We start from the raw sequence: 57671 nt of genomic DNA, 5'->3' as shown, positions 1-57671 counted from the left end.
CTCCCCCCAATATTTGCGCCAAGTGCTTTTTACATCACTGTCCCCCATCAACAGACAGTTTCTTTTTCATTCAAATGGTTAAGTTCATGAAAATACGTAAAAAACGCGGTAGATCGAAAATAACAGGAAAGCGAGAGCCCAATAGCTGTATTTCACGTGCCCAAAATTCCAGCGAATCTGCGCTTCAATCTGCGATTGAAATGCGTGCAAAACACTTTGGTTTAAGCTTCGAAGAAGCGAAAAATCCGCTTGTCGGAACCTATATTGGGCGTCTTTGTTTGCTTGGCTATAAAGAGGCTTCATCAGGCATCAGTAAAGAGCAATATGACACGGCGCAACAATACTTGCAAATTAGAAACGACTATTTATGTGCAAAAGGTTTACCAAACGGTTATTATGATGGTTTTACGCACAGCGCATCAGATGAGAAAGCAAAAAAGCAATGGATCCAAAGAGCAACGGAACACTATGAAGCTATGCAAGAAGCGATTAAAGAAGCACAATATCTACATCGTCAACACAACTTTCATGCGGCATTACACTATCTTGTTATAGAAGATCAACCGCTGCCTAATCTTGTTGGCTCGTTGCGTATTATTCTTGATGCCCTTTATAAACATTTTGACAGTTCTACCCAAAAGAGCCTTGGCTAAAACACCCATCATTTCCTCCCCCTCACAGGATAAAGATTCTCCCCCTTCTTTTATAACATGCCTCTTTATAACCAGCGCCTTTATAAAGTCCCCCTTTGGCAAGTGACACTTGAGATCCACTGAGCATGCCCTTTCATAAAATTTCATGGGATTGACAAGCTTAAAGCGCACAACAAACAAGCTTAAAAATATCCACCACGCCCTTTAAAAAATACTTCAACTGTCAAAGAGACTTAACCTTATACCTACCAGTGCCTCACTTAATCCATGCCTCAAAGGACAATATTTCACGGCATATTCACGGCATGGAACGGCATATTCACGGCATGGACAGGATAAATATTGCCCCCTCTTTAAAAAACAGCAACATTCTTCCCTCTACCCCCATTGTAACAAACCACCCTCATCATACAATTCACCCAATATCGCAACATCCTTAGCTCTTCAGACAATTCATTATCGTCATTTTACGTCTTTTCTTGTACAATTCTATATGGCTCTTCTGATCTTATGACGGACAAAAACTATGGCTTTTATTTCAGCATAATCTGGTTTTCTCATTCAAGATAAATAATGATAAAATATCCACTATAAATCAATAGCTTATCATTAAAACAACCCGTTGATTTTTGACACAATTAAAAGCATCATCCCTTAAACGAAAGAAAAAGCCCCTACCAACAATCTCCTCCCTCATCAACAACTGCACCGATAACCCTCCACACCTATCACACCACCACTAATACGACAGCCAGCACAGCCCCAATCACCCCCACAAATCGCCAACACCTAAAGCTTTGCCCCGCAACACCTTCCAACCACCGCCTTCCTAATTCCATCAATAAAATACCACGGATTTCAAAACCACAATTCTCCCTTCATCTTGTCCCCGCCTTTCTCAAAGGAGAAAATGTTTTTTGCCACATCAAAAACTTTTCCATTAAAACAATATATTTTGCTGCATAGCCAATGAATGAGCTTTTTTCTGTAGATTTTTTCCCGCGATAAAGGAGGAAAAATAATCGTTTTGCGGTTGACAGAATATGAAAAATCGTATTTAATGGTAGATGCGGTAAGGGGTTTTCTGCGTCCAGATTTCATCATAAAATTTTCGCATTATCATAGACTGTTATAAAACAGTGTGTTTCGCGACAATGTTTAAAACTTTACGGTTTGAAGGTATCTTTCGTCCTTTTCTGACTGTTTTCTTTTGCATTACACAATTTGCATCACCAACAGCCCCATAATTTTGAGATTTTCAAAACAAGTGGTATTCAATAAGGGCTCTCAATAGAACGCCCTAATAATCCCCCCATAAAATACCAATATCATACATCACAGCAATGATGAGCAATACACGCATAAAAATATGAAAACGGCATTATTATGCTCTCATCGCCTCACCTTTCAAGATGCAAAGGCTTGTTTTTCAAAACATTGTTTAGCCAGAATTGAAGAAGATAATATCACTTATCGATCATCAACATAGAGGCTAAGATTATGAAGCCACAAGATTCTCCCCCACCACATTCCTCACAAACCCCAGAAGGTGCAAGTGCACCTGAAGGGACGCATGCAAATGCATCATTAGACACTCTTACTGCACATTTAGAACGGCTTAACATTGAAAAAATAAAAAACACCCCTTTTAATCGTGCGGAATTAAAAGATATTATTGCCGGTTTAGAAAAGCATAATGCCGATGGCAGTTGGATCAAAAATTATTATGATATTCTAGATCTGTACATGATGCCAGCCTTGGTCGATCAAGCAAATCGTAAATATCCAGAGATGAATCTCAAACTTACAAGCCCCCCTGACGGCTTTGCCCTTGCTCTCAAAGAAACGCTCGAAAAGGGCATAAAATCTTCTAGGCTGATCGTTAACGCACAAGATAGGGGAATTCATTTTGCGGTTGTCGATCATCAAACCATTGATAATAAAACATCTTTGATCTTTTTTGAACCGACCTTACTGCGTGACACGCTTCCCGCATTACTTGCATTAAGAACGCGACAATCCATTGAACATCACCAATTTCCGAATATTCATTTTGCCATGGTAGAAATGGATATTCAACGAAGCTCCTCTGAATGTGGGATGTTCAGCTTAAGCCTTGCCAAAAAGCTTTATCTCGAAGCTCAAAAATTAGAAAGACTACACAAAGATAATATTAAGGGTGTGTTATGTGAACCAGACACGCCTTTACCTGCTGAAAAATTAGATCCATATCTTCCAGCTCGTTTATACAAACACGTGCAAGGAAGAAGACGTCTTGGGGAATATCTAAAAGCCAATCCAGAAGCAGCACAGGAGAAAGTAAACAAAAAAGGCGAAACCCTAAACGAGAGGTTTGAGAGAAGCTTGGTAGCAACAGAGGGAAAAACTGTTTCCGTTTCACAACACAGAAAAAGAGCCACAGAATACAAATCTCTAATGATGTAATAAGCGTTTTGGCCATAGCCATATTCCACATCCACAAAGAATGAAGCTCTGCGGCTTTACGGTAAGGCATAAATTGCTGTTAGCAAATCTTCTTTTGAGGTAAAGATGCAAACAGTAAGCAACGTGACCTCTTAAAAGACAAAAAGATACCTTACCTTTGACTCTGAAAAGCGGGGGATTTTGTCTTTCGTAACAAAAATTTTTTAAAATAAAGATGATTTCATCTCTTTGTTTTTTTTAGATAAAAATCTTTCCTGCAAACATTGTTTAGCCAGAATTGAAGAAGATAATATCACCTATCGATTATCAATATGGAGGCTAATAGTATGAAGCCACAAGATTCTTCCCTCCCTCATTCCTCACAAACACCAGAAGGAGCAAGTGCACCTGAAGGGGCACATGCAAATGTATCATTAGACAATATTACTGCACATTTAGAACAACCCAGTAGCGAAAAAGGAAGAAATATCCCATTCAATCGTGCGGAATTAAAAGATATTGTTGCCCGTTTAGAAGATGACATCTTAATGGGTCGTTGGTTTACAGCTGATTATGCAAGTACAGATCTTAAACTGATGCCAGCCTTGGTAGAACAAGCAAATCTTAAATATCCTGAAATGCGTCTTCAATTGGTAGCATCATCTCACGACTTTGCCCTTGCACTAAAAGAAACACTCGAAAAAGGCATAAAATCTTCTAGATTTATCATTCACACAAAGGACAGGGGAATCCATTTTTCAGTGATTGATCATCAAACCATCGATGACAAAACCTCCGTGATATTTTTTGAACCTACAACACTCAACAATATGAAACCAGCAGTGCTGGCATTAAGAACACAATTGGCTCTTAAAGCGCATGAGTTGCCCAATTGTTCTTTTGCCATGGTAGAAATGGATATTCAGCGAAGCTCTTCTGAATGTGGAATGTTCAGCTTAGCGCTCGCTAAAAAGCTTCATACCGAATCTCAAAAATTAGAAAGACTGCATAAGGATAATGTTAAGGGTGTATTATGTGAACCAGATACACCTCTATCTCCTGAAAAGTTAGATACATATCTTCCAACCTCTTTTTACAAACACGTGCAAGGCAGAAGACGTCTTGGGGAATATCTAAAAGCCAATCCAGAAGCAGCACAGGAGAAAGTAAACAAAAAAGGCGAAACCCTAAACGAGAGGTTTGAGAGAAGCTTGGTAGCAACAGAGGGAAAAACTGTTTCCGTTTCACAACACAGAAAAAGAGCCACAGAATACAAATCTCTAATGATGTAATAAGCGTTTTGGCCATAGCCATATTCCACATCCACAAAGAATGAAGCTCTGCGGCTTTACGGTAAGGCATAAATTGCTGTTAGCAAATCTTCTTTTGAGGTAAAGATGCAAACAGTAAGCAACGTGACCTCTTAAAAGACAAAAAGATACCTTACCTTTGACTCTGAAAAGCGGGGGATTTTGTCTTTCGTAACAAAAATTTTTTAAAATAAAGATGATTTCATCTCTTTGTTTTTTTTAGATAAAAATCTTTCCTGCAAACATTGTTTAGCCAGAATTGAAGAAATAATATCATTTATCGATCATCAATATAGAGGCTAAGCTTATGAAGCCACAAGATTCTTCCCTCCCTCATTCCTCACAAACACCAGAAGGAGCAGGTGCAAATGAATCTTTAGAAGACCTTATTGCACGTTTGATGCAAAGTTCCATCCAAACAGAAGAAGAACATGTTGCACCGAGTTCTGACGAATTAAAAGATATTATTACAGGCTTAGAAGATGATCTTGTCACCGGCCGTTGGATTAACGCTTATTATGAAAACACAGATATTAGATTGATGCCGGCTCTCGTAGAAAAAGCAAACAGCAAATATCCAGAAATGAATCTCAAATTGGCTCTTACAGCAGAAGAGTTTTCGCACGCCCTAAAAGAAGTCGTTGAGAGCGACGCAAAATCTGCCCGATTTATAGTAAATTCGGGAAGCAAAATCCACTTTGCCGTCCTTGATTATCAAAAAGTTGATGACAAAATCTCTTTGATTATGCTTGAACCTACAACATTTCAGAATATCACAGCTTGCAAACTAGGGATAAAAATAAATCAAACCCTTCAATGTCTTCAACTGCCTCCTTATTCTTTTACCACGGCAGAAATGGATATTCAGCGAAGCTCTTCTGAATGTGGGATGTTCAGCTTAAGCCTTGCCAAAAAGCTTCATCTTGAATCTGATAAATTAGCAAGATTGCACAAAGATAATGTTAAGGGTGTATTATGTGAACCCAACTCATCTTTATCTGCTGAAAAGTTAGATTCCTATCTTCCAACCACTTTTTATAAACATGCGCAAGGAAGAAGACGTCTAGAACAATATTTAAAAGTCCATCCGGAAGCTGAACATGAAACAGTCAACAAAAAAGGCGAAACCCTGAGAGAGAGATTTGAAAAAAACTTAAAAACAACAGAGGGAAAAACTGTTTCTATTTCCTCTCACCAAAAAAGGATTACTGAATACAAATCTTTAACGATGTAATTGAGGCTTTTCCATATTCCTATTCATCAAAGAACGAAGAGATGCTGCTTTACGGCTAAGATTTCTCTAAGAAAACCAGCTTTTGCGTTCATAAAACAAAAATAGCCAACAACTTTCCTCTTAAAGAAAAAGCACCATTGTCCTATAAAAACCAGCCCCTCTTAAAATTGTATCAAAATTCCACAGCTCTTGTTAACCCAAAGCTCTGTGTAACAATGAGACTCTTTGGATAAGCAAAACGTTTGATACATAAAATATTTAATGCTTTCGTCTTCAGTAAAAGCATATGTCTTTTTTTTCTGAGAGTATCCACTTCGTATCTCAAACACCCCCACATCAATGCCATACGACCAAACAACCGCAATAGACCAACACTTATCGTGCATCAACCCAACAGCTTCCCGCACCCCAAGAAGGCTCCATCAAAAACACCAGGAAAAGCTCTTAAAATCTACAACCTCTCTTAACGGAAAACACCAGCCCAACTATTACTCCTCTTGCCCAGCCATTATTCCACTTACCCAACTATTATCCCTTTTGACCAACCATTCCCCCATTCCCTAAGATGTCATAACCAACCTTTTGATTTCATAAAAGTTTCACATCTCTTCTGTTTTTGAAGCGTGAAAAATTCATTTTTAATCTGTCAACCAGCCTCACGTTAACGTGAGGCTTTATTTTATGGAGAAGCAAATGAGAAAAATATCATCAGCAGGGCTTGCGCTCATTAAACAATGGGAAGGATTGCGTTTACAAGCCTATAAAGATGCCATCGGGGTGTGGACAATTGGCTATGGTCATACCAGCGCGGCTGGCAAACCGTTCGTTCACAAGGGCATGATCATTACTGAAAAACAAGCAGAAGAAGTTCTTTCTCAAGATTTAAGACAATTTGAAAATACCGTTGAAAAACATGTGACGGTTTCTTTAACGGATGAACAATTCGCCGCGCTCGTATCGTTTTGCTATAATATAGGAACATCGGCTTTTTGTAATTCGACCCTGCTCAAAAAACTCAATAATGGCGAATATGAAGCCGTCCCTGCTGAGTTACAAAAGTGGACTAAAGCAGGAGGAAAACGTCTTCACGGTTTAGTGCACCGTCGTGCAGCAGAATCGGGATTATGGGCAAAAGGGGCTTATGTTTCTCCCAACTACCAAACTGTAGAAACGCAAGCTCCAATGGGATTTTTCAAAGCAGAAGCGCTTACACCGATTATTGGTTCTTTTTCTGGACTTGGGGGCTTATTGGCAGGCAATGGTCCCATCCAATGGGCATTAGCAACCATTATGGTTTTAGCCGCCTGCGTTGGCATTTTCTTTGTGGCAAAACGGTTTCGGGAGCAGCGCTTATGATGTGGTGGTTGAAAAAAAATCTGATGATAACAGGAGCGGCTCTGACCGCTTTTTTTATCGCTTTAGCAAAAGCTTTCACTCTTGGAAAGAAGGTTGAACAACAAAAGCAAATAGAAAAAACGCTAAAGTCATCAACAACACGGCTAGAGGTGGAAAATGAAATTAATCAAAAAAGTGATGCTGATGTACGCGCTGCTCTTACTCACTGGTTGCGCGATAAAAACAATCAATGAGCCTTTTTCTTGCGTTGGTTGGATGCCCATTTATTTAGACAACAAAGATCTCAATATCATCAGTTCAAATCTCGCAAGAGATATTTTAAAGCATAACAAACAAGGGGAACACATGTGTGGGTGGAAACATGGCTAGAAAAAAAACGGAAAAACAAACAGAGCTTACAGAAAAGGAAAAAGAAGTCCTACAAGAAATCATCACAACGTATAAAAGTGTAAAAATGATGTCACGCTATACGAAATGGATTATATTCATCATTTTCTTATTAGCACTTGATTTTTCACGGATCGTAGATGTGCTGGGAAGTATTTTTACACAAAAATCGAATATTCAGCTCTAAAATAAATAAAAAACGTGAGACGTGTTAAATCTTTTAAATATAAAAAGCCATTCGTTATTTTTTGAAAACATGGAGATTTTATTGATGATTTTTCATGTCTCACGAGAAATTTTTATACACTCTTCACAAACACTTTCATGAAATGAATTTAGGGGTATGAAGAGAGATTTTTAACCAACGCGTAAGTCAGCAACTTTGGTAACATAAGAAAAGGATCATACCAACATACATTTTTTTAATAAACTATTGATATCCAAATGATTTTATACTCTTCATAAATAGCATTGCCAAGAATTTGTATTAAAAGACATTTCTTTTAAAGAAGTGCATAAACAAGCAATGTAATGGTAGCCTTACATAAAGCCTCTCATCTTTACGTTGAATAAAAAAGCAAGCCGGCTCCTCTCACCTTCCCAATGCCCTGCCTCTCAATGCCCTGCCTCCCAATTTCCACCCTCCCAATTCCCTGCCTTCCAATTCCCTGCCTCCCAATTCCCTGCCTTCCAATTCCCTGCCTCCCAATTTCCACCCTCCCAATTCCCTGCCTCCCAATTTCCACCCTCCCAATTTCCACCCTCCCAATTCCCTTATGTTCTATGCATAAAGGTCAAGTTGAAGAGAATATATGGAAAATCCTTGGCTCGAAAATATGAAAAGAAGGCATGAGGCTACAACAGAATTTCGCGTGCCTTTATCATCAGAAGCATTAAAAATTCTAACACAAGCACGCCTACTGTCTTGTCATGATTTTTTTCGGCTAACTGTCATGGTCCCCTTAGTTCAAAAATTGCTCCCCACTCAAGAATTTTCTGTCACAATATAGGCAACAAACAGAACTTGAGTATAACAACATGGGTTTGGCTCCAATTTAGGTGATGAGCTTACCGAAGAAAAGATGAGAGCAAGGCGAAAAATTAGCTTTTATCTTTAAGCTTCTCAAATGGAGCAGTCTCCCCATTTCAGAGATCAACTAAACAGAGAGATGCTTATTCCTCTATGCAAAAGCTTGAAATACCAGCATCTTATTCATAAAAAACAAACCAGCCCCATCATGCTCTTTTCAATTCTGTCTTTCCAACGCTCAATAGGTACTAACTCTTAACTACTGACTCTTCTTAACTACTGACTTTTAATGATTGCGTTGGTTCATAAAAACCGTAGTGACCTCTCACCTTATGAAGCACAAACCCAGGATTTTTTAACGATGCATGCATAAACCTGAAATGAAAAAACAGAACTGTATTAGGAATAACTGACTATAAATCAAAGAATTGTATTTTTATTAGCACAATATTTTCAAAGGAAACCACGATCCCCGCACAATAGAAACATTTCATAAAAACAAGAGAAAAAGCTATGGATTAAGAGTGAGATTCATTCACAATAACGGTAGATCAACCAGAGGAGAATAGAACAATCCTATAAGATAAAGGAACTGTCATAAAAGGAAAAACTGTATGAAACGTGAAAAAGCATAAAAAAAAACGGGCACAGAAGACCCGTTTCTTTATTACGTCTAGGAATAAGAGCTTAGAAATCCATTCCACCCATTCCGCCAGCAGGCATCGGAGGCATTGGTGTATCTTTCTTTGGAACTTCAGCAACCATTGCTTCTGTTGTGATCAGAAGGCTCGCAATTGAAGCCGCATTCTGAAGAGCAGAGCGCAAAAACTTTCACGGGATCAACAATTCTTGAAAGCAATCAAATCACCGAATTCACCGGTTGAAAAACATGAAAAAGCATAAAAAAAAACGGGCACAGAAGGCCCGTTTCTTTATTACTTCTATGGAATAAGAGCTTAGAAATCCATTCCGCCCATTCCACCAGCAGGCATCGGAGGCATTGGTGTATCTTTCTTTGGAACTTCAGCAACCATTGCTTCTGTTATGATCAGAAGGCTCGCAATTGAAGCCGCATTCTGAAGAGCAGAACGCAAAAACTTTCACGGGATCAACAATTCTTGAAAGCAATCAAATCACCAAATTCACCGATTGGAAAACATGAAAAAGCATAAAAAAACGGGCACAGAAGACCCGTTTCTTTATTACTTCTATGGAATAAGAGCTTAGAAATCCATTCCGCCCATTCCACCCATTCCGCCAGCAGGCATCGGAGGCATTGGTGTATCTTTCTTTGGAACTTCAGCAACCATTGCTTCTGTTGTGATCAGAAGGCTCGCAATTGAAGCCGCATTCTGAAGAGCAGAGCGCACAACTTTCACAGGATCAACAATTCCCAAAGCAATCAAATCACCGAATTCACCAGTTGCGGTATTGTAACCATAAGTGTCAGCATTATTTTCCAGCACTTTGCCCACAATAATAGCGGCTTCTTCACCAGCATTGCTTGCAATCTGGCGCGCTGGTGCTTGTAGAGCACGACGAACGATACTAATACCAGCTTCTTGGTCAGGATTACTTCCCTTAACGGTCAACGCATTTGCTGCACGCAACAATGCGGTACCACCTCCAGCAACAATACCTTCTTCAACAGCAGCACGTGTTGCATTCAAAGCATCATCAACACGGTCTTTCTTTTCTTTCACTTCAACTTCTGTTGCACCACCCACACGGATAACAGCAACACCACCAGCGAGTTTAGCAAGTCTTTCTTGCAATTTTTCACGGTCATAGTCAGAAGTTGTTTCTTCAATCTGAGCCTTGATTTGATTGACGCGAGCAGTAATTTCAGCCTTTTGTCCAGCACCATCAATAATGGTGGTGTTTTCTTTAGAAATATTCACTTTCTTTGCACGTCCAAGCATATCCAAAGTGACATTTTCAAGTTTAATGCCCACATCTTCAGAAATAACCTGTCCGGATGTCAAGATAGCGATATCCTCTAACATTGCTTTACGACGGTCACCAAATCCAGGAGCTTTTACAGCAGCAATTTTCAAACCACCACGCAATTTGTTGACAACGAGCGTTGCCAAAGCTTCACCTTCCACATCTTCAGCGATAATGAGAAGTGGTTTTCCAGACTGAACAACAGCTTCAAGCACAGGAAGAAGAGATTGCAAATTAGACAATTTCTTTTCGTGAATGAGAATGTAAGGATCATCAAGATCAGCGACCATTTTCTCAGCATTTGTGACAAAATAAGGGGAAAGATACCCACGGTCAAATTGCATTCCTTCAACGACTTCTAATTCCGTTTCAGCGGTTTTAGCTTCTTCCACGGTAATGACGCCTTCATTGCCCACTTTTTCCATAGCATCAGCGATCATTTTACCGATTTCAGCAGCGCCATTAGCGGAAATTGTTCCCACCTGTGCAATTTCTGCTGAAGTTTGAATTTTTTTTGCTTTTTTGAAGAGGTTTGCCACCACTTCTTCAACAGCAGCATCAATCCCACGTTTAAGATCCATTGGGTTCATGCCCGCAGCAACAGCTTTAACACCTTCTTGCACAATAGCTTGTCCTAAAACAGTTGCTGTTGTTGTTCCATCACCAGCGATATCATTGGTTTTAGAAGCAACTTCGCGCAACATTTGTGCACCCATATTTTCGAACTTATCTTCCAGTTCGATTTCCTTTGCAACGGATACACCATCTTTTGTGATACGAGGCGCACCGAATGATTTATCAATCACCACATTGCGACCTTTAGGGCCGAGTGTCACCTTAACAGCATTAGCAAGGATGTCGACACCGCGCAACAAACGCTCACGCGCTTCACGGCCAAATTTGACTTCTTTAGCAGCCATTTAATTTCTCCTTGGAGTTTTCTCAAAATAGTACACAATGAAAAACTAAGTGCTTCAATTAGCCCATAATTCCCATAATGTCAGATTCTTTCATGATGAGGAGGTCTTCCCCATTAATCTTGACTTCAGTTCCAGACCATTTTCCAAACAAAATACGGTCTCCTGTTTTGACTTCTAAAGGCACGCGCTTTCCGTTATCATCGAGAGCGCCATTGCCAACAGCAATCACTTCGCCTTCTTGGGGTTTTTCTTTTGCTGTATCAGGGATGATAATCCCACCAGCCGTTTTATTTTCAGATTCAACCCGACGGACAACGACACGGTCGTGAAGTGGGCGGAATTGTATATTAGCCATGTTTTAAATCCTTAAAACTGAACATAATTGAATTAATCTTAAAAGTTCTTGCTAGCACTCTCAAATTACGAGTGCTAGCATGTGTTAGATATAAAATCGGCATCTCTCAATGTCAAGAATAGCCATAAAAATAATTTCTCTAAATGAAGCTTCAAAGTCTTGCCTCTTATTGCACTTTCGCGTTATCTATCTTTTTTGAGAACCCGTGAACAAAAAAGGATCTTATCATGGTTGAAACACGTCAGGAAACGGATAGCTTTGGAACGATTTCGGTACGTCAAGATCGTTATTGGGGCGCACAAACTGAACGTTCTCTGCATAATTTTAATATTGGCAGTGAAAAGCAGCCTCTTGCCATCATCTATGCCTTAGTCCTTGTCAAAAAAGCAGCAGCGATTGTAAATATGGGCAAAGGAAAACTACCAGAAAATATTGGAAAAGCAATTATTGCCGCCGCTGATGAAGTGCTTGCTGGCGATTTTGATACGCATTTTCCACTGTCCGTCTGGCAAACAGGTTCTGGCACACAAAGCAATATGAATGTCAATGAAGTCATTGCTAATCGTGCTAGTAAGATTTTGGGAGGAAAACTTGGAAGCAAAAAACCAGTTCATCCCAATGACCATGTCAACATGAGCCAATCATCGAACGATTCCTTTCCCACGGCGCTTCACATTGCCACCACGTTGCAAACACGCCAACACTTACTGCCAATCCTTGAAGCTCTTATTGCGACATTAAAACAAAAAGAGCAAGAATTTGCAGATATCATTAAAATCGGCCGCACCCATACGCAAGATGCAACCCCTTTAACCTTAGGGCAAGAATTTTCAGGCTATCGTGCCGCATTAGAAGCCAATTTTCAGCGTATTGAAAATGCTCTAACCGATGTCCAAATGCTTGCTCAAGGTGGTACGGCTGTTGGCACAGGGCTGAATGCGCCAAAAGGTTTTGACGTTGCTTTTGCGCAAACAGTGAGCACTCTCACAGAAATAACGTTCCAAACTGCCAGCAATAAATTTGAAGCACTTGCCCATCATGGTGCCCTTGCGCATTTCCACGGGAGCTTGAATGCTCTCGCTGCTGATCTGTTTAAAATTGCCAATGACATTCGGTTTTTAGGCTCTGGTCCACGTTCCGGTTTAGGGGAACTCAGTCTTCCTGAAAATGAACCAGGATCTTCTATTATGCCCGGCAAAGTCAACCCCACGCAATGTGAAGCCTTAACCATGGTCGCATGCCAAGTCTTTGGTAATCACACCAGCGTAACCTTTGCCGCAAGCCAAGGACATTTTGAACTCAACGTTTATAAACCTGTTATTGGCTATAACGTTTTACAATCAATTACCCTTCTTGGTGATTGCATGCGTTCTTTTGATATGCATTGCATTCAAGGATTACGAGCCAATCGTGTTCATATTCACTCACTCATGGAGCGCTCACTCATGTTAGTCACAGCTCTTGCACCAGAAATTGGCTATGAAAAAGCTGCTGAAATTGCCAAAGCAGCGCATAAAAATGATACAACTTTGCGCACCGAAGCATTAAAAGCAGGTGTTTTTGTAGAGGATTATGACCGATTAGTTGATCCTAAAAAGATGATTGCTCCCCAATAAACAACCCACTAAAAAAGATGCAAACATCTTAAACAAATCTTTCTGTCAAAAGATCGGGGTGTAAACACCCCGATGATGACCGATAACAATTACCCACAGCGTTCATTTTAGGCTCTGATCCGCATTTATGCTATGGGTGGTTTTGTTGCTTATATTGTACTTAAAAGGCACAACGGTTTTGCAAAGGCATGGATAGTCATAGCTCAACACCCAATGGCTATACTGGCAGAAAGTGATTTAAATGGATATGACCTTAAGGTGTTTTTCATTCTAGCTTCGCGTTTTGATTTTGAAAATCTATTAGCTATCAACCAAACAGAATGAGCTCAAAAAAATCGGTATTAATAGACATAATTTCAATCGAAGTATAAAAAGATTAATGAATTCATCGTAGTTACGCTTTACAATGTTATCATTATTGATAACATTGGGTAGATAACTCTTATCTCAATGAGATAATGTGTTTATTTATAATGATAATCTAGCGTTATCCATATTGAATGAGAATCCTAAAGACCGTAAGATTTTCTCATTTTAAATCGGTCCCATGTTGCATCAATCAAAATCACTGACTTGCACATCACAAACGCAATGAATATGTGAATAGAAATTGTATCCGATAAGAACTACAAACGCCTCTAATGAACCACCTCAAGTGCCAAGGACTGTCACAACGGACAAAGGGGCCTCCTGTCACAACATTGTGGAGAGGACTGTCACAACACCCCACGAACTGGCAAATATAGTAATGGTACCGGCGTGCTCCTTTATGAAGCGTAAAAGAGATGCTCAATAGATTTATTATTATACCATTCACAATCGCTGTCATGAAATGGGTTTAGGAACATTGAGAAATGTCTCTTTTATGAAGCGTGAAGATGGGAGTGCTCAATAGATTTATTATTATATCATTCACAATCGCTGTCATGAAATGGGTTTAGGAACATTGAAAAATGTCTCTTTTATGAAGCGTGAAGATGGGGGTGCTCAATAGAGGAACAGCTGTTGGAACAAAATTCAATGCACCGAAAGGTTTTGACCTTTGCTGAAACAATCAGCTCTCTAACGGGGATATCCTTGACAGCTCGCAAGAAATTGGAGGCATTTGCCCATTATGGCGCCCTCACCCATTTCCACAAAAACCTGAATGCACGCGCTAATCTCTTTAAAATAGCCAACGACATTCAGTTTTTAGGCTCTCATCCACGTTCCGGCTTTAAGCGAACGGAACGGAGAGTTTATCCGTTTTACATGGCGCATAAGAAACCTCATGAGACTTGAGATTCTCGCACTTTACTCCTTCTGATTCTTCGTATTCCATTCAATCAATCAAAACTATTCGCTTAGATTATTATAAGCAAAAGTGGCATATAGATAAAAAAGAAATAAAGTCGCCCATCCCCTCGAGTGCTCAAAAGGCTACCGCAATACAAAGCTATGCAATATCAAAAACGAGCAACGAATATGACGGTGCCAATATGCATTTTTACGATAAATTGAATATTTAAGCACATTGGTGTCAATCATAATGGATAATACACTTAATAACAAAAAGTGTTTTAATGTATATAAAGTAATATTTTTTTAACAAATAGAAAGCTTGTTTACTATACTATAATTTTTTCTAAAACACAGAGAACACTGAAAGAGTATATAAAAATACTGAAAAATCAATATAAACGCGGGATAATAGCATGAAAACAAGTTTCAAGAACGCTTAAATATGGATAATTATAGAGTTTTTGAATGTTTTAGTTTTCATAATGATATTAAATATAGATTTTTTTAACCAATTCGTATATAATGCGATTTGTATCTGAAATAAATTGGGGACGTTTTTATGAAAACAAAATGTTTAGTTGCACTATCTATTTTCACCTTCATTACCGCTTCAACAGCGCAAGCAGCAGATACAGTAATCTTTAAGCAATCAGAACCGAAGGTTTCATTGCAAGATGTTTCGTCATCACGTATTTCACCGGTTACTGTTTCTGCGCCTTTTTCTTGGTCTGGTTTTTATTTTGGAGGACAAATTGGATATTTTTCCAATAAAAATACTCTAAATTATGCACAAGAAGCCAGGGACGGAAAGTGGGCTTGGGTTGATAGAGATTTATCACCGAAACTATCAGGATTGAGAGCAGGTTTGTATGCAGGTTCTAATATTGATCTGGGAGATCTTGTTTTCGGTTTTGATACCGATATGGTCTGGTCTGGGAGGAAAAGCACCCAAACAGACAATGGAAAGAAAATTCTAGATGAATCAAACTCCATTAACATTGCCTTTAAAAAAGCTGGGATTCCTATCATAAAACCTGCAGCTCAGGGTGAAACGATATCCAACTATGGTGACATTGTTGTTAGCAGTGTAACATTGAAAGAAACGTGGTCTGGTGCCACGCGCGCGCGCATAGGTTTTGCTTCCCATCGTCTTATGCCTTATATTGCAGGGGGTATAGCCTATAGACAGATGCAATATATCATGTCACTTTTATCAAAATCGCAAGAAGATTCGACAATTTTTGCTTCTGGCAATGTGTTAGATGAGACAAAAACAATGTTTGGTTACACTGTTGGTGGTGGTTTTGATCTTGCAATGACAGATAATATCATTATGCGGACAGAATATCGTTATTCAGATTTTTTTAAAAAGAAATTTGCAAACGATAACCTTAAAATCTCTTCTCAAACGCATGATGTTCGCTTTGGTATCGCTTATAAATTCTAAGTTTTTTAGAAAAGTTGAACGATTAAAAAACCCTGTTAAAAACGGGGTTTTTTAATGCCCCTTTCCCCCTAAAAAGACGTAGATTCTAAAAACCTGTACTAAACTTTAAACAAATAGTCACGAAACAATAAAGCCTCTCCCTCTCTTAAAGCAAATTTCTATCCTCTCAGCCTTTCATGTAATGCCTTTGGAATATAAAAGCTTTACCATCATACCACTGGGCGCCATCGTAAAATAAATGAGAGCCGTTATTTAAGAGATATTTCTTTAAAATAAATATGGATATTGTGCATCAATTGCAGTTTTATAAGATGATGTTGACTTGGCCTCCCCGCTCTTAAAGGATAAAGATTCTAAACACCCATTTTTAAACACCCATTCTTAAACACCATGTCCGTTTATAAAAGCACAAAAACCCTTGGAGACTCTTGGGGGATATTGGGCGGGCTTCTTTGGGCTCCTCCTCATGGAATGCCCTTAAATCTCAAGCAAGACAAACACTGAAGAATATCCAACACACACCGAAAAAAATACTGTAACGTTTCAAGGAAGTATGCCCTATATGACCACACTTCAAACAACAGTATTTTACCGCTATTATATGCCAAGAGTGGAGAGAGAATATTGCGGTTCTCTGTTTATGTAATTTCTATAACGGGGAGACAGCTTCATTTAGGGAGCACATGAAGTTGTCAAGGTAAAAACCAATTTCCAATCTTACCATTTCCCTCTGCTTTACGACTTTCGAAAGCCTCTAAAGCAAAATCTTTTAAGCCTCTAAAGCTCCTGTCTTTTAAAGAGTGGAGATTACGCACTACCCCATGTTTTTGTTGCTCACATATCTTTTTGGCGATCACGCCCCTCATGTCATACGACAACGCTTCAAACCAAACACACTCAAATTCAAGACACTTTGGTTGCCAATTCACATGCGTGTTTTAAAGAAACAGCTCTCAAAACCCTCAAGCCCATTTTGCGAAAGCACCTACAAGAATATAAAATCTATAAAGCCTCTAAAGCATAATCTTTTAAGCCTCTCATGCTCCTGTCTTTTAAAGAGAGGAGATTACACATTGCCCCATGTTTTTGTTGCTCACATATCTTTTTGGCGATCACGCCCCTCATGTCATACGACAACGCTTCAAACCAAACACACTCAAATTCAAGACACTTGGGTTGCCAATTCACATGCATGTTTTAAAGAAACAGCTCTCAAAACCCTCAAGCCCATTTTGCGACAGCACCTACAAGAATATAAAATCTATAAAGCACCATCTCTACACTTCATAAAAGTGCAAGCAGGCACCCCCATCCATCATACACTTTAACCTCCAATGATGCCCTTGAAACGGCATAAGAGGCATTTTTATTCATTTTTTGTAAAATTTCACTCCACGCGAGCTCATCTAGCTTGTAACGTACGAGCGACATGATTTTGGTTGATTTACTATAAGCAGACTTGAAATGAGAGAATCCTACGGTATTCGAGGTTTTTCATTCAACATGCAAAACATTGAACACGGTCTATAAATTCCATGTTTTATAAATCCCATGTTCTATAAAACAACGTGATGCGCCATAACAGGATAAAGGAAAATATTTATGAAGTGGTGCGGGTGGTCGGACTCGAACCGACACTCCTCTCGGAACCAGATTTTGAGTCTGGCGCGTCTACCAGTTCCACCACACCCGCACACTGCTATAAAAGACAGGACTATAAAAGACAGACTTGTCGATTATTCCTTTGCACTATATGAAGAAGAACAGATTCGTCAACAGAAGACTTCTCATTTTTTAAGAATTCATATCATTTTCTTATCTATTTTATGAAATACTTTCTTTATTGGATTTCTCTACCGGATTTATAGCAATCTCATTTGTAAAGTCTTTACCTCTTAAACTTATAAAAGCCTCATGATATTAAACAAATTAAAGGTTTGGACGATTTCTTTAGCAAATCGGCGTACAGCACCACACTGGCTTGGTTTCATTGCCTTTATTGAAAGTTCTGTTTTTCCAATTCCCATAGATGTTTTATATATTCCGATGCTTCTTATCCATCAAAAACGGGTTTATCGCTATGCTTTGATTGCGACAATCTGTTCTGTATTAGGAGGCATTGCCGGTTGGTTTATCGGACATTTTGCCTATGATACCCTTGCCAAACCCATTTTAGAAATTTATGGTAAGGTTGAAAGTTTTGAATCTCTGAAAAATAGTGCAACCCTGCAATTTCTAATCATTTTACTGATAACATCAGGTTTTTTTCATCTTCCCCCCATCAAGATTGTCACAATTTTGGCCGGTGTTATGAGTGTGCGTCTTGAACTTTTCATGCTTATTTGTATTTTTTCTAGAGGCGCTCGTTTTTATTTTCTCGCGTGGCTGATTAAACATTTTGGACAAAAAGCAATGAATTTTCTAGTACAGCATTTCAAATGGATTGTTCTCATTGGTTGTGTTAGCCTCCTTTTAATTTATGGGATTTTCATAGCTTTTTTAAACAAGAAGCTTTTATAAGGAACAGACTTAATGGCATGCGTTTTGTCTTCTCACCCACTTTTACACAAGCACCTTCATCTTGAACCCAGCAGAAAAGAACAAAGTTTATGGGCTTTTTTTCTCGCTTTTTGCTTGTCTGCCACAATAGGTATTGCCCTTGGTTTTGAACATTTCGGAGGGTATCTTCCTTGCGATTTATGTCTCATAGAGCGTTTCCCCTATTATGGTGCCATACCATTTTTGCTTTTAGCAGGTTTTGGGGCATATTTTTTTCGCATAACTGCTTGGGTACAACTTTTATTTTTGTGTGTTTTTGTCTTAATGTGCATCAGCCTTGTTTTAGCCATTTATCATGCGGGTGTTGAATATGGCTTTTGGGCAGCTCCCCTCAGTTGTGGTTTAAGCGCAGTCAGAAAAACCTCAGACATTAACCAGCTGCTTAACCAATTAAATAGCATTCATCCCCCTTCTTGTTCTGAAGCATCCACACGCTTTCTTTTTCTTTCATTTGCCGGTTGGAATGTCGTCTCAAGCCTATTTTTCAGCCTTATAAGCCTCTATATTACTTCAAAAGGCATTCTTTCAAGCAATAAAAAACTCTAACCATAAAATAGAAACGAAACCGCGTTCACTCGTTCTCTCCAATCGCTTCCCCCCTAACCAACAACTCTCCAGTCACCAATCCCCACCCAAAACCACCCACCGCCAAACCACCCCACCAACACCAACGAGTCACCAACATCCCTCCTCTAGCGTTGTACTCAAAAGACAAAAATAAGCAGATACATCCATTTTATGGTTTCACCTCTCTGTACTTATAAGCAACATTTTGATAAAAACTCGTGATAGAAAAGCCGTAAAATAATAAGTGAGGGGACCAATAAATATAAATGGTCTGCTATGGCTGAAGATAAGAACACAGAGCCTTCTACCCTATCACCTATTTCCTTAGATATAACCAAACTTGAAGAACCATGTGTTATGATGGAACATGATCATAATGCATGGCGTGAGCATATAAAAGAAAGAGATTTAAATGCGCCTTACCAAAAACCACCTCATATAAAACCACGAATCAAATCGGCACCACGCATCAGACAAGTTTTTTGGTGTGATTTTCCTCATGATTCGATACTCCCTGAATTTTGGAAAAAGCGGCCTGTTTTAGTGCTTTCTAAGAATGCAAAATTATATGGAAATGTGACAGTTTTACCTTTTTCAACGAAATCACAACCCAATAATCCCGCTGCGTATCCAATACAATCTCCTATAGAGAATAAAAAAGCATGGATTATCTGCAATTATGTCACAACAGTTTCTGTAAGTCGTTTAAGTTGCTCACGTACCGTTCCAAGATTATCCTGCGAAGATTTTCATAAAGTTGTAGCTCTGATGCTCAAATATTTACCGCATTTACACTATTGACTTTTGAGAAAAATAAGTGTACCTATATCAGCATACACGGCATCAGTAATGGTGGCCGCTTCCCCGCAAGGGGAGATAGGAACGAAGGAGTGGGAAACCGCTCCTTTCGTCATTTTTGGTATTTTTTTGAAAACTGCCATTTTTTGCAACCTTCCCTAGAACATATCCAACATTCATTCTCCACCGTTGTTGTTTTGCTCCACCGTTGTTGTTTTGAAATATTTGCGATTTGGGATAAGCAGAAGACAATATCCACACCTTGGATCCGGTAAAGTTTCCCATGGAGATTACCGAGATATTGTACATACTTATCATTTCATTGCACAAAAAATCGTGCTGCCGTTGCTTAAACTTTATATGATTTTCCGCAATGGGAATATCTTTCCAAGATTGAAAAAAGCTTCGCTTTATATGACCACACCTCAAAATAGTATTTTTACGAGATAACAAAGAAAATTCTCTAATAAACTAGAAATCAACCCCCAATCGATTTCTATCTCTTCACCAATAACAATTGTTTATTGCCCTAACCGCATTATTTCACCTGTCACACGACCCAACATAGCTTTTACAGATAGATTTTCTTCCCCTTTTCCGAGAAACGATCTATGCTATTTTGGGATTTACTGCTAAATTGCGTATGCTTGCACTTTGAATACCTTTCTCTCACCATATAAAAGGTAGATAAAAAAATAATTTCGTTTATCAGCTTTATTTTAAAGACATACCTATTTTTTACAGGATACGTTTTCCTTTCTATCAGCCCTATCGCATTTAATACACTTGTCGTTTCTAAACATGAACAACCAAGCATCACAATGGAGCAATAGACACCCATCACTTTCATGGGCACTTGCATTGACAAGAGATAAACAAGAGCATTGATCACCACACACGGAGCAAAAGTCTATAGCGACTACGCCATAGACTTTCGCCACGCAAGGGTTATTCTTAAAGCATATTTATGATGAGATAATCATTTATGACATCCTTTTTGTTACGCCAAAGAACGGGTTTTGCTAACGAGTTTTACTATTGTGCAAATTTTTCAAGAGAAATCCTCATTCGCTCATAGATGACAAGATTTCTTTATGGAGAAAGCCTATGGCGCTCAGTTTTGACCTTTTCCATAACAAGGGTAAGTTCAAACTTTAACCAACACGACAATACACCTACTCTCAACGATTTACGCACCACCTCATCGGCAACAGGCTGCTCCAATATCGGTGTATTTATCGGTGCATTGACTTGAGGATTTTTTGCACTTCCACGCACCGTAAAAAAAGAAAATATTTTTCTCATGTTGCATTCTCATTTCAATTTATAATGGATTTTAAAATGACCAAAAAAATCAAACAAAAATAGAGAGGTAAGTTACGAAAACTACAGGGTAAATTTTACTGCCCCAAAATGTCTATTTTCCCCCGCCTGAACAGTCAGAGGAACACTATAAAAATTATTTTCATTGAAAAACAATTACTTATAATCTAGGGAAGAAAAGTAAAAATATCCCCCAGAAAAAGAGATTACCTTCAAAATTATCAAAAAAAGCAGCACAATTTTACTGATCTTTTTATTTTTTTTCTTTTGATAAAATTAATTGGCAGGTGTCTTAGGCGCCCCTCCGGTAGGTTCCCAATTCGCAACAGCCGCTAATTCCTCAATGAGCTTCTCTCTTGGTAAATTATCATCATCCACCAACTTGTACTGAACGGCATTGTCACTAAGCCACTTTATAAGCGTTCCTTTAACAGTTTTACCACCCTCAGCCTCACTCACCGCTTCCCATGCTGCAACAATAGCAGCAAGCTTTGGAGCATAACGTGGATGCGTTGGATCTTGAAACGCATAATATTTCTGATCCTTAGTCTCAGCAGAATCATCCTCAGGAAAAAAAAAACGCAGGACGTAGACCACGCGACGAAAGCCATTCTTTTAAATCATCAACGAGAACATATGAGGAATATGTCTCTATATAATTAGAAAAACTCGACCATTCTATCTTTAATTGATCGTCTTTTCCTGCCTGAACTATGGCATTATAAGCTCCTCGGAAACAAGCAGTTTTCTCTGATGATACGGAAAGGTTATCTTCGTAAATATCACTCTTTTCTGGTTCCATTTCATCGTGAAACAAACACTTTCCTGGATTTAATCCAACTATTAAAAGCGCTGCCTGCGGTATTGTTAGTTTGTGCAAACCCAAAAACCATTCTAAACTATCATCAATGTCCATAGAGTTCCTCTTTTTTCTGCACAATTTCGCTCTTTTTTAAAAACATCAAAAACGTTTGTTAACGCGTAGAGATTATGCACTTCTCACATTTCAATTCATCCCATACTTTAAATAAAAACACAGCACCCACACTCCTCCTTGTGATACACAAGAAAATGATTTGAATTGATTTAAGATAAGAAGTTTTGAAGTGAGAGAATTTTACTGAATTTTGGGCTTTCATGCAAGATATCAGGCAAGTTACAAGGCGATAAATGCCCCTTCATAAAGCATAAATTTTTATGCGTGATCAAACAATTTGATATGATAATATCTCTGTCATTTATGCACTCCCACCTTTATCTGTCCCTGCAATTACAGCACAAAAGATAATTCGTTACACGCTAACAAATCCACCTAAATGCAAAAGCTGTAACAACGCTAAAATGCGCGTAAATATCATAAGAATACTGTCTTATCACCTCCACAAGCAGAATGAGTGGCGTAAAACTGTACAATAAAATGTCATGCCTATAATGAACAGTGCTAAAGACTGTCGTAACACTGGGAGCTAAGGTGTATGATGATGCCGGCTTGCTCTTTTATGAAGCGTAAAGATTAAGAAGACTCAATGGAGTTTATATTATTTCATGGAAATTTTGCCGCTCTACCCTTCTATACTCTTCACGAGGCCCCCTCGCGAAATGGGCTTTTATCCCTTGAATAAAGATCTCCTTTAAAAGAATCATTTCAAATTCTAAGAGCTGTTACAGTCTTTTGAACGCATAAAATGAATGATGATGCTAGCTTATTCCTTTCCTATATTCTCGAGCATCAATACATTGAAATGCTCCATTCAAACGCCCCTTTAGCAAAATAAAGCACATTGTCTCTTAAATTTTTTCACGTAATCATTTCTTTCATGCGCCCCTGTCGTCTCCATTTGATAAATCTCCTTGTACTTTCTCAGCATCCCATCACCTTTTTTCTCAGTGCAACCTTTTTGCAATTTTTCAGTTTTGAACTTTTAGATTGACTTTCGGTTTATTTTTCTTATGTTTTAGAATTATTCTAAAGTGCAGAGGAACAGAAAATGTTGAGATCGTTTTTTTCATTTGTACAACGTAAAGCTCTGTCCTTTCGTTCAGCACAAAACGTGATACTTAAAGCGCTCAAATTAAAAGAGCAACATGCGGCGCTCTATTTAAAATATGCAAAAGCTCTAGAACCTTATTCCTCTAAGGAAGCCGCGGTTTTTACCGCCATGGGGCTTCAAGAGCTTAAAAATTATAAGCAACTTTTGTGCCTTTCTTGCCATAATCGTGCAAACACTATCGGTTCATTATGTGACAAAACTTCTCTTGTGAAAGGCAAAAACCGCCATCCCTCCCAAAAAACAACAGCGGCAAATCACACCATAAAAAAACCTTCGAAAACGCAAAGACAAACACTTTTGACTTGGATTCAACCAGGTCTAGCAGGGTTAATGGATGGCTCTGTTTCCACCCTTGCCCCCATTTTTGCCGCAGCTTTTGCCACGGGAGACACGCATCAAACTTTTTTGATAGGACTCTCAGCTTCAATTGGTGCAGGACTTTCGATGGGTTTCACAGAAGCAGCCCATGATGACGGCAAATTATCAGGACGTGGTTCGCCATTAAAAAGAGGCCTTGCCAGCGGCATTATGACCACATTAGGAGGATTAGGCCATACGCTTCCCTATTTAATCAACTCTTTTTATGTAGCGACAATTATTGCTTTTATCATTGTTTTTTTCGAACTAGGCGCCATCGTCTGGATTCAGAACAAATTCATGTCAACTCCCTTTTGGCGCGCTTCTTTACAGGTCATCATTGGGGGAGCTCTGGTTTTTGCCACGGGTATTCTTATCGGTAGTATCTAAAAAATCTTATCTGTAACCACAATTTAGATCTCAAATAAGCGCATGCCCCTAGGCATAAGCCATCCTTGATGATGCCATTATTGAAAAATGCCATTGATAATGTTAGGTGGTGTTGTGGAATATTTTAAGTCAGTAAGAGATGATAAGCAAGCTCTGGGGACAACCTATATCCACACACCTTTATCGACTTGGTTTTATAGATATCTTTTGTTAAAGTATCATTTTCTTCTAGACCTCATATTTTGGAAATGCCTCGATCATGTCGCACACTGAAACAAACGCCTCTCTAAACAACCATCCTGTCTCTTCTCAATCTTCACATGCCCAGACTTTATTTGTTCAGCGTCTTGCACACGGACAAGGTTTAGAACTTCCTTGCTACGCGACAGCGGGTTCTGCGGGTCTTGATCTACGGGCAGCAATTGGAGAAGAAGAAACGCTTGTTCTTAGCCCTGGGCAGCGGGCACTTATTCCAACAGGTCTCATTTTTCATTTATCTCTTGGGTTTGAAGCACAAATACGTCCACGCTCTGGCTTAGCCTTAAAACACGGCATCACATGCCTCAACACTCCAGGAACGATTGATAGTGACTACCGTGGTGAAGTCAAAGTCCTTCTTATCAATTTAGGCCAAGAAGACTTTTCCATCCAACGAGGCATGCGCATTGCCCAAACAGTCATCGCCCCCGTATCTCAAGTTAATGTTTGCGCCATTGAACCAGAGCAAAATACCCAAAGCCATAACGAGAGCCGTGGAACAGGAGGTTTTGGTTCAACGGGACACACTTAAGAAGCTCTGAAAAAATCGCTATCCTTAAAATAACACACACACTTATTCCAACCACTCTTTCACTTAAAACCCCTTGGGCTTTTAAAGTACACAAGGAGTGCGCATTTGCTTTTAAAGTTTTTTCACTAAACGCCCCTCTAAACAAGTATCCTTACTCTTCTCCTGTCTCTTCTCGATCTTCACATCCCCTGACTTTATCCGTTCAGTGTCTTGCACTTGGGACAAGATTTAGAACTTCCTCACTACACAACGGCTGGTTCTGCTGGTCTTGGATTTACAAGCAGCAATTGGTAAAGAAGAAACACTGGTTCTTGCCCCTGAGCAGCGGACACTTATTCCAACAGGTCTCAATTTTTCATTTATCACGTGGGGCTTGTGAAGCACGCATCCGTCCACGCTCTGGCTTAGCCTTAAAACACGGGCATTACATGCCTCAACACTCCAAGAACGATTGAGTGTGACTATCCGGAAGTGAAGTCAAACTCCTTCTTATCAATTTAGGCCAAGAAGACTTTTCCATTTAAACGGGGCATGCGCGCCATTGCCCAAACAGTCATCGCCCCTGTATCCCAAGTTAATGTTTGCGCCATTGAACCAGAGCAAAATACCCAAAGCCATAACGAGAGCCGTGGAACAGGAGGTTTTGGTTCAACGGGACACACTTAAGAAGCTCTGAAAAATCGCTACTCTCAAAATAACACATACCCAACCACTCTTTCACTGGAAATTCTTTGAGCTTTTAAAGTGCAGAAGGAGTGCGCATTTGCTTTCAAAGTTTTTTCACTAAACGCACCTCTAAACAAGCATCTCTCAATTACGTCTCGTGCACTATACAAAACTTCATTATCACCAGATACCCCTCCCCCATAACAAAAACATTGGCACTAACCATTGAGCGTTCACACACTGCTTGTAATGTCGACAATCTATACATCATATTGATTTATAATAATAATGAATTGTCTTTCAACTTAAATGAGAAATCTCAATACTGTAAGATTGTTTTATGGCAAGCCTATTTATATTAAATCAATCAAAAGCATGTTTCTCACATTCCAAACGTGGCTAGCATACAGATAAAAACTGAAAAAATGCCTACAATGAATACGTATATTAACACTGTCTTGGAAAAAAATATAAATACGATAATGGTGCTCGCTTGCTCTTTTGTTAAGCGTAAAGATGGTGATGTTTGATAGGTTTTTTGATTATTTTACGGGGGCTTTACCGTTATACCATTTATGAACACCGCCGCAAAAAAGGCTTTAAGATGTATTAAGATACACAACAATCGCCTCTGCTGTTTTCTTGATCGCACCTCTTGCGGCAAAATGAGTAGAGCTTAATCCTAAAAAAACCGATTCAATATATGAACCCCCTGCGTAATATCAAACCCCTACGTAATATCAAACCCATGCGTATTTGGTTTAATAAATCCACGGAACCCTCATCAATTTCACTCTACGACTTTGAGTAATATGCTTTGCTTCCTGCAACAAAGGCTGTTTTTTATCACTGATCAGAGACATCGGCTGGAATATTAGCGTTTCCCGCAGTGCTCGTTGTTACGGCATCCACATGCCCCACAACGTTACCACCCGCGCTACCGCCCGCTCCATCGACAGCAGCGTTCGCTACCCCTGTTGTTTTATTATTGATCTCACCTCTCGAGACAAGATTGGTAGAGTTTTGCAATCCTACAAGACCGATTTTATGATATCCAGCCATACGTATTTGATTTAATAAATCGATGACAGTACCATAATCAATTTCGCTATCCGCTTTGATTAAAATTTTTGCCTCTAAATTTTGCGTCGTTTCCCTCAACAAAGCGTCTCTCAAAGCTGCTTGTTCTACAAGATGATCACCAATGTAAAGAGAACGATCTTTTTGCAACGTAACATAAAGAGGTTCATCAGACTGAACCACTGAAGGTGCTTGAGTTATAGAAGGAAGCTGAACGGAAATGGCAGATGTTGCCAAAGGCGCAGCAACCATAAAAACAATAAGCAACACCAATACAACATCAATAAAAGGGGTTACATTGATTTCGCTTTGCAACCCACTCTCGTCTATATCCCAATCATTATTAAGGCTTGCTTTCATTTTTTATGACTTTTCTGTTGTCTTTGTCTATCAAGTTCACGGCTCAAGAGCCTTTCAAGAGCAGCAGCGATATCACCTAAATCACTACGATAACCACTCAAAGCACGCATAAGGCTATTATACATAACAACGGCGGGAATAGCCACAAAAAGCCCAACAGCCGTTGCGAATAAGGCTTCAGCAATTCCAGGCGCCACCACATCAAGTCGCGTTGTTTGAGACTGAGCAATCCCAATAAAAGAATTCATAATTCCCCAAACAGTTGCAAAAAGACCAACAAAAGGAGCAATTGCGCCAATAGTTGCAAGAACAGCACTTCCACATGCAACACGGCGTGTAGCAGCCAGCAAGCAGCGTGACAAAAGTGAATGAACCCTTTCTTTTAAACCTTCATGAACATCGCGAGCCTTAGCATCGCGAACATCGCGGGAAACATCTTCATATTGATTGCTCTCCTCATAAAAGAGAATATCTTCAATCGTTTGTGCATTTTCCCCTACACTGGTTTTTTCACCAGAGCTTTCGTTTATCCCTTCAGGAGCAGAAAAATGAACCTGTTGTGCAGAAAGATACACCTCTTTAAGGACTTCTTTGAGAAAAAACACACCAGCTCCTTTGCTTTCTTTCAAGCTAGCTGCCAAACGCGTAAGAGTCTGAGCATTTAGAACCAATTGAAGTTCATGACGTACTCTTCGTTTTACCAAAGTGATCTCAACAATTTTCACAAAAGCAATTGTCCAAGACATAAGTGAAGCAAGTAACAAAATAATGATAACGGCTTTCACCACCCAATCAGCAGCCATAAACATAGAAAGAGGAGAAAAATCATGCACTGTCAATACAGCAGACATATTATCTAAAGGGACTGTTTTATCTAAAGGGACTGTTTCAGATTCCATTTTTATCTCACATTCTTGTGCTCTTATCTTTATTTATGAGCTGGATCGTCACCCCGCATAGCATCACTGTTCCACAATGCCACTACCCTTTTAACGTCACTTGTGTATTCCTCTTAAGAAAGAAAACTTGATAAATCAAGTATAGTTTTATTTCACAAGCTCTCTCTTAATTCTAAAGAAATTACTCAAGAAATTTTTCTCTAACAATTCAACAAGTTTATCTTACCCAATCAATTTATTGCATAAATTAGGCAAAATGATAAACTTACAAGAAGTATCGCATATAATATTTTAATTTATAAGAATAATTTATCATCGTTCCTGTTAAATAAATCTCTCATATCGCAAAGCTTTTCTCATTTCTGCGGCTCTTTTGAAGCCAACAAAATATTTTCTTACATGAAACAAGCAGCAAAAATATCATAAAATCCTCGGAGAAAAGGATATGCACTTCTCTAACAACCAGTGCACTAAAGTACCTCTCCTATCCTAAAATAAAAATATACCTTACGTTTTTAAAAAAGAACGATCGCAATATTCTTAAACTGACCAAAAGTATCATGGGGAGCGCGTGTTGCCCCCAAATACATAGAGAGCAAAGAGCCGCAATATTATTTTCTTTTTCTTTGCTGCAAAAGTATAAAAATGACAGTACTTCTGCCGCAAAATCGCAACAACGATGTTTTTTACCTGTCACAAGCTTAAAAAATAAGCCTCAGCACACTTTTAAAAAACTTTTATAAAAAACTGCGCCACGAGAAACTGAAGAATGGTGCTAAATTACTGCAAAAGCATAAGACAATTCTCAACAGATGCGACCCTTTACAGACAAAGCATATCGTATAGGAAAGATTTATTTTATCAAAAACAATTTTAAATTCGACAAAATGAAAGGAACCAAAAAAAGCTTTTGGCGTTACTCAAGCAGTGAAAATTTTCACTCCAATGCAAATGATCACTATGAACACACCAATACAAATATAATGAATCAAGAGGGAAAAATACCATGGCCCATAATAAAACAACACAGCACGATAAATCAGCCGTAGAAAAAGACCTACAAGGACAATTAGAAACGTTACGCACTGAAATTTCAGGGATTACCTCAACCCTAACAGATCTTGGTGCAAACAAATTCAACGCCGCCAAAGACAAAGCGGAAAAACTATATCACTCAGCGAAAGAAAGTGGTGAAGACATGATGTCTCAAGCAAAAGACAAAATTAGTGATCTTGAACAAACTCTGAATCAATGCGTTCGCAAAAATCCTGGCAAAAGCGTTTTGTTTGCCGCAGGGGTTGGTTTTATTCTTTCTCAATTACTACGTCGTTAAGCAATGCATAAGTTTATCGCTCCTCTTTTAAACCATCTTGTCGGTGGAGGGCTTAAAAGCACAGTCAAGCAAGTACGCCTTCAAGCAATTTTCTATGGGTTTATTAGCATTTCATTCTTCATGTCTTTGCTTTTTTTATGTACCATCGGTTTTATTGCGTTATGTTCTGTTATGAAGCCTCTTGCTGCCGCCAGTATCATGTTTTTAATTTGTCTTTCTCTTGCGGGATTAGGTCTTATTATCAGTCGCGTTCTCAAAACTTATCAACGCTATGACCAACAAAAAAAGACAGAAGAACAACGCCACAAACTCATGACAGATGCGACTGTTTCCAGTCTTGCAGCTCTCAGTCAACATCTCCCTTTTGCCAAATTGAGTGTTCCCATTCTCGGACTTGCAACTTATTTTTTGTGGAAAAAAGATAAAAAAGACCGCTTTTCAGAGTAAAATATGTAAAACTGTCACTCTAAATTCCCCCTCAGTGTGCTTTCTTTTATAACAAAAGAAAGCACATTTTTTTCCTCATAGTCTCTTTAGCTTCTTCAAATACCTGAAAAAAATCCCCTTCATTTTGCTAAAAATTCCATAGAACCGCTACACTCTCTTTCAGATTGCAACCCATTTTTCATAAACATAACAACATAAGGCAATGCTTGCATTAGAAGTCCTAGTTTAATTCGAAGCCATTTATTGTTTTTTGAAGGAAATGATGTTCCGTTTCTGCCTTTCTCTATATTTTCATAAGCTTTTTTCAGAACCAAAGGTCACGTCATCGATTTGAATTTATAAAGCAAAAATATTCCCCGTATGAAAATTCTTTTTTCAAAAAATCTGAAATTTTTACCGATAAGAAAGTTGTAAAAACGTCCATTACACAACAAAAATTTATCAACTCTGATACGAATAGAACAGAGGTCATACCTACAATTCACGTCACAGAAAAAATAAAGAAAGAAAATTTTATAGAAATATTTGCTGATGGCATTCACGCAATTTGTAATTTATCTCGTACAGGACATCGTGCTTTGATAATAGTTTTAGAAGAATATCGATCTAATAAATCAACAAACGAAGATCCCAGCAGCGTTACCTTAATTTGGTTTGATGGGGGTATAAATGGAAAAAAGCGCGATATGGTCGACAGAACTTTTCACAACGGTTTAAGAGAGCTCATACAAAAAGGAATTTTAAAACCAAAATTGCCTAATCAATACTGAGTGAATCCTATTCTGTTCTTCAAAGAAGAAAAAGTTGCTTTTATGAAAGAATATCAAATAGAATCATCTTCTACCAAACCGGATATTTCATCCGTTGAACATCAAACAGATCTTGAAGATTTTATAACAAAATAACTTGTATCATTTATCGTACTGTGTATATTGTGGAGCATCTTGATTTAAGCGCGTGAGGGGAAAATAATGTCAAAATCACAAATAAGCAAAGAGGCGCTCGTCCTTTTGCTTTTATGGCTTCGTGGTCCTTTAAGATTGATACTAAGCCTTATAATGATAATGGGGTTTGTGGGATTGTTTACAATTCCTATTATGATATTATCAATAGGTTGGTCAAAGCACTAATAAACATTACAATTTGTTCCTTTATATTAGGTTTTGGCTCTTTCCTTCTAATTTTTTATTATGATAAACTTATAAGATATTTACAATAAACTGTTCACATATTTTTCCATTAACAATACTAATAAAAAACAAAAGATCACGATAATTAAATCTGTATTCCGATATAATTGATGAGATTAATACATATAATTTTTAAAGAGGGGAAAAATGAAAAAATTTATTTTAATATGCTTGGCTCTATTGACTATAGGATTGAATATTACAGGTTGTGGTAAAAGTGAAGAGGAAAAACGTAGAGCCCAACAAGAAGAACAAGCTAAAAAGTTTTTTGAAACAAAATCGCCAGATACAGATCGTGGACATGCATATTAAATAAATACCCCACGACAATAAAATGTGAGTTATCAATCTCTAACTAAAAGAGTATTTTGTGTAACTCACACCTGACAACGTCATTGTACACTTTAACACGTATGAAGACAATCAGTTTTAAAAACTTTGGAAAGGCTTTTCATAACCTATCCGCTTAACGCTAAGTATTTATATAACAAAATACCCATTTATTATCTTTTCTTGTCTTTTTTATAATATTTTCAAATATATATCACTTAAAATACCTTATTATTTTCATCACTTTCTTTTGACTTATCCCCCTATAAGCTTTCTCTTTAATCATGATCTCAAAGCCGCGTGAGAAAAGAACAAGATAGGCCTTTTGGTTATTGATAAGGGGCACACGTGCGCCTAACGATACGCTTTTACAGAATTTCCCAGCCTTTAAAACTTAAGGCTTTTAGCCTTCTCATTTAAATGCAGGTTTGATGTCATGATTTTGGGGTGCGATTATTAAGAGTTTGAGAAGCGAAGAGCTTTTCATTTAAAAAGCAAAACGAAATGACGTATAGCCAAGGAAACGCGCTCTCCCATAGCACTGTAGTAAACAACCTATAAGGATATTTTAAACACAACAAATTTTCATAACGAGCGTTGTCCACCAAGGACTGTGTGGATTATCATTAACTTTTTTCTGATAAGATTTGCAGTAGAATATTGTCTTGATTTTTAAATAGCGCTTGAAAAGACGCTTTATCAATAATGGTCAATATTAATTATGGTCAATGGGATTATAGCTTCCATGATCTCTTCGCCAATCTTCTGGTTGTTGAAATTGGCTCGACCATAAACCGTTTTGTGCTTTTTGAGCAGCAGATTGTAGAGTTTTATAGTCTGCGGGGGATGGAAAATGATGCTGATCTTTTGTCAACACCATCAACCCTTCTGCCAGCCCCAACCGCGCCAGATCAACCCCATCTACAAAACATTGTGCATAATGAACCTGTTGAACGACACGTGCTTGCCGACAAGTAACCTTTTTATCAATTGTTTTTGAAACAAGCCAAGCCGTAACAAAAGCACCGCAAGGCCACTTAACTCCGTTGCGTGAGGCAAATTGTCGTGTTTCACAGCTTTCCACACCATATAAACGGATATCACGGATGATCTTTTTTCTCCACCCATCATCTACAAGCGTAATCATTTTAAAGGTCACACCACTTGTGACCTGTATAGCACCGGAATAGACCGGCACATTTTCTTCATAAAATTGTGATGCGATTGGTTCTGAATGCAACACCACATTTTGTTGGATTGCGTCTTGTTGGTTTGCATAATCAACCAATTGTGACTTCGGATTTTGAACGGGGTTTCCAATTGTCTTTTCTGATCCTTCAAAAAGAGAAAATTGCATAATATTTTCAGTATGTTGACTGAAATAAAAGTATCCTAAAATAATAATACAAATTAAGACAATATATTTAGGCGCTGCTCGAAGATATTTTAAAAGTATCATTTTGAATATTACTATATTTTTTGTTCATTAAATAATAAAAGATTAAATATTATTAATTTATCGATAGAAAAATTTATTTTTTTCATTTATATGATTCCCGATTAATATTTTGAATATTAATTTTGTGATTAACTTAAACATAAAGCGGGGGAATTTTCATGAAAAACATGAATAATTCGTTCATTCGTGAACATACCTTACAAAAAACTATTCTATCCAACACCCAAAAGAAATGGTTAACAGCAGCATTGATGCTGTTTATTGCCTTCATGGCACTGAGTGAACCAGCATTTGCTGATGGCGGCTTCGGAAAAATTGAAACTGCTCTTCAAAAAATAGTTGATGCTTTAAAAGGACCAATTGCAAAATCAATCGCAACCATTGCGATTGCTGGTGTTGGGCTTGCATGGATTGCTGGTTATGTTGAAATGCGTAAAGCTTTCTTTGTTTGTGTTGGCATCGGCATTGTTTTTGGTGCATCGCAAATCGCATCAATGTTTATGTCTTAATTCGCTTAACTTTAGCCTTTCAAAGCCATGAAAGAGCACGACAAGCTAACAGAAGATACGTTATTTCTTGCTTGCACGCGCCCTGCAATGATTGCAGGCGTGACGGTGGAAGCTATGGGATTAAATGGGATAGGAACGATGATATTGTTCATTATGGCAGGCAATATTTTTTTTCTAACCTTTGGTGTGATGCTGCATTTCATATTCAAGGAAATCCTAAAGCATGACCATAACAAATTTCGTATTCTTCTGACATGGCAAAAAACAAGTATTTTTGCCAGAAATTCGAGTCTATGGGGTGGGGGAAGTATTTCTCCATTACGATTAATTCGTAATTATGAGGAATTACAATGAATAGAACAGAGCGCAAACGTGAAAAGCAGCCAGAGGCGATCATTCCTTATGTGCGCCATGTCAATAAACACATCATTGCGCTGGATTCACGCGCTCTCATGAGCGTTATTAAACTTGAAGGGATTAACTTTGAGACAGCGGATATTATTGATCTGAATGTGCTTCACGAACAGCTCAATAATCTGTTTAAAAACATAGCGGATGAACGGATAGCGCTTTATAGCCATATTATCAGAAAGCGTGAAACGATTTATCCGGATGGGACTTTCAGATCGGCATTTGCCAAGCAATTAGATGATAAATATCGCGACCGGATGATTTCACAGGAGCTTTATCGCAATGAGCTTTATCTTTCTATTTTGTGGAATCCACACGTTGATCAAACGGATAAATTAGTGGAGTTTTTCAAACGTTTAGGCAAAGCCAAGCAAGAAAAGACAGAAGTTGATGCAGAGTCCATTCGCAAGCTTGAAGATATTACAACAGATCTTATTCAAAATTTAGAGCGCTATGGTGCAAGAAGATTGAGTCTTTATGAACATGAAGGCAATATTTATTCGCAGCAAAGTGAGTTTATCCACCAATTGGTGGGAGGTCGTCGTGAACGGATACCTCTCACATGGGGGACGATAGCTTCGACTGTTTATTCAGACCGTCTCATTTTTGGAAAAGAGATCATAGAAATACGCACCGAGGCGGGACAGCGGTTTGCGGGCATGTTTGGTTGGAAAGAATATCCAGCAAAAACTAGGGTAGGCATGGCGGATGGTTTGCTCACCCTTCCCTTTGAGTTTATTTTCACCCAATCGTTTATTTTCAAGAGCAAAAATGCTGCCAAACAGATTATGGGGCGCAAACAGAATCAAATGGTCAATGCAGGAGATCGAGCAGGTTCACAAATTATGGAACTGGATGATGCGCTTGATGATCTTGAATCCAATCGTTTTGTTTTAGGGGAGCATCATTTATCATTGGCAGTTTTTGCTGATACGCCGCAAGAGTTAGCGGATAATCTTGCCAAAGCGCGTTCTCGTCTTACAGATGGTGGGGCTGTCATTGCGCGGGAAGACTTAGGGTTAGCGGCGGCTTGGTGGGCACAATTGCCTGGCAATTATGCTTATCGCACCCGCTCTGGTGCAATAACAAGCCGCAATTATGCAGCGCTTTCTCCTTTTCATTCTTTTCCGGTTGGAAAAATAGATGGCAATGTGTGGGGACCAGCGGTAGCCTTGATGAAGACCTCTGCTGGTTCACCGTTTTATTTTAACTTTCACTTTGGTGATTTAGGCAATACGTTTGTTTGTGGTCCCTCTGGTTCTGGGAAAACGGTTATTGTCAATTTTCTTTTAGCGCAACTTCAAAAGCATGATCCCAATATGGTCTTTTTTGACAAAGATCGGGGCGCAGAACTTTTTGTCAGAGCGGGTGGCGGCACTTATATGCCCTTGAAGAATGGTAGACCGACAGGCATAGCACCGCTAAAAGGCTTAGACTATAACAATCCAGCAGATAGAGTTTTTTTACGCCAATGGATTATAAAGCTTGTTTCTTCTGAAGATCAAAAGATCAGTGAATCAGAAAGACAAGATATTTCTGCTGCTGTTGACCAACTTGCCTTGTTGCCAAAAGAACAACGGACGATCTCCGCCTTACAAATGTTTTTTGACACCACGCACAGGGAGGGGATAGCGGGTCGTTTAGAAAGATGGTGTAAAGGCAATGCCTTAGGGTGGGTTTTTGACAATCCTGATGACGACATTGGCATTGATGCAAAATTTATTGGTTATGACATGACGGATTTTTTAGACAATAATGAAATTCGTCCCCCATTAATGATGTATCTTTTTCATAGGATTTTGTCTCTGATTGATGGGCGTCGTATTATCATTGTCATTGATGAGTTCTGGAAAGCCTTAGAGGATGATTCCTTTAAAGCCTTTGCGCAAGACAGGCTGAAAACTATCCGTAAACAAAATGGTTTGATGTTGTTTGCAACGCAATCTCCCAAAGATGCGATCAATTCGACCATTGCCCACACCATTATAGAGCAATGCCCCACACAGATTTATTTTCCCAATCAAAAGGGCAATCATGGGGATTATGTAGAAGGTTTTAAATTATCGGACAGAGAATTTAACCTGATACAATCAGAATTAAGCCGTGAGTCACGGCGTTTTCTCATCAAACAAGGACAAAGTTCTGTTGTAGCAGAGCTAAATTTACGCGGCTTTGATGATGAAATAGCCATTTTAAGTGGCACCACCAAGAATATTGAACTCCTAGAGACCATTATGGATGAAGTTGGACAATCTCCAGAAAAATGGCTTCCTATTTTTCAAGAAAGGTCAAAGCAATGAAAAAACTTTTATTGGCAACAGCTCTTTGCGCAATTTCTTTTGGTTTAACAACCAATTCATTTGGTTTTGGCGGTATTGTATTTGATCCCAAGGCTTTTGGACAAATGATTAAACAAGTTCAACAAGGCCAACAACAGCTTAACAAGTTGCAAGAACAAATTCAACAAGGTGCACAACAGCTTGACCAATTAAAGAGCCAACTCGATCAAGCGAAACAATTATATAACTCCCTAAATGTCAAGCCTGACATTTCGGGATTGAAAGAGATGTTTAACAAGCAAGGGAGCAGTGGCGCCCTTCCTTCAGATTTTAACCACTTTCAACAATCAATGGGCAGTGGTGGTGGCGGTGGCGGCGGCGGCGGCAGCAAAAACACGCAAAAATGGCAAGAAGAACTTAAATACAAAGAGCCCGCAGGGGGTGCTGGATCAAAAGAGGCAGCAGATGCTTTTTACGCACAAGAAGTGAAAAAAGCCGAACAGAACACGGTAGGACAAGCAGCAAAAGGCCAAGACGTCTACGAAGAAGCCAGTGAAACACAAAAAACCATTAACAAGCTCCTTGACGAACTTGGAAGTACTAAAGATTCGGGTAAAATTCAAGGCATTCAAGCACAATTATCAGCAATACAAGCAAAACTCCAAACACAAGTTCTCCAAATGCAAGCCGCCGCGATGATTCAACAAGCGGAATACAAAGCTGCCGAACAACGAGCTTACGAAGAATTTGCAGCGCGATATGCAGATTATGCCAAAAAACTCGGTGGTCAATAAACGGAAGAAAAGAGGGGCTTGAATATGAACAAGATCATCATAACAACATTGCTACTTTGCACAGGGCTGATCACCACTGGCTGTGAAAAAACCTACAGCGTAGAAGAACTTAAAAAAAATAAAAAACTGATGGAAGAAGTATTAGTGAAATGTTTGACGTCAGGGGATTTGAATTCGAAAAATTGTAAAAATGCAGAGCAAGCTGAATTTGAAACCCGTAAAAAATGGGGAGGCTTTGGCTCGACAAATGACGATAAACAAGAATCTGAAAAGAAACAGGACAATAAATAATGAATAAAGTTCTCATAACAACATTGCTGCTTTGCACAGGGCTTATGGCTGCTGGTTGTGAAAAAACCTATAGCGTCGCTGAATTTAAAAAAGATAAAAATTTACGCTTCGAGTGGGATGCTAGATGTGGATTTGCAGGAACTTCAAAGAATTGTGAAAACATGCGGTTAGCATTTTTAGAACTTCAAAAAGAATATGAAGCAAAAGCAGCAGAAAGAAGTCGTAAAATTGACGAAGAAAATCGCAAATCAATGGAAAAATTGAAAGCTGAACAAGACGCTTGGATTGAAAAAATGAGAGCTAAACGAGAAGCAAGAGAACGCGCTAAAAGAGAAGCTGAACAACAACAAAATAACCATTAAGACATAATGAAGAGCGGAGCATCTAAATGGCAATAGTAACCAAAGGCGTATTTACTGACATAGATGATATGTTGATGAATCCCATTACAAAAACAATGGATAACATCTATTGCGCTTTAGCTGCTCAACTTAAAGAACCTTACAGACTATACAATATATTTATGGCAACATTATGTCTGTGCCCTAGATTTATCATCACTGGTTATAAAAAACCGATAACACAAGCATAATTTAAAAATTGTGCTCAAACCTTGTAAAACTGAAAGGAAAAAGGGGAAATATTGATGAATAAAGTTCTCATAACAACATTGCTGCTTTGCACAGGGCTCATCACAGCTGGATGTGAAAAAAATTACAGCGTCGCAGAATTTAAAAAAGATAAAAATTTACGCCTAGAATGGGATGCGAAATGTGGATTTGCAGGAACTTCAAAAAATTGTGAAAACATGCGGTTAGCATTTTTAGAACTTCAGAAAGAATATGAAGCAAAAGAAGCAGAAAGAAGTCGTAAAATTGCAGAAGAAAATCGCAAAAGATATGAAGAATTTATGGCGAAACAAAAAGCCAGACTTGAAAAAAGGGAGGCTGAGACTCAAAAAATACTCGAAAAACAAAGAGCGGAAACACGCGCTGAAGAAGAACGAAGAGCAAAAGAGCGCGCGGCAAAAGAACAAAATAACCATTAAAACACGATGAAGAGCGGAGCATCTCAATGGCAATAGTAACCAAAGGTGTATTTACTTGGATAGATAATACTGTAATGCATTCCCTTACAAAAATAATAGATAGCGCCATTACACATCGCTATTGCGCTTTAGCTGCTCAACTTAAAGAACCTTACAGACTATACAATAGATTTATGGCAAGATTATGTCTCTGCCCTAGATTTATCATCACTGGTTATAAAAACCAGAACACAGCAGAATCTAAAGATTGTGCTCAAAACTTGTAAAACTGAAAGGAAAAAGGGGAAATATTGATGAATAAAGTTCTCATAACAACATTGCTACTTGGCACTGGAATTATCGCTGCTGGCTGTGAAAAAACCTATAGCGTCGCAGAATTTAAAAAAGATGAAAAATTACGCCTAGAGTGGGATGCGAAATGTGGATTTGCAGGAACTTCAAAAAATTGTGAAAACATGCGGTTAGCATTTTTAGAACTTCAGAAAGAGTATGAAGCAAAAGCAGCAGAAAGAAGTCGTAAAATTGACGAAGAAAATCGCAAATCAATGGAAAAATTGAAAGCTGAAATGAGAGCCAGAATTAAAAAAATGAGAGAAGAGAATCAAAAATTCCTTGCTGAACAAAGAGCAAAAGAGCGTGCTGAGGAAGAACGAAGAGCGAAAGAGCGCGCGGCAGAAGAACAACAGAATAATAATTAAGACATAATGAAGAGCGGAGCATCTAAATGGCAATAATAACGAAAGGCGTATTTACTGACATAGACAATATGTTGATGAATCCCATTACAAAAATAATGGATAGCGCCACTACACATCGCTATTGCGCTTTAGCTGCTCAACTTAAAGAACCTTACAGACTATACAATAGATTTATGGCAACATTATGTCTGTGCTCTAGATTTATCATCACTGGTTATAAAAAACCAGAACATAGCAGAATTTAAAGATTGTGCTCAAACCTCAAAAACTGAAAGAAAGAAGGGGAAATATCTATGAATAAAGTTCTCATAACAACATTGCTACTTTGCACAGGGCTCATCACCGCTGGATGTGAAAAAACCTATAGCGTTGCAGAATTTAAAAAAAATCCAAAATTATTTGATGAATGGGTCACGAGATGTGGAGGGATAGGAACTTCAAAAAATTGTGAAAACCTAAGAGTAGCAGGCGCTGAACTTGAGAAAGAACGTCGGGCAGAGATTGATGAACATAATCGCAAAATAGATGAAGAATTTAAAGCTAAAATGAAGGCTAAACTTGAAAAAATTGAAGCTGACACTAATAGATTGCGAGCCGAAAGAGAAGCAAAAGAGCGCGCGGCAGAAGAACAACAAAATAACCATTAAAACATAATGAAGAGCGGAGCATCTAAATGGCAGTAGAAAGCAACGGCATATTCACTAAGATAGACAATATGTTGATGAATCCCATTACAAAAACAATGGATAACATCTATTGCGCTTTAGCTGCTCAACTTAAAGAACCTTACAGACTATACAATATATTTATGGCAACATTATGTCTGTGCCCTAGATTTATCATCACTGGTTATAAAAAACCGATAACACAAGCATAATTTAAAAATTGTGCTCAAACCTTGTAAAACTGAAAGGAAAAAGGGGAAATATTGATGAATAAAGTTCTCATAACAACATTGCTACTTTGCACAGGGCTCATCACTGCTGGATGTGAAAAAACCTATAGCGTCGCAGAATTTAAAAAAGATAAAAAATTGATGGAAGAGTGGAATGCTAAATGTGGATTCGCAGGAACTGCAAAAAATTGTGAAAACTTAAGATTAGCACAACTTGAACTTCAAAAGGAATATGAAGCAAATGCTGAAGAGAGAATTAGGGAACACAACGAAAACATGCGTAAAGCGATGGAAGAATATCGAGCCGAACTACGAGCTAGACATGAAAAATGGAAAATTGATTTTGAAAAAAGGCAAGCTGAAATAGAAAAAAGAAAGGCTGAAGAAAAAGCAAAAGAACAAGCCGAGCGCGAAGCAGAAGAGCGCACTAAAGCTAAACAACAACAGAATAATAATTAAATCAGAAATAATCGTATTTGCAAAAATTAGATAGAATGGACGTGCAATGGCATTCGAAAAAATAGATTTCTTTACCACGGCAGAAAATATGTTAATAGAACCTATTATGCAAATAATGAACGAAACCACCGCAAATCTCTCATCGGGTTTAAGTGCTCCGCTTAAAGCATCATGTACAATCTACATTATATTTATGGGGTACAATATCATCTCAGGGCGTTCTTCCATGCCACTGTGGGAATTTATAGTGACAGCTTTCAAACTTGGCATCATTGTTTCACTCGCCACAAACGCTGCTCTTTATAATGAGTGGGTCGGGGATTTATTTTTCAATAGTCTTCCTAATGCCATTGCACATGCCACACAAGGTACAATACACTCAGATAAAAATATATGGGATGATCTGTTAAACAAAGCTGTTGCACATGTTTTTGATGAAGCAAAATCTGCATCATGGCTTGCATTGGGTGCGTATCTTGTTGCTTGGATAGTTGGTTTTGCCTGTTACGTGATTGCTGCTGTTTTTTGCATAATTGGTTTTATCGTCACAATGTTTGCTAAGCTGGGTTTATTTCTCGTCATATCAGTAGGACCGCTCTTCATAAGCCTCTATATGTTTTCATCAACAAGAAGGTTTACAGAGGCATGGTTAGGACAAGTTGCAAACTTCATCATACTTCAGATATTAGTCATCTTGCTTGGTGGTATGTATGTCAAACTTGCACTGAAAATCTTTACAACAAACATTGTAGATATCATGTTTTCCTTTGGCGCATTTATGGTGGTTGGCCTTGGTGGTATTTTTCTTTTCTTCAATTTACCTGGCATGGCTTCCGCTTTAGCCTCTGGGGGTGCCTCCCTTACAGGCTCAGGAGGAGCTAAAACAATAACGAATGGTGTAAAAAAATTAGCATCACTATTAGCAAAGGCTTAAGTTCAAATGCGGGAATTTAAAAAAATTGGGATTATCTTACCATTTCTCTTTCTCAGTGGCTGTGTGTCTTCACCAAACACACTGAAGTCACTCCCAAAGTGTGATGGATATTCTAAACGTCCACTCAACAGATCAATGTGGAATTGGGAAGGGAAAAAACCCACGCCCACACCCATTATCATCAGTAACAACACCCCTTCACCCGTAGAAGGTAAGCTGGAAACGCTTCTGGCACAAAAATTAACGGATGAAGAAATCAAATCTTACAAAAATTGCGGGCAAAAAGCATGAAAGAAAAAGACATAGAACAATACATTGCTGAAGCGCGCTCGTTTGATCAAGATCGCATGCTCGCCTCACGCCGCACCACCCGCGTCTCGCTTGCCATTGCCGGCATCGCAGTTGCAGTTGCAATAATGTCTTCTTTCGCGGTCATCACCCTCACACCCCTTAAAACCGTGGAACCTTTTGTCATCCGTGTAGACAATTCAACCGGCATCACCGAAGTTGTGGAAGCCTTAAAAGAAGGTCCCACCAATGTCGACGAAGCAATCACACGCTACTTTGCTGCAAAATACGTCCGCTCCCGTGAAGGCTTCACCACAGAAGAAACACAACACAACTTCCAAACCGTCTCCCTCCTCTCTTCTTCTGAAGAACAGGAAAGATTTGCCAGCTGGTATGGAGCAAGAAATCCCCAAAGTCCTCAAATTCTCTATAAACACGCCGCTGTTACAATAACAATAAAATCAATCTCCTTTATCAATGACGATGTTGCCCAAGTGCGTTACTACAGAACCATTCACGACAACGACAACAACAAAGAATTCATCACCCACTGGGTTGCAACACTTACCTTTGAATACATCAATGCCCCTATCTCTGTCCAAAACCGTTTGATAAATCCTCTAGGGTTTATTGTTAGTGAATATAGAACCGATCCGGAAGTGGTCAACTGATCATGACAAAAAAAATTCTTTTTCTCATTCTTAACATCGCTATTACCCTTTCTTTAACGCCTAGCCATGCCAGTATTTTTCCCACTCGTGCGCCAAGCGATAGCCGCATTCGCTTTATCAACTATGATGCCTATAATGTCACAAAAATTATTGGCTCCATACGCTCATCGGTACAAATAGAATTTTCTCCCAATGAAGAAATTGCTCATGTAGCGATTGGCAACAGCGTTGCATGGGAAGTTGCACCAGCGGGTAATATTCTTTTCCTTAAAGCGCGGGAAGTCCAACCCATTACCAATCTCCAAGTCGTCACCACAAAGCTTGATGGCTCAAAGCGCTCCTATCAATTTGAACTGATGGTCAAAGATGGAGAAATTTCCTCTGGACAAGAAACATATTTCCTTGTGAAATTTCGCTACCCACAAGAAGAAGCAGAACAAAGAAGACTCGCAGCCCTTATGCGACAAGAAAAACAACAAGCCCAGCGTATCGATAATGTCTTCAACGCTTCTGAAACCTACGGACCTCGCAATTGGGCTTACACCGCTCAAGGCTCTATCACTCTTGAACCCTCCTCCGTTTATGACAATGGCAAAACAACAACATTTACATTTCCAGACAACCAAGAAATCCCTGCCATTTACATTGTCAGCAATGACGGTACAGAATCGCTGGTTCCCAAAACCACGAGAGGCAACATGGTGATTGTCCATGCCATTAGCGCACGCTTCACCCTAAGACAGGGAAAAAACGTCCTATGCGTCTTTAACGAAGCCTATCAACCAAAAGGCACAAATCCAAATACCGGAACAACCTCACCATCTGTTGAACGTAAAATTGCATCAGATCTTTAAATAAGCGGGAATTGAAGGGGACAACACATGAGTGATAAATCAATCATCGAAGATCGCGGATCTATTGGGGATGGCAAAAACAATAGCGCCAAAACCGCTGGCAAAAAAATAGTTGTCGCAATAGCCTGTATAGGAATCTGCGGCTATGTGCTCTGGAACATCTTATCCTCCCCCACAGAACAAAAAGACACCGCAAAAGCTCATAAAAAACAAGAAAAAAGCTTTCACAATTCCCTCGCCCCTTTAGAGCTCGCGCCCTCTGACCCGCGTGCCAACATAGCACCAATAACCTTACCACCCCCACAACCACTCGCACAAGAACCCAAAAAAGATGACCCACTACTTGATGCCGCAAGACGTGCCCCTGTTCTCGCTTTTGCCAAAGGCTCTAAATCTCAATTAAAAGACATCGTCAACACGACTCTCAACCCCTTTGAAAAATTCCATGCCCTTGAAAATCTCGCGAATGCGCAAAATTCTCCTGCCCTTCAAGACACACAAAATTTTGCAACCCTATTAAAGCCTACCAAAACAGAAGAAGCAAAAGCAAAACTCATCGGCAATAGAAACTTTATCATCGCCATGGGAACCTCTATTCCCTGTATCTTAGAAACCGCATTAAACAGTGAGCAACCAGGCTTTGCAAGCTGCATCATCAACCGTGATATCCTCTCTGACAATGGGCGCGTTGTTTTGCTTGATAAAGGAACCCAAGTGATTGGCGAATACCGCGGAGGGATAAAACAAGGTCAATCTCGCCTCTTTGTACTCTGGACAAGAGCAAAAACCCCAACCGGTGTCATCATCGACCTTGCCTCACCCGCAACCGACAGTTTAGGCAGAGCCGGTTTTGATGGCAACATCAACACCCATTGGTGGGAACGCTTTGGCTCTTCCCTTTTACTCACCGTTATTGATGGTGCCACAACAGTTTTAACAAATAAAATAGTAGGCAATTCCAATAAAGAAGGTTCAAACAACTCTGGAGGCGGCGGTTTTGAAGGCGCAAACAACACTGGAAAAGAGGCCGCCAGTATTGCTCTTGAAAATCAAATCAACATCCCTCCTACCCTAGAAAAATTTCAAGGCGAACTCGTCAACATTTTCGTAGCAAAAGATCTCGATTTTTCCTCTGTCTATAAACTAGTCGTAAAGAGCAAAAGAAACCGCTCTACTCCCAGCTATTCCTTTTTTCATTAAGCCAATAAAGTCACATTATGCCATCAGCAAAAAATGCAGAACGCGCCTCCATCGTTTTAACAAAATTAAAGATCTTAGATGATTTCCTCAATGATGACAATTTATTTGAAATTGTTATCAATCGCCCTGGCGAAGTAATCGTTGAGGGTCCCAATGGTTGGCAAACCCACATCTTAAAAGAACTAACCTACAGCGAACTAGAAGGGATTGCAAAAGTTGTTGCTGCCTACACAACACAAAAAATCAGTGTAGAAAATCCCGTTCTCTCCGCAACACTGCCAAACAACGAACGCATACAAATTGTTATGCCTCCAGCAGTTGCAGCCAATACCATTAGCATGACCATTCGTAAACCTTCATCACGCACTTTTTCTCTTGAAAGTTTACATGAAAACAATCTTTTTTCTGTTGCCCAAAACACCAGTTTCACACCCACGCAACAAATGACAGAACGGTTATCCGAACTCTCTGATACAGACAAAGAGCTAACAGATCTCTTTATCGCCAAAGACTTTTGCACCTTTTTAGAAAGAGCCGTTATTACACAACAAAATATCTTAATATCGGGCAAAACCGGTTCTGGTAAAACAACCCTCTCCAAAGCTTTGATTGCAAAAATCCCTGACTATGAACGAATTCTCACCATTGAAGACACACCAGAACTTGTCGTTCCGCACGCCAACAAAGTCCAACTCTTTTATTCAAAAGATAACCAAGGCTTAGCAAAAGCAGGTGCAAAAGAACTGCTTGAATCAGGATTACGCATGCGCCCCGACAGAATCCTTCTACAAGAGCTGCGTGATGGTACAGCCTTTTACTATATCCGTAATGTCAATTCTGGTCACCCCGGCTCCATTACCACCGTCCACGCCTCAACAGCCCTTGCAGCCTTCGAACAAATGACCCTTTTAGTCAAAGAAAGTGACGGTGGTGGTAATTTAGCACGCGATGATATCCGCGGCTTATTAATCTCGATGATAGATGTCATCATCCAATGTAAACGTTTGGAAGGAAAATTTCGTGTAACAGAAATTTATTACGACCCTTTCAAGCGCCGTGATGCTTTTTAAAAAAAACGATACCCCTCACACCCTTTTTTATAAGCAAAAACTATACCAATAGAGCTTTCTTAAAAACACGATTATAAGCCGCGGATATCATCGCGTGCTAAATTACCACCATAGCTTCAAGTTCAGTGTCAATAATCGAAAACAACAAGTAAAAAGAAGTAAAAATATCATCCCCATTCCCAATCACGCATGCGCCCCACAGGAAAACCAAAACGTGCCGAAAATGATATCTATAACCCTATATTTTTTCTGATTTTTTTTGACATCAACATTTGCAGGAATATAGATACCAAATTTAGTATCCGCTTCACCTTTAGCTTCAGACAAGAGCTTCACGAGCACCTTGTAATATACGAGATCCTGCTTTATGTGCCTTATCCATTATTATTCTTTTCGATATTCATCAAGGCGCAATATAAAAATTTTCTTCAACGCATTCCTCTCTGATTTTGTCAAATTACCTCAAGATGATTGACTGTAAATATCTTCGATCAACACCGGAATATTTTAACCACCAAAAAAGGGTATAACTTTATATCCCCCACTTTTACTCTTATGCTTTTAAACCTAACTTTCCTTGGCTTTCTCTCATACCTTGCATAAGACCACCAGCATCTGAATGAGTAGCAATAAAAGAAACAATATCAAATAATTATTCAGGCGATATGCCTTCTTCTTTCACAGAAGTTCAATAAGCTGCCATTTCAATCACGGTTTGCATACATCATTCAATATACGGAAACACCCATAACGATAACGATGTAAATGAAAAGCTAATTTGAAGTGAATGATCAGAAATATCAAATATCCAAATGACAAAACAAATCTTACCTATCTTCAGCTATATCTCTTAACCCTTGTCACTTCTCTTAACCCTTATCACTTTTCTCAAAAGTTTTAAGCGTTTTCTCATGAAGAATATACATATCAAACGGCAATCCTCTTTCATCAACAACTTTTGTCAAAGCAATACGGATGAAATCAGACACCGTAAGTCCTAAACTTGCTAATATTTCACCGAATTTTTTTTAACGCCCTATCTATGCAGGCACATACAACGTCTTTTGTCACACCCATATTAAACCTCTTTTGATTACCTCTCTTTTGCCATATGGCTTAATAGGGCTTATACAGCATAAGGCTTTATCCTTGCCCTTACCGTATCATATCTATTGATCTTGCACGCGCTATTGCGTTGATTTTCTCCTGTTGTCTCTGTTGCAAAAACTTAACTGCCATTTGAAACTCTTTTATGCGTTCTTTATTATAAGACTGTTCTTTGGGGATTGCTTTTGATAAATCAAAACCATATTTATGAATGGCATCATGTCCAAAACGTTTATCTAAAACACTTTGTAGCTTTAAAAACTCTTGATTAACCTGCTCTGGTATCTTTGAATAACTATCACAACCAGCTTCAACGTTTTTCATAAAAGTCACTGCTTCTTGTGAAAGTGACGGAACCTCAACTTTCAATCGCTCACGCTCCCGTGTAACACTATCCATATGTGTCTCATAAGAATTCTTATAAAAGGATTGAAGCTCTCTCATAGTAGAAACAGCAAGAGGAACATGATAAAGCGCTTCTTTTCGTTCTTTTCCTGTAGCCTTCAATTTATCGATAAAACGATCTAATCCACGCAGTTCGCCTGCTCTATCAGGTGCCCTATCCAAAATATCAGGAAGTTTATCGCCTTTACCTGCTAAAATCGTTTGCTCAATCCTAAACGCAGCCTCTTGTGGATCTCTATAAATAGATGCTAAATGACTGTTTAACTCCTTAAACACATCAATGTAAGATTTTTTATTTCTAAGAGCGCTTAGCACCTTCTGTTCTAGATTAGAATTATCTATATAAGCAGCAAGGTATGGCTCTCGTTCTGTTGCTTTTGCAACAACATTCAAATCATTTTGTAATTGTTCAAGTTCTTCTTTTTGACGTTTAGCAAAACTTGTCTTTTCTCTATCCCAAGGAGTTTCAATCTTCTCTTTTTGTTGTTCCAAGCACTCTTTATTAAGATCAACGCAAAAAGCAATATTTTTGCCAATACCTTGAGAAACATCATCCCTTTTATTTTCTGTAAACTTGATAAGGTTCTTATAGATGAGTGCAGATAGATATTCTGAATTACCAAAATGTGCTTCAATTGACGCACGTGTCATTTCTTGTCGCTCAATACCCTTCCAGTTGATATGATAACCAGCTTCACGAGCCAGTTGCACCATAAATTCACGCTGAGTACGCCCATTCCCCTCTCGAAACGGATGCAACGCATTCAATTCGCCCATGTAATACCCAGCCCTTTGGCTAAAGTCATAAGCGCCAAGACCACGCAGATACTGTTCTTTTGCAAGCTTTTTTGTAATCTTCGGTGCATAACTTTCAATCTGATTATAACTAGCAAACATACTATTGCCTTTGGCAATATCCACTAAACGAACTTGTCCCGCCCATTCATATATGTCACCAAACAGTCTTCTATGAATCTCTTTCATGTAATTCAGATCAAACTTACCACCAATAGGAGTATGTACAAATTCGAAAGATTTTACATAAGAAATCGTAGATTCTACACGTTGTAGCGTGGCTTTGTCTTTAATACCAAACCGATTATACATCACACCAGTTTCAGGATCAGTATAAGGATCACCGCTCCCCTTATACTTCTCCACGTTTTACCCTCTCCATATAATCTTTGAGGATATCACTTGTTTCAAACTCTCCAATAATAACACGTTCCATTTGCTCAACGACTTTTGGATCTGGCTCTAATCCCTCTAAACGTTGGCTTGCCAATGCATTTTCAGCATAGAGGCGACGCAGCTTAATTTCCTCTTCACTCAATATATTAAAACCCTCCTTTGCTTATATTTATTATAGCCAAACAGACTATAGAAACAAGATTTTATTCCTTGTCTTACCCGCGTTACATCTTTTGACCTTGTACGCTCATACGCATGATTTAGCTCTTGTATACGTTTCTGTTGCAAAAACTTAACTGCCATTTGAAACTCTTTTATGCAATCTTGATCATGGGACTGTTGTTAAGGATTTTTTTTTGATAGATCATAATTTGTTTGCATAGCAAGCCAAGCACGTGCTGTGCTTACACCAGACATTTCAAGCCTAATAGCAAGATTAGCACTCATAGCGGCTTTTCCATTTAAAACTCTAGAAAGTGCTACACGAGATATACCAAGCTACTCTGCTGCTTCATTAAAGGATAAACCAAGCTCTTTGATCACATCTTCTCGCAATAATTCACTGGGATGTGAAGGATTCTTCATCATTGTTTAGATCTCCTTTTTGATGACAATCCAGATAATCAACCATTTCGACATCTATGCTATCAAAGCGAAATATTACGCAACAATTTCCATTTACAGTAATTGACTAATAATCCTTGAAATCACCCTTTAGCAGATGTAATTAAAAGGATGGATAACTCAAATCTTTTGGCGATACATCTCCTTCAAGAGCACTTAGAATACGCTTTAATTTTTGAGCATGGGCGGTTCTAATCCCTTCAGTCGTACCAGTATTATAGAAGGCTTCAATCCTTTTATGTTTAAATCTTAAAATTGTAAATGAATATAGAGTGTACCCTTCCAAGATCCAAAAATGTTCATTATTTTTACATCACATGGCTTTTTTACTTTATAAACATTAGAACTGTCGTAAAAAAATTGATCATTCTCATCTCTTTCTCATTATTCTACTAATTATTGGAAAAGTATAAGTTCATAATTAGGAGGAGCTAAACGTAATAGGAGCGTATCATATCCCCAATTGGCAGCGGCACTTAGAAACATCAAGATGATATAACCACAATGACCATTGCTGTTTGATGTTCATGAGGCGCTGCACCCGCTGTATGTCCAGTAAAAAGAATGAATAACACTTAAACTCCCGTTCTATCAAACTTATGTAAATATAATCATTTCTGATTAAATATACTGTTGATTTCCTGCTTCTTCGAGGCTGGTTTCACCAAAGTCACAGGACATTGCCCAGAGCATTCCTCTCCACAGGCTGACACGGTGGAACTCACCGCCAAGTTTTTTAAATTAATCGCGGCATTAATGTCTCTATCATGGTTCGTACCACAATGAGAACATCTCCACTCACGTATGCTAAGAGGTAATTGTTCAATCTTACATCCGCAATGATGGCAGATCTTACTGCTCGCATACCAACGATCTGCAATAACAATCTGTCGACCATAACGTGCCGCCTTATATTCCAATTGACGGCGAAACTCGAAAAAACTTTGATCTGCAAGGGCACGCGATAAATGCTGATTTTTCAGCAAACCTTTTACATGAAGATCTTCCAGACAAAATGTACCAAAACGCTGAATTAAATCTGTTGTAACCTTATGCAAATGATCTGTTCTGATATTACTTATTCGTGCATGAAGCTTAGCGAGTTTTTGTTTCTCCTTATAACGATTGCTCGAGCCTTTTTGCTTACGGCTTAGCTTTCGTGATAAGCGTCGTAAACGATTTAGCAAAGCCTTATAAGGTTTAACGCTTCTTATGGTTTCTCCTGTCGAAAGCGTTGCAAGTGCATTGACGCCCAAATCAAGACCAACAATAGCTTGGTTCTCGCTCAGTGGCTCTTGATTATTGGTTTCAACGCTAAGACTTACAAACCACCGATCCGCTTTACGGCTAATGGTTACTGACAAGATCTTTCCTTGAAATCGCAATTGTTCTCGCAGACGAACCCAACCAAGTTTGGGAATTGTTATCTTGGAACCTTGCAACTGTACTTGATCATTGGTTAAAGTAAAACGATCGTGCACTCCTTTCTTTCTCAAAGTGGGATATCGGCTTCTTCCTGAAAAGAAATTCTTAAAAGCCATACCCAATTGAATAATTGCCATTTGTGGAGCATTTTTAGTGACTTCCATTATCCATGGAAATTGTTCTCGTTTTAGAGAATTGAATTGTCTACGTAGCGCATAGTCATTAGGCTTTGTAAATTATTATCTTTCTTCCATGCTTCATATTGCTGCTGCCATTCCTTCAGTGCCCAATTATAAGCAAAGCGCGCGCAACCACTGGCTCGAGCCATGTAGCTTCGTTGTTTATTGTTTAAGTCTAGAGCTATTTTGTGAGCAACAATCATTGCGATGCTTCTACAGCTTGACGAACATTCTCTAATAACTTTTGATTTTTTCTCGAACGACTTCCATAAAGACGAGCACTGAAGACAGTAATAATTTCTAAAACATCTTTGGCTAAATCTTCTTCAAAACTGCTTTCTTCTCCTTGATTGAGAATGACAACCTCAACTTGTTTGGCTTCACAAATGGCGAAGACCAATTCCGCACCAAAGCGCAATAAACGATCTTTATGCGTAATCACCAAACGACCTATTTCATTTTCAATGAGAGCATCCAACAAACGTTTAAGACCTTTTTTACGATAATTCATCCCTGACCCTAAATCAGAGATGAGTTCATAAGTCCACCTTGGCTTGCGCAATAAAGCTCGAGAACCTGTTTTTGTCGCTCTAAATCGTCTTTTTGATCATGGCTCGATACACGCGCATAAGCAATGGTTTTTCTTTGTGATAGTTCTCTCGAATGAAAAGCTCAGGTCTAAGCCTAGATAGGTCATAACGGCGGTGACCTCCTGCCGTGTGCTCAGAAATAATTTTGTCTTCACATTCCCAACGGCGTAGAGTGCTGATCGAAACACCCAAAACTTGAGCGGCCTTACCTATCCCAATAAATCTATCCATAATGTATATTATTACACAGATATAAATAGATTACAAATAAGCTGTTAAAGCCCCCCACTACAAACTCTGTTAAACTAATAACCGATTTACGAATAAGTAAAAGAAAAAGGAAAATCAAAAAAAGGCATATTTTTTATATCTTACGAACTATAGAGAAATCTATACGCATTGTAGTTATTAGAATTGGACTTTCCTTTTGTAATTGCCAAAATCCCGCATTAAAATCAGACCTTTATTCAAAGATGATCTGATAATTTTTTCAAAAAATTCAAGATTCCTCAAGTGCAGTCCCCATGCGTACATCATGATGAATAATAACATCCATCAACTCTGTCACGACAGTGTCCAATACTTCTCGTGCATCGCCTTCAGCCATAAGGCGGATAACCGGCTCAGTTCCAGAAGCGCGGATCACCAGCCGTGCCTCTTTTCCTAACCGCTTCTCTGCTTGATCAATGGCCGCTTTGACGGGATTTTTTTTCAAGACATTTTTATTTTTAATCGTTACATTTTTTAAAATTTGCGGTACAGGTTCAAACCGTTTACACAATTGGCTCATAGGGCTTTGACTTTCCTTCATACAGGCTAAAATCTGCAATGCAGCCACCAAGCCATCACCCGTTGTACCAAAATCACTAAGCACGATATGGCCAGAAGCCTCACCACCAACATTATATCCCTTTTGGCGCATGGCATCGACAACATAACGATCTCCAACTTTTGTCCTTACAAGGTGCAACCCTTTGCTATTCAAGAAACGCTCTAGTCCAAGATTTGACATAATCGTTGTGACAACACCATTGCACCGTAATCGTCCCATTTTATGCCAATTTTCAGCAATTACAGCAATTAACTGATCTCCATCAACCGTTTGTGCTTTTTCATCAACAATGAGAACCCGATCTCCATCTCCATCAAGAGCAATCCCCACATCAGCACGCACTTCATGCACTTTTCGTTTTAAAGAGCTTAAATCGGTTGATCCACATTTTTGATTAATATTGGTCCCATTGGGCTCATCATGAATAGCAAAAACCTCAGCCCCCAATTCCCATAAAGCACGGGGAGCCGCTTTATAAGTAGCCCCATTGGCACAATCCACAACAATACGCACAGTATCTAAGCGAACATCACGCGGCAAAGTTCGTTTGGCATATTCAATATAACGATAAATATCTCCCTCAACCCGTTTTGCATAACCAATTTCGGCAGAACTTGCTAAAGACTTTGAAAGATCTGTATCGATCAATTGTTCAATTTTCGCTTCCATATCATCTGAAAGCTTAAAACCATCAGGACCAAAAAGTTTAATTCCATTATCATAGAACGGATTATGAGAAGCAGAAATCATCACCCCAAGATCCGCGCGCAAAGAGCGGCAAAGCATTGCAACAGCAGGGGTTGGCACTGGACCCAATAAAAAAGCTTCCATCCCCGCAGCAGTCAATCCTGAAACCAAAGCGTTTTCCAACATATAGCCAGATAATCGTGTATCCTTGCCAATCACCACACGATGAGATTGATGTTGTGAGCGAAATAAAACCCCTACAGCCATCCCCACCTTCATGGCAAAATCGGGTGTCATAGGAAATGAATTGGCTTTCCCCCGAATTCCATCTGTACCAAAATATTTTTGCACCATGCCTCTTTCCTTTAATATATAATTCTTCCCTTGGCTTTTCCTTAAAATCCTAACAAGCCCCCTTCACCATCTACACATCTAAACCACTCTCAAGCAATTATGTTTACACCCTCACACATAAAAGCAATATTATCTCCTCAAAATGCTCTATACATCCCTTTAACACAACCAACGGATAATTTCACACACTTGCTAAATCCGTAAAGAAACCCAGCACCAAACCTCACACCCTACCAAATCAGCAAGGAAATCTATCGCCTAACCTTACAACCCCCTACCACATTAGAAAAGCAACAGTCCACCTCGCCTTGTAGCATGCTAAAGCCGCCATCATACAACGGCTTTGCTTAATTTTTTGCTTCCATATTTTTGCAAATATTACAAGAAAGGCGCAAACAAAACTTGCGCCTTTCTCAAAGAATTTAGAAGTTTTCCTAAAACATCGTCACTCAAGCGATATTAAACAGTTCTTATTTTTCTTTATCATGTCCCGCAGTATTGGACTTCTTTTCAGCATTACTTTTAGAGCGGTTGACTGATTTTGTGGTGCCTTTTGTGCTTTGTGCTTTTTTCTCAGTCTCATCCGATTGCACTTCTTTAGACTGAGCCTCCTTAGGCCCAACATTACCGGATTTTGCTGTTTTTTTCCCAACAACTGCCTCTGCTTTACCTGCCTTGCCTTTATCGGTCTCTTCTTTATGAGGCACTATTTTAGGAGCTGCTTCAGCGTTTTTTTCATCTACCACTGTTATCTCTGCTCTGACCGTTCCAGTTTTTGGAACAGAAGACCCCCGTGGCGCAGCACCCTCATCTTTCTGTGTGCGTGAAGGAGGCTTTCCTGCAATAACTTCGTTAATTTCAGCTCCCGTTAAAGTCTCATATTCCAACAAACCTTGTGCCAAAGCAAACCATTCTTTTCTTTTTGTTTTCAAAATGTTTGTCGCATTTTTATAGGCATCATCAATAAGCTTACGCACTTCCATATCAATCATGCGCGCTGTTTCTTCAGAGACATTTTGTGTTCGCGCAACAGAATGACCCAAAAAGACTTCATCTTGGTTATCGCCATAAGCTACATTTCCAAGCAGATCAGAAAATCCCCACCGTGTGATCATCGCGCGTGCTAATTTCGTTGCTTGTTCAATATCAGAAGAAGCACCAGATGTGATATTTTCCTTTCCAAACTTTAATTCTTCAGCCACACGTCCACCCATCATAATGGCCAGACGAGAAATCATCCACCGATAACTCATAGAATAGCGATCGCCTTCAGGCAATTGCATCACCATTCCCAATGCTCTTCCCCTTGGAACGATTGTTGCTTTGTGAACAGGATCAGCAACCGGCACATTAAGAGCCACAATAGCATGTCCTGCTTCGTGATAAGCAGTGAGTTCTTTTTCCTCTTGTGTCATAGCGGTTGAACGACGTTCAGCCCCCATCATCACCTTATCTTTGGCATCTTCGAATTCTTGCATCGTGACAACTCTTTTATTACGGCTCGCAGCCATAAGAGCAGCTTCATTGACCAGATTCATCAGGTCTGCACCGGAAAATCCTGGTGTTCCCCTTGCCAAAATTTTCAAATCAACGTTAGGCGCTAAAGGCACGTTGCGCACATGCACTTTCAAGATTTGTTCACGCCCAGAAACATCAGGGTTTGGCACAACAACTTGTCGGTCGAAACGCCCTGGTCTTAACAAAGCGGGATCAAGCACATCGGGACGGTTTGTTGCGGCAATAAGAATAATACTTTCATTGGGCTCAAACCCATCCATTTCGACAAGCAACTGGTTTAAGGTCTGTTCACGTTCATCGTTTCCACCGCCAAGACCAGCCCCCCGATGGCGTCCAACAGCATCGATTTCATCGATAAAGATAATACAAGGTGCATTTTTTTTAGCCTGTTCGAACATATCGCGCACACGGCTTGCCCCAACACCAACAAACATTTCAACAAAATCAGACCCTGAAATGGTAAAGAATGGCACATTGGCTTCACCTGCCACAGAACGTGCTAGCAAAGTTTTACCGGTTCCTGGAGGACCAACAAGCAAAACACCGCGTGGGATACGCCCCCCTAAGCGTTGAAATTTTTGTGGTTCGCGTAAAAATTCAACAATTTCTTGAAGATCTTGCTTTGCTTCTTCAACGCCAGCAACATCTTTAAAGGTAATACGTCCTTGCGCTTCATTAAGCAATCTTGCTTTCGATTTCCCAAATCCCATTGCACCGCGTGACCCATTTTGCATTTGCCGCATAAAAAAGACCCACGCCCCCACGATAATAATAACAGGTAATAAGGAAAAGAGGAGATTGAGGAAAATGCTATTTCCAGAGCTTTCAGGAATAGCTTTAACATTAACGTTTTTGCTTTCCAATTTTTGTATCAAACCTGGATCGCGAGGAGCATAGGTTGAAATAGCTCTATGTTCAATGGTTTTTCCTGTTAATTTTTGACCTTGAATGGTCACAGATTTCAACTCATTATTCTCAACTTTTTGCAAAAATTCAGAATAGGAGACTTCTCCACCACCAGAACGTTGGCTATCTCCATTAAAGAGAGAAAACGACACAATCAAAATCAATGCAATAACTCCCCAAATAAGGAGAGAGCGGTAATTGGAATTCATATTCAGCCCACTTAATCAAATATAGATTTCAAACAGTTCCCCTTAACATATAACCTTGTCAGCCCCTTGCCAAGGGATGAGAAGCTGTTTATTTTCTTTTAGAGTAATTTTCCTTTATCTTTTCACCTCAATATTAAAAAAAGGTTCCACAACATTCACCAAGGCTGCATCTTCTCGTGAGGAAAGCCAATCGAAAGGTGCCATAATTCGCTTGACGATAACATGTTTATGAACAACTGCTTGAGAAATCAACTCTGGAATATCATACCCTTTATGATTTGAGATCATCAGCAGCGATTGTAAAGAGGGAAAATGAGGCTTTTCAAGCTCAAAATCGCTATTTTTTAATAAAAATTTCAGCTGTTCTAAATTTGCGGCTCCAACCTTTATAGCCTCATATCCATGATTTGTGATATGATAGCGCCCATCCCATATAAAAGTTTTATCTGGCTCAACAATAGCCTCTTTCATATTTCGCCCTTCACGCCACAAAGAAATTCCCTGCTTGTTATATTCAATAACAGAGCCCGCATAAGTAAAACGCCGCTTTTCTGGAGAATCAAGACAGAGTTTTTGAACAAGCATGCTTAATTTCTGATTGGGGAGCAAATAAAATCCCCCTCCCATCAGCACAGCAAAGAGCCCCACCACAAAAGGAAAACTGGAATGTTTCTGTAAAAACAGCGCAGGCTTTTCTATGAAACAACGCCCATGTTGGACAGTAATATCCAGCGCTAAGATCAAATCAGCAATATTTTTAGCTTGTTGACGACGCTGCAATGCGGCTTCATTTATTTTTTGAGCAATATAAGCCAATTTTTGTGGAGAAAGAGATTGACGCACGCGCACACGTTCAAAATTGCGATCTTCATTGGTTGGATCATCAATCCATGTTTGTCCTTGTAAGCGTAAATAATTCCGTAATGTTTGGCGTTTTACACCAAGGAGTGGCCGAATCAAACGCACTTTTCTATGCAACAGCGCCTCACGCGGAATACAGGATAAACCACGCTCATAGAGGGGACCATAGTTTTTTTCGGCAATATTTTTTCTTGTTTTTCTGGTATGATCCTCATCACGTATACCCTCGGCTTCACCGCGCAAAATACCAGCAAAACCACTGGCATAAACCTCATCGCGCATGGCAACAGCTTCACTATATAAAGCACCTCTATTCTTTTGGAGACGTTGATACCGCATTTGATAGGTCTCAACCTGATCATTGAGTGTATGCCCCGTCATAATAAGTGATGCGCCTTGTTTTTGTGCTTCTTTAACCAAGAGATCATAGCGTGCAACACGCGCGCTGGAAGCAATATGCGTCTTTGGCTTTTCGCCTTCCCATCGCACAGTGATATGTTGAATATCATGGACACGACAAATTTTCGCAACAGTTTCTGCTTCACGCATCGATTCTTTACGCAATTGATGATCAACCGTGACAACAATCATTTCTGGAGGAAATGCGAGAGTTTCCAAATGCTCTTTGACCAAAAACATCAAAGCCAAAGAATCACTTCCCCCTGAGACGGCAAGAATCAACTTCTGACATTGAATAAAATCCGATGTTTTAAAGAGATTTCTTGCCAGTCTAACGCACACCGAAAACGACCTCGCTGTTTATTTTGCAGGTTTACAAAAAACAGATGCTAATGTTTGTTGACGTTTTGATTTTTTCACAAAATGAGCACAATCGTCTTTATTTGGCTCAAGAGCGACCATACTTCTTGCTAATTTCAGTAAAATCTCGGAGGTATAGAGCTTCTTTTTATCTGCATACCATGCGGTAAGATAAACTTGTGCTGCTTCATGATAGCGTTTTTGCCCCAACAAAGATTCGGCCAACCAAAATAAAGCATCATCACTCAAAGGATCTTTTTTGTAACGATTTTGAAAAGCGCAAAAGCTTTTTTCAGCATCAACATAGTTAGCAGAACGAATAAAATCATACCCTTCCTTATACAAAGCTTTAGAAGAAGAAAGATTGTCACTCTGATGTGCTTCAATTGGAGCACTTACTTCATGCGCTTTGTTAAAAGGTTGACTGTTTTCATGGTCATGGCTCTCCACCTTAGCTTCCACAGCAGCAACCTTTGTCTGGTCACCTGTACTATAGTCCTGCTCCATCTCTTCTTTTACAGTCTGAGATTTTTCATCTACAGCAGACTTTTCAAAAGAACAAGAATAAACAGAAAAGGCTTCTGTATCAAAAAGCTCGTGAAACTGCTTGTTAACATTTTTTAAACTGTTATGCTCAAGCACCATTCGTATCTTATGCAAAAGCTTATCTAAATCATAATCTTTAAATAAAGCCTGTTGATTCTCTAAAATAATCCCTTGGTGCTCTGCAACACTAGTAGCTTTTTCCACCACATCAGATGCTGCTTTATCAGCTGCTTCAGGTGCTTCTTTCACTGCATCAACAGCCTTATTAACAGCGTCAGTGGCTTTTTCCTCCACATCAGATGCTGCTTTATCAGCTGCTTCAGGTGCTTCTTTCACTGCATCGACAGCCTTATTAACAGCGTCAGTGGCTTTTTCCTCCACATCAGATGCTGCTTTATCGGCTGCTTCAGGTGCTTTCTTCACTGCATCAACAGCCTTATCAACAGCGTCAGTGGCTTTTTCTATCACATCAGATGCTGCTTTATCAGCTGCTTCAGGTGCTTCCTTCACAGCATCAA

At 39.1% G+C, this 57671-nt stretch carries 61 protein-coding genes, 1 tRNA gene and 7 pseudogenes; 42 read left to right on the top strand and 27 right to left on the bottom strand.

Going from position 1 to position 57671, the window contains the following annotated elements; translation table 11 throughout:
- Positions 1 to 86 precede the first annotated feature (86 nt).
- The 9 genes from ACFINL_RS03295 to ACFINL_RS03255 all read left to right on the top strand — a co-directional run bounded on the left by ACFINL_RS03295 (position 87) and on the right by ACFINL_RS03255 (position 8374).
- On the top strand, positions 87 to 653 hold the full coding sequence (locus ACFINL_RS03295) for a hypothetical protein (RefSeq protein ID WP_375650150.1): 567 nt from the start codon (positions 87 to 89) through the stop codon (positions 651 to 653).
- Positions 654 to 2153: 1500 nt separating this feature from the next.
- On the top strand, positions 2154 to 3098 hold the full coding sequence (locus ACFINL_RS03290; RefSeq protein WP_375650143.1) for a YopJ/AvrA family T3SS effector serine/threonine acetyltransferase: 945 nt from the start codon (positions 2154 to 2156) through the stop codon (positions 3096 to 3098).
- Between the two features lie 326 nt (positions 3099 to 3424).
- Positions 3425 to 4369 (top strand): YopJ/AvrA family T3SS effector serine/threonine acetyltransferase, encoded by a 945-nt coding sequence (locus ACFINL_RS03285; RefSeq protein ID WP_375650136.1) that lies wholly within the window; start codon positions 3425 to 3427, stop codon positions 4367 to 4369.
- Between the two features lie 325 nt (positions 4370 to 4694).
- Positions 4695 to 5621 carry a YopJ/AvrA family T3SS effector serine/threonine acetyltransferase gene (locus tag ACFINL_RS03280; RefSeq protein ID WP_375611605.1) on the top strand — a complete coding sequence of 309 codons (927 nt, stop codon included), beginning with the start codon at positions 4695 to 4697 and terminating at the stop codon, positions 5619 to 5621.
- A 693-nt stretch (positions 5622 to 6314) separates the two neighbouring features.
- Positions 6315 to 6977 carry a lysozyme gene (locus ACFINL_RS03275; protein ID WP_375611604.1) on the top strand — a complete coding sequence of 221 codons (663 nt, stop codon included), beginning with the start codon at positions 6315 to 6317 and terminating at the stop codon, positions 6975 to 6977.
- A complete protein-coding gene (locus tag ACFINL_RS03270) occupies positions 6974 to 7210 on the top strand; it encodes a hypothetical protein (protein ID WP_273790902.1) in 237 nt (78 codons plus the stop codon). The genes ACFINL_RS03275 and ACFINL_RS03270 overlap by 4 nt, the downstream gene beginning before the upstream one ends.
- Positions 7134 to 7346, top strand: coding sequence for a hypothetical protein (locus ACFINL_RS03265; RefSeq protein WP_375627760.1), 213 nt, complete (start codon positions 7134 to 7136; stop codon positions 7344 to 7346). The genes ACFINL_RS03270 and ACFINL_RS03265 overlap by 77 nt, the downstream gene beginning before the upstream one ends.
- On the top strand, positions 7339 to 7551 hold the full coding sequence (locus tag ACFINL_RS03260) for a hypothetical protein (protein ID WP_375610233.1): 213 nt from the start codon (positions 7339 to 7341) through the stop codon (positions 7549 to 7551). The genes ACFINL_RS03265 and ACFINL_RS03260 overlap by 8 nt, the downstream gene beginning before the upstream one ends.
- A 625-nt stretch (positions 7552 to 8176) precedes the next feature.
- Positions 8177 to 8374, top strand: coding sequence for a hypothetical protein (locus ACFINL_RS03255; RefSeq protein WP_375638307.1), 198 nt, complete (start codon positions 8177 to 8179; stop codon positions 8372 to 8374).
- A 707-nt stretch (positions 8375 to 9081) separates the two neighbouring features.
- Here the strand turns inward: ACFINL_RS03255 and groEL (ACFINL_RS03250) are convergent.
- The 4 genes and pseudogenes from groEL (ACFINL_RS03250) to groES all read right to left on the bottom strand — a co-directional run.
- Positions 9082 to 9278 (bottom strand): annotated as a pseudogene (gene groEL, locus ACFINL_RS03250) (chaperonin GroEL); the annotation flags it as partial.
- 72 nt (positions 9279 to 9350) lie between these two features.
- Positions 9351 to 9541: pseudogene (gene groEL, locus ACFINL_RS03245) on the bottom strand (chaperonin GroEL); the annotation flags it as partial.
- Positions 9542 to 9617: 76 nt separating this feature from the next.
- Positions 9618 to 11261, bottom strand: a complete 1644-nt coding sequence (groL, locus tag ACFINL_RS03240; protein WP_375606493.1) for a chaperonin GroEL — start codon at positions 11259 to 11261, stop codon at positions 9618 to 9620.
- Positions 11262 to 11319: 58 nt separating this feature from the next.
- Entirely contained in the window at positions 11320 to 11616 is a 297-nt protein-coding gene (gene groES / locus ACFINL_RS03235; RefSeq protein WP_005774667.1) for a co-chaperone GroES, read from the bottom strand.
- A gap of 227 nt (positions 11617 to 11843) precedes the next feature.
- Between groES and fumC the strand changes: the two genes are divergently transcribed.
- The 4 genes and pseudogenes from fumC (at position 11844) to ACFINL_RS03215 (ending at position 15960) form a co-directional block, all read left to right on the top strand.
- On the top strand, positions 11844 to 13232 hold the full coding sequence (gene fumC / locus ACFINL_RS03230; RefSeq protein WP_375611602.1) for a class II fumarate hydratase: 1389 nt from the start codon (positions 11844 to 11846) through the stop codon (positions 13230 to 13232).
- Positions 13233 to 13364: 132 nt separating this feature from the next.
- A complete protein-coding gene (locus ACFINL_RS03225; RefSeq protein WP_375611601.1) occupies positions 13365 to 13556 on the top strand; it encodes a hypothetical protein in 192 nt (63 codons plus the stop codon).
- 671 nt (positions 13557 to 14227) lie between these two features.
- Positions 14228 to 14447 (top strand): annotated as a pseudogene (locus tag ACFINL_RS03220) (lyase family protein); the annotation flags it as partial.
- Positions 14448 to 15072: 625 nt separating this feature from the next.
- Positions 15073 to 15960, top strand: a complete 888-nt coding sequence (locus ACFINL_RS03215) for an outer membrane protein (protein ID WP_375621582.1) — start codon at positions 15073 to 15075, stop codon at positions 15958 to 15960.
- A 692-nt stretch (positions 15961 to 16652) separates the two neighbouring features.
- Here ACFINL_RS03215 and ACFINL_RS03210 read toward each other — a convergent pair.
- Positions 16653 to 16826, bottom strand: coding sequence for a hypothetical protein (locus tag ACFINL_RS03210; RefSeq protein WP_375650124.1), 174 nt, complete (start codon positions 16824 to 16826; stop codon positions 16653 to 16655).
- Positions 16827 to 17568: 742 nt separating this feature from the next.
- Positions 17569 to 17653: transfer RNA gene (locus ACFINL_RS03205), tRNA-Leu, on the bottom strand.
- A gap of 221 nt (positions 17654 to 17874) precedes the next feature.
- On the opposite strand from ACFINL_RS03205, the gene ACFINL_RS03200 reads away from it, so the two are divergent.
- The 3 genes from ACFINL_RS03200 to ACFINL_RS03190 all read left to right on the top strand — a co-directional run bounded on the left by ACFINL_RS03200 (position 17875) and on the right by ACFINL_RS03190 (position 19887).
- On the top strand, positions 17875 to 18480 hold the full coding sequence (locus tag ACFINL_RS03200) for a YqaA family protein (RefSeq protein WP_375650117.1): 606 nt from the start codon (positions 17875 to 17877) through the stop codon (positions 18478 to 18480).
- 12 nt (positions 18481 to 18492) lie between these two features.
- Complete coding sequence (locus tag ACFINL_RS03195) at positions 18493 to 19065, top strand: disulfide bond formation protein B (protein WP_375646509.1); 573 nt, start codon at positions 18493 to 18495, stop codon at positions 19063 to 19065.
- 297 nt (positions 19066 to 19362) lie between these two features.
- Positions 19363 to 19887 carry a type II toxin-antitoxin system PemK/MazF family toxin gene (locus tag ACFINL_RS03190; protein ID WP_375611597.1) on the top strand — a complete coding sequence of 175 codons (525 nt, stop codon included), beginning with the start codon at positions 19363 to 19365 and terminating at the stop codon, positions 19885 to 19887.
- Between the two features lie 42 nt (positions 19888 to 19929).
- Here ACFINL_RS03190 and ACFINL_RS03185 read toward each other — a convergent pair whose 3' ends face one another.
- The 4 genes from ACFINL_RS03185 to ACFINL_RS03170 all read right to left on the bottom strand — a co-directional run bounded on the left by ACFINL_RS03185 (position 19930) and on the right by ACFINL_RS03170 (position 22123).
- Positions 19930 to 20193 (bottom strand): hypothetical protein, encoded by a 264-nt coding sequence (locus ACFINL_RS03185; RefSeq protein WP_375650105.1) that lies wholly within the window; start codon positions 20191 to 20193, stop codon positions 19930 to 19932.
- Positions 20194 to 20976: 783 nt separating this feature from the next.
- Entirely contained in the window at positions 20977 to 21189 is a 213-nt protein-coding gene (locus ACFINL_RS03180) for a hypothetical protein (protein ID WP_375650101.1), read from the bottom strand.
- 294 nt (positions 21190 to 21483) lie between these two features.
- Complete coding sequence (locus ACFINL_RS03175; RefSeq protein WP_375650093.1) at positions 21484 to 21804, bottom strand: hypothetical protein; 321 nt, start codon at positions 21802 to 21804, stop codon at positions 21484 to 21486.
- Positions 21773 to 22123 carry a hypothetical protein gene (locus ACFINL_RS03170; protein ID WP_375611595.1) on the bottom strand — a complete coding sequence of 117 codons (351 nt, stop codon included), beginning with the start codon at positions 22121 to 22123 and terminating at the stop codon, positions 21773 to 21775. The genes ACFINL_RS03175 and ACFINL_RS03170 overlap by 32 nt, the downstream gene beginning before the upstream one ends.
- Positions 22124 to 23195: 1072 nt before the next feature.
- Here ACFINL_RS03170 and ACFINL_RS03165 point away from each other — a divergent pair.
- From ACFINL_RS03165 to dut (ACFINL_RS03155), 3 genes and pseudogenes are all read left to right on the top strand, one after another.
- Positions 23196 to 24005, top strand: a complete 810-nt coding sequence (locus ACFINL_RS03165; protein ID WP_375611594.1) for a VIT1/CCC1 transporter family protein — start codon at positions 23196 to 23198, stop codon at positions 24003 to 24005.
- Positions 24006 to 24264: 259 nt separating this feature from the next.
- Positions 24265 to 24795 carry a dUTP diphosphatase gene (gene dut, locus ACFINL_RS03160; RefSeq protein ID WP_375611593.1) on the top strand — a complete coding sequence of 177 codons (531 nt, stop codon included), beginning with the start codon at positions 24265 to 24267 and terminating at the stop codon, positions 24793 to 24795.
- Positions 24796 to 24983: 188 nt separating this feature from the next.
- A pseudogene (gene dut / locus ACFINL_RS03155) lies at positions 24984 to 25461 on the top strand (dUTP diphosphatase).
- An 846-nt stretch (positions 25462 to 26307) separates the two neighbouring features.
- Here the strand turns inward: dut (ACFINL_RS03155) and ACFINL_RS03150 are convergent.
- The gene (locus ACFINL_RS03150; protein ID WP_375650087.1) at positions 26308 to 26901 is read right to left on the bottom strand and encodes a biopolymer transporter ExbD; all 594 of its coding nucleotides are present in this window, start codon (positions 26899 to 26901) and stop codon (positions 26308 to 26310) included.
- Positions 26898 to 27800: a MotA/TolQ/ExbB proton channel family protein gene (locus tag ACFINL_RS03145; protein WP_375650080.1), complete on the bottom strand. Its 903-nt coding sequence runs from the start codon at positions 27798 to 27800 to the stop codon at positions 26898 to 26900. Before ACFINL_RS03145 ends, ACFINL_RS03150 begins: the two co-directional genes overlap by 4 nt.
- A 1006-nt stretch (positions 27801 to 28806) precedes the next feature.
- Between ACFINL_RS03145 and ACFINL_RS03140 the strand changes: the two genes are divergently transcribed.
- Complete coding sequence (locus tag ACFINL_RS03140) at positions 28807 to 29133, top strand: YqjD family protein (protein WP_375622672.1); 327 nt, start codon at positions 28807 to 28809, stop codon at positions 29131 to 29133.
- 3 nt (positions 29134 to 29136) lie between these two features.
- Positions 29137 to 29580, top strand: a complete 444-nt coding sequence (locus ACFINL_RS03135; protein ID WP_375650072.1) for a hypothetical protein — start codon at positions 29137 to 29139, stop codon at positions 29578 to 29580.
- A gap of 119 nt (positions 29581 to 29699) precedes the next feature.
- Here ACFINL_RS03135 and ACFINL_RS03130 read toward each other — a convergent pair whose 3' ends face one another.
- A complete protein-coding gene (locus ACFINL_RS03130; RefSeq protein ID WP_375612520.1) occupies positions 29700 to 29894 on the bottom strand; it encodes a hypothetical protein in 195 nt (64 codons plus the stop codon).
- A 1023-nt stretch (positions 29895 to 30917) separates the two neighbouring features.
- On the opposite strand from ACFINL_RS03130, the gene ACFINL_RS03125 reads away from it, so the two are divergent.
- Entirely contained in the window at positions 30918 to 31082 is a 165-nt protein-coding gene (locus ACFINL_RS03125; RefSeq protein ID WP_273758902.1) for a hypothetical protein, read from the top strand.
- 733 nt (positions 31083 to 31815) lie between these two features.
- On the opposite strand, the gene ACFINL_RS03120 is transcribed toward ACFINL_RS03125, so the two are convergent.
- The gene (locus ACFINL_RS03120; RefSeq protein ID WP_375638296.1) at positions 31816 to 32559 is read right to left on the bottom strand and encodes a nuclease; all 744 of its coding nucleotides are present in this window, start codon (positions 32557 to 32559) and stop codon (positions 31816 to 31818) included.
- 158 nt (positions 32560 to 32717) lie between these two features.
- Between ACFINL_RS03120 and ACFINL_RS03115 the strand changes: the two genes are divergently transcribed.
- From ACFINL_RS03115 to virB11, 20 genes are read left to right on the top strand one after another with little or no spacing between them, the layout of a single operon-like run.
- Positions 32718 to 33068 (top strand): TrbC/VirB2 family protein, encoded by a 351-nt coding sequence (locus ACFINL_RS03115; RefSeq protein ID WP_375650066.1) that lies wholly within the window; start codon positions 32718 to 32720, stop codon positions 33066 to 33068.
- Between the two features lie 27 nt (positions 33069 to 33095).
- Complete coding sequence (locus tag ACFINL_RS03110) at positions 33096 to 33422, top strand: type IV secretion system protein VirB3 (RefSeq protein ID WP_375612517.1); 327 nt, start codon at positions 33096 to 33098, stop codon at positions 33420 to 33422.
- Entirely contained in the window at positions 33419 to 35779 is a 2361-nt protein-coding gene (locus ACFINL_RS03105) for a VirB4 family type IV secretion/conjugal transfer ATPase (RefSeq protein WP_375650061.1), read from the top strand. Before ACFINL_RS03110 ends, ACFINL_RS03105 begins: the two co-directional genes overlap by 4 nt.
- Positions 35776 to 36552 (top strand): type IV secretion system protein, encoded by a 777-nt coding sequence (locus ACFINL_RS03100; RefSeq protein WP_375650058.1) that lies wholly within the window; start codon positions 35776 to 35778, stop codon positions 36550 to 36552. The genes ACFINL_RS03105 and ACFINL_RS03100 overlap by 4 nt, the downstream gene beginning before the upstream one ends.
- A gap of 24 nt (positions 36553 to 36576) precedes the next feature.
- Positions 36577 to 36843 (top strand): EexN family lipoprotein, encoded by a 267-nt coding sequence (locus ACFINL_RS03095; RefSeq protein ID WP_375650055.1) that lies wholly within the window; start codon positions 36577 to 36579, stop codon positions 36841 to 36843.
- A complete protein-coding gene (locus ACFINL_RS03090; protein WP_375650047.1) occupies positions 36843 to 37205 on the top strand; it encodes an EexN family lipoprotein in 363 nt (120 codons plus the stop codon). Before ACFINL_RS03095 ends, ACFINL_RS03090 begins: the two co-directional genes overlap by 1 nt.
- 26 nt (positions 37206 to 37231) lie before the next feature.
- Complete coding sequence (locus ACFINL_RS03085) at positions 37232 to 37435, top strand: hypothetical protein (RefSeq protein ID WP_375650040.1); 204 nt, start codon at positions 37232 to 37234, stop codon at positions 37433 to 37435.
- Positions 37436 to 37489: 54 nt separating this feature from the next.
- Positions 37490 to 37891: an EexN family lipoprotein gene (locus ACFINL_RS03080; protein ID WP_375650033.1), complete on the top strand. Its 402-nt coding sequence runs from the start codon at positions 37490 to 37492 to the stop codon at positions 37889 to 37891.
- 26 nt (positions 37892 to 37917) lie between these two features.
- Positions 37918 to 38157, top strand: a complete 240-nt coding sequence (locus ACFINL_RS03075) for a hypothetical protein (RefSeq protein WP_375650026.1) — start codon at positions 37918 to 37920, stop codon at positions 38155 to 38157.
- A 27-nt stretch (positions 38158 to 38184) separates the two neighbouring features.
- Positions 38185 to 38589 (top strand): EexN family lipoprotein, encoded by a 405-nt coding sequence (locus ACFINL_RS03070; protein WP_375650018.1) that lies wholly within the window; start codon positions 38185 to 38187, stop codon positions 38587 to 38589.
- Between the two features lie 26 nt (positions 38590 to 38615).
- Positions 38616 to 38834: a hypothetical protein gene (locus tag ACFINL_RS03065; RefSeq protein ID WP_375650011.1), complete on the top strand. Its 219-nt coding sequence runs from the start codon at positions 38616 to 38618 to the stop codon at positions 38832 to 38834.
- Positions 38835 to 38882: 48 nt separating this feature from the next.
- Positions 38883 to 39236, top strand: coding sequence for an EexN family lipoprotein (locus ACFINL_RS03060; protein ID WP_375650005.1), 354 nt, complete (start codon positions 38883 to 38885; stop codon positions 39234 to 39236).
- A 26-nt stretch (positions 39237 to 39262) separates the two neighbouring features.
- Entirely contained in the window at positions 39263 to 39466 is a 204-nt protein-coding gene (locus tag ACFINL_RS03055) for a hypothetical protein (protein WP_375650000.1), read from the top strand.
- Positions 39467 to 39520: 54 nt separating this feature from the next.
- Complete coding sequence (locus tag ACFINL_RS03050; RefSeq protein WP_375633406.1) at positions 39521 to 39943, top strand: EexN family lipoprotein; 423 nt, start codon at positions 39521 to 39523, stop codon at positions 39941 to 39943.
- Between the two features lie 46 nt (positions 39944 to 39989).
- Entirely contained in the window at positions 39990 to 40877 is an 888-nt protein-coding gene (locus ACFINL_RS03045; protein ID WP_375649991.1) for a type IV secretion system protein, read from the top strand.
- Positions 40878 to 40883: 6 nt separating this feature from the next.
- The gene (locus ACFINL_RS03040) at positions 40884 to 41168 is read left to right on the top strand and encodes a type IV secretion protein VblB7 (protein ID WP_375612504.1); all 285 of its coding nucleotides are present in this window, start codon (positions 40884 to 40886) and stop codon (positions 41166 to 41168) included.
- Positions 41165 to 41836, top strand: a complete 672-nt coding sequence (locus ACFINL_RS03035) for a virB8 family protein (protein WP_375649983.1) — start codon at positions 41165 to 41167, stop codon at positions 41834 to 41836. Before ACFINL_RS03040 ends, ACFINL_RS03035 begins: the two co-directional genes overlap by 4 nt.
- 2 nt (positions 41837 to 41838) lie before the next feature.
- Positions 41839 to 42690 carry a P-type conjugative transfer protein VirB9 gene (gene virB9 / locus ACFINL_RS03030; protein WP_375630944.1) on the top strand — a complete coding sequence of 284 codons (852 nt, stop codon included), beginning with the start codon at positions 41839 to 41841 and terminating at the stop codon, positions 42688 to 42690.
- A 27-nt stretch (positions 42691 to 42717) separates the two neighbouring features.
- Positions 42718 to 43890 (top strand): type IV secretion system protein VirB10, encoded by a 1173-nt coding sequence (gene virB10 / locus ACFINL_RS03025; protein ID WP_375649976.1) that lies wholly within the window; start codon positions 42718 to 42720, stop codon positions 43888 to 43890.
- A 17-nt stretch (positions 43891 to 43907) separates the two neighbouring features.
- Entirely contained in the window at positions 43908 to 44960 is a 1053-nt protein-coding gene (virB11, locus tag ACFINL_RS03020) for a P-type DNA transfer ATPase VirB11 (RefSeq protein WP_375622633.1), read from the top strand.
- A gap of 183 nt (positions 44961 to 45143) precedes the next feature.
- Here the strand turns inward: virB11 and ACFINL_RS03015 are convergent, their stop codons facing one another.
- From ACFINL_RS03015 to ACFINL_RS02955, 13 genes and pseudogenes are all read right to left on the bottom strand, one after another.
- Positions 45144 to 45287, bottom strand: a complete 144-nt coding sequence (locus tag ACFINL_RS03015) for a hypothetical protein (protein ID WP_375613217.1) — start codon at positions 45285 to 45287, stop codon at positions 45144 to 45146.
- A 542-nt stretch (positions 45288 to 45829) separates the two neighbouring features.
- A complete protein-coding gene (locus ACFINL_RS03010; RefSeq protein WP_375638284.1) occupies positions 45830 to 45949 on the bottom strand; it encodes a type II toxin-antitoxin system RelB/DinJ family antitoxin in 120 nt (39 codons plus the stop codon).
- A 166-nt stretch (positions 45950 to 46115) separates the two neighbouring features.
- Positions 46116 to 47633, bottom strand: a complete 1518-nt coding sequence (gene vbhT / locus ACFINL_RS03005; protein WP_375649970.1) for a type II toxin-antitoxin system protein adenylyltransferase VbhT — start codon at positions 47631 to 47633, stop codon at positions 46116 to 46118.
- Positions 47620 to 47805 (bottom strand): antitoxin VbhA family protein, encoded by a 186-nt coding sequence (locus ACFINL_RS03000; RefSeq protein ID WP_375628016.1) that lies wholly within the window; start codon positions 47803 to 47805, stop codon positions 47620 to 47622. The genes vbhT and ACFINL_RS03000 overlap by 14 nt, the downstream gene beginning before the upstream one ends.
- A 200-nt stretch (positions 47806 to 48005) precedes the next feature.
- Positions 48006 to 48251 (bottom strand): annotated as a pseudogene (locus tag ACFINL_RS02995) (HigA family addiction module antitoxin).
- 647 nt (positions 48252 to 48898) lie between these two features.
- A complete protein-coding gene (locus ACFINL_RS02990; RefSeq protein WP_375649958.1) occupies positions 48899 to 49876 on the bottom strand; it encodes an RNA-guided endonuclease InsQ/TnpB family protein in 978 nt (325 codons plus the stop codon).
- 23 nt (positions 49877 to 49899) lie between these two features.
- Positions 49900 to 50040, bottom strand: a complete 141-nt coding sequence (locus ACFINL_RS02985) for a helix-turn-helix domain-containing protein (RefSeq protein ID WP_375611780.1) — start codon at positions 50038 to 50040, stop codon at positions 49900 to 49902.
- A 50-nt stretch (positions 50041 to 50090) separates the two neighbouring features.
- Positions 50091 to 50527 (bottom strand): annotated as a pseudogene (locus ACFINL_RS02980) (IS607 family transposase).
- Positions 50482 to 50712, bottom strand: coding sequence for a MerR family DNA-binding transcriptional regulator (locus ACFINL_RS02975; RefSeq protein ID WP_375611770.1), 231 nt, complete (start codon positions 50710 to 50712; stop codon positions 50482 to 50484). Before ACFINL_RS02975 ends, ACFINL_RS02980 begins: the two are co-directional and overlap by 46 nt.
- A gap of 268 nt (positions 50713 to 50980) precedes the next feature.
- Positions 50981 to 52354, bottom strand: coding sequence for a phosphoglucosamine mutase (glmM, locus tag ACFINL_RS02970; RefSeq protein ID WP_375611769.1), 1374 nt, complete (start codon positions 52352 to 52354; stop codon positions 50981 to 50983).
- Positions 52355 to 52824: 470 nt separating this feature from the next.
- Complete coding sequence (gene ftsH, locus ACFINL_RS02965; RefSeq protein WP_375611768.1) at positions 52825 to 54987, bottom strand: ATP-dependent zinc metalloprotease FtsH; 2163 nt, start codon at positions 54985 to 54987, stop codon at positions 52825 to 52827.
- A 114-nt stretch (positions 54988 to 55101) separates the two neighbouring features.
- Complete coding sequence (gene tilS / locus ACFINL_RS02960; protein ID WP_375649954.1) at positions 55102 to 56589, bottom strand: tRNA lysidine(34) synthetase TilS; 1488 nt, start codon at positions 56587 to 56589, stop codon at positions 55102 to 55104.
- Positions 56590 to 56607: 18 nt separating this feature from the next.
- A pseudogene (locus tag ACFINL_RS02955) lies at positions 56608 to 57671 on the bottom strand (tol-pal system protein); the annotation flags it as partial.

The organism is Bartonella sp. AA78NXGY, assembly GCF_042197005.1.
In the GTDB taxonomy this organism is placed as follows: domain Bacteria; phylum Pseudomonadota; class Alphaproteobacteria; order Rhizobiales; family Rhizobiaceae; genus Bartonella.
Note: the sequence above shows the minus strand (reverse complement) of the source record. Positions and strands in the feature narration are given on the sequence as shown.

Bases quoted from the DNA above. Each gene is read 5' to 3' on its own strand.
- ACFINL_RS03295 (WP_375650150.1), top strand. From the start codon at position 87: ATGAAAATACGTAAAAAACGCGGTAGATCGAAAATAACAGGAAAGCGA.
- ACFINL_RS03290 (WP_375650143.1), top strand. From the start codon at position 2,154: ATGAAGCCACAAGATTCTCCCCCACCACATTCCTCACAAACCCCAGAA.
- ACFINL_RS03285 (WP_375650136.1), top strand. From the start codon at position 3,425: ATGAAGCCACAAGATTCTTCCCTCCCTCATTCCTCACAAACACCAGAA.
- ACFINL_RS03280 (WP_375611605.1), top strand. From the start codon at position 4,695: ATGAAGCCACAAGATTCTTCCCTCCCTCATTCCTCACAAACACCAGAA.
- ACFINL_RS03275 (WP_375611604.1), top strand. From the start codon at position 6,315: ATGAGAAAAATATCATCAGCAGGGCTTGCGCTCATTAAACAATGGGAA.
- ACFINL_RS03270 (WP_273790902.1), top strand. From the start codon at position 6,974: ATGATGTGGTGGTTGAAAAAAAATCTGATGATAACAGGAGCGGCTCTG.
- ACFINL_RS03265 (WP_375627760.1), top strand. From the start codon at position 7,134: ATGAAATTAATCAAAAAAGTGATGCTGATGTACGCGCTGCTCTTACTC.
- ACFINL_RS03260 (WP_375610233.1), top strand. From the start codon at position 7,339: ATGGCTAGAAAAAAAACGGAAAAACAAACAGAGCTTACAGAAAAGGAA.
- ACFINL_RS03255 (WP_375638307.1), top strand. From the start codon at position 8,177: ATGGAAAATCCTTGGCTCGAAAATATGAAAAGAAGGCATGAGGCTACA.
- groL (WP_375606493.1), bottom strand. From the start codon at position 11,261: ATGGCTGCTAAAGAAGTCAAATTTGGCCGTGAAGCGCGTGAGCGTTTG.
- groES (WP_005774667.1), bottom strand. From the start codon at position 11,616: ATGGCTAATATACAATTCCGCCCACTTCACGACCGTGTCGTTGTCCGT.
- fumC (WP_375611602.1), top strand. From the start codon at position 11,844: ATGGTTGAAACACGTCAGGAAACGGATAGCTTTGGAACGATTTCGGTA.
- ACFINL_RS03225 (WP_375611601.1), top strand. From the start codon at position 13,365: ATGGGTGGTTTTGTTGCTTATATTGTACTTAAAAGGCACAACGGTTTT.
- ACFINL_RS03215 (WP_375621582.1), top strand. From the start codon at position 15,073: ATGAAAACAAAATGTTTAGTTGCACTATCTATTTTCACCTTCATTACC.
- ACFINL_RS03210 (WP_375650124.1), bottom strand. From the start codon at position 16,826: ATGAGGGGCGTGATCGCCAAAAAGATATGTGAGCAACAAAAACATGGG.
- ACFINL_RS03200 (WP_375650117.1), top strand. From the start codon at position 17,875: ATGATATTAAACAAATTAAAGGTTTGGACGATTTCTTTAGCAAATCGG.
- ACFINL_RS03195 (WP_375646509.1), top strand. From the start codon at position 18,493: ATGGCATGCGTTTTGTCTTCTCACCCACTTTTACACAAGCACCTTCAT.
- ACFINL_RS03190 (WP_375611597.1), top strand. From the start codon at position 19,363: ATGGCTGAAGATAAGAACACAGAGCCTTCTACCCTATCACCTATTTCC.
- ACFINL_RS03185 (WP_375650105.1), bottom strand. From the start codon at position 20,193: ATGTACAATATCTCGGTAATCTCCATGGGAAACTTTACCGGATCCAAG.
- ACFINL_RS03180 (WP_375650101.1), bottom strand. From the start codon at position 21,189: ATGAGAAAAATATTTTCTTTTTTTACGGTGCGTGGAAGTGCAAAAAAT.
- ACFINL_RS03170 (WP_375611595.1), bottom strand. From the start codon at position 22,123: ATGGACATTGATGATAGTTTAGAATGGTTTTTGGGTTTGCACAAACTA.
- ACFINL_RS03165 (WP_375611594.1), top strand. From the start codon at position 23,196: ATGTTGAGATCGTTTTTTTCATTTGTACAACGTAAAGCTCTGTCCTTT.
- dut (WP_375611593.1), top strand. From the start codon at position 24,265: ATGTCGCACACTGAAACAAACGCCTCTCTAAACAACCATCCTGTCTCT.
- ACFINL_RS03150 (WP_375650087.1), bottom strand. From the start codon at position 26,901: ATGAAAGCAAGCCTTAATAATGATTGGGATATAGACGAGAGTGGGTTG.
- ACFINL_RS03145 (WP_375650080.1), bottom strand. From the start codon at position 27,800: ATGGAATCTGAAACAGTCCCTTTAGATAAAACAGTCCCTTTAGATAAT.
- ACFINL_RS03140 (WP_375622672.1), top strand. From the start codon at position 28,807: ATGGCCCATAATAAAACAACACAGCACGATAAATCAGCCGTAGAAAAA.
- ACFINL_RS03135 (WP_375650072.1), top strand. From the start codon at position 29,137: ATGCATAAGTTTATCGCTCCTCTTTTAAACCATCTTGTCGGTGGAGGG.
- ACFINL_RS03125 (WP_273758902.1), top strand. From the start codon at position 30,918: ATGAAAAAATTTATTTTAATATGCTTGGCTCTATTGACTATAGGATTG.
- ACFINL_RS03120 (WP_375638296.1), bottom strand. From the start codon at position 32,559: ATGATACTTTTAAAATATCTTCGAGCAGCGCCTAAATATATTGTCTTA.
- ACFINL_RS03115 (WP_375650066.1), top strand. From the start codon at position 32,718: ATGAAAAACATGAATAATTCGTTCATTCGTGAACATACCTTACAAAAA.
- ACFINL_RS03110 (WP_375612517.1), top strand. From the start codon at position 33,096: ATGAAAGAGCACGACAAGCTAACAGAAGATACGTTATTTCTTGCTTGC.
- ACFINL_RS03105 (WP_375650061.1), top strand. From the start codon at position 33,419: ATGAATAGAACAGAGCGCAAACGTGAAAAGCAGCCAGAGGCGATCATT.
- ACFINL_RS03100 (WP_375650058.1), top strand. From the start codon at position 35,776: ATGAAAAAACTTTTATTGGCAACAGCTCTTTGCGCAATTTCTTTTGGT.
- ACFINL_RS03095 (WP_375650055.1), top strand. From the start codon at position 36,577: ATGAACAAGATCATCATAACAACATTGCTACTTTGCACAGGGCTGATC.
- ACFINL_RS03090 (WP_375650047.1), top strand. From the start codon at position 36,843: ATGAATAAAGTTCTCATAACAACATTGCTGCTTTGCACAGGGCTTATG.
- ACFINL_RS03085 (WP_375650040.1), top strand. From the start codon at position 37,232: ATGGCAATAGTAACCAAAGGCGTATTTACTGACATAGATGATATGTTG.
- ACFINL_RS03080 (WP_375650033.1), top strand. From the start codon at position 37,490: ATGAATAAAGTTCTCATAACAACATTGCTGCTTTGCACAGGGCTCATC.
- ACFINL_RS03075 (WP_375650026.1), top strand. From the start codon at position 37,918: ATGGCAATAGTAACCAAAGGTGTATTTACTTGGATAGATAATACTGTA.
- ACFINL_RS03070 (WP_375650018.1), top strand. From the start codon at position 38,185: ATGAATAAAGTTCTCATAACAACATTGCTACTTGGCACTGGAATTATC.
- ACFINL_RS03065 (WP_375650011.1), top strand. From the start codon at position 38,616: ATGGCAATAATAACGAAAGGCGTATTTACTGACATAGACAATATGTTG.
- ACFINL_RS03060 (WP_375650005.1), top strand. From the start codon at position 38,883: ATGAATAAAGTTCTCATAACAACATTGCTACTTTGCACAGGGCTCATC.
- ACFINL_RS03055 (WP_375650000.1), top strand. From the start codon at position 39,263: ATGGCAGTAGAAAGCAACGGCATATTCACTAAGATAGACAATATGTTG.
- ACFINL_RS03050 (WP_375633406.1), top strand. From the start codon at position 39,521: ATGAATAAAGTTCTCATAACAACATTGCTACTTTGCACAGGGCTCATC.
- ACFINL_RS03045 (WP_375649991.1), top strand. From the start codon at position 39,990: ATGGCATTCGAAAAAATAGATTTCTTTACCACGGCAGAAAATATGTTA.
- ACFINL_RS03040 (WP_375612504.1), top strand. From the start codon at position 40,884: ATGCGGGAATTTAAAAAAATTGGGATTATCTTACCATTTCTCTTTCTC.
- ACFINL_RS03035 (WP_375649983.1), top strand. From the start codon at position 41,165: ATGAAAGAAAAAGACATAGAACAATACATTGCTGAAGCGCGCTCGTTT.
- virB9 (WP_375630944.1), top strand. From the start codon at position 41,839: ATGACAAAAAAAATTCTTTTTCTCATTCTTAACATCGCTATTACCCTT.
- virB10 (WP_375649976.1), top strand. From the start codon at position 42,718: ATGAGTGATAAATCAATCATCGAAGATCGCGGATCTATTGGGGATGGC.
- virB11 (WP_375622633.1), top strand. From the start codon at position 43,908: ATGCCATCAGCAAAAAATGCAGAACGCGCCTCCATCGTTTTAACAAAA.
- ACFINL_RS02990 (WP_375649958.1), bottom strand. From the start codon at position 49,876: ATGGAAGTCACTAAAAATGCTCCACAAATGGCAATTATTCAATTGGGT.
- ACFINL_RS02985 (WP_375611780.1), bottom strand. From the start codon at position 50,040: ATGGCTCGAGCCAGTGGTTGCGCGCGCTTTGCTTATAATTGGGCACTG.
- ACFINL_RS02975 (WP_375611770.1), bottom strand. From the start codon at position 50,712: ATGGATAGATTTATTGGGATAGGTAAGGCCGCTCAAGTTTTGGGTGTT.
- glmM (WP_375611769.1), bottom strand. From the start codon at position 52,354: ATGGTGCAAAAATATTTTGGTACAGATGGAATTCGGGGGAAAGCCAAT.
- ftsH (WP_375611768.1), bottom strand. From the start codon at position 54,987: ATGAATTCCAATTACCGCTCTCTCCTTATTTGGGGAGTTATTGCATTG.